The 57,671-nt window shown below is 44.3% G+C and carries 47 protein-coding genes (1 of these 47 only partly in view); 25 read left to right on the top strand and 22 right to left on the bottom strand.

The annotated features are described in order from the left end of the window. Positions 1–268: 268 nt before the first annotated feature. The 3 genes from FHS60_RS05250 to aroC all read left to right on the top strand — a co-directional run bounded on the left by FHS60_RS05250 (position 269) and on the right by aroC (position 3,762). Positions 269–2,020: a DNA polymerase III subunit gamma/tau gene (locus tag FHS60_RS05250; protein WP_183696152.1), complete on the top strand. Its 1,752-nt coding sequence runs from the start codon at positions 269–271 to the stop codon at positions 2,018–2,020. A gap of 23 nt (positions 2,021–2,043) precedes the next feature. Then, positions 2,044–2,601, top strand: coding sequence for an FKBP-type peptidyl-prolyl cis-trans isomerase (locus tag FHS60_RS05245; protein ID WP_009346834.1), 558 nt, complete (start codon positions 2,044–2,046; stop codon positions 2,599–2,601). 84 nt (positions 2,602–2,685) lie between these two features. Then, the gene (aroC, locus tag FHS60_RS05240) at positions 2,686–3,762 is read left to right on the top strand and encodes a chorismate synthase (RefSeq protein ID WP_183695993.1); all 1,077 of its coding nucleotides are present in this window, start codon (positions 2,686–2,688) and stop codon (positions 3,760–3,762) included. Between the two features lie 309 nt (positions 3,763–4,071). Here the strand turns inward: aroC and FHS60_RS05235 are convergent, their stop codons facing one another. The 8 genes from FHS60_RS05235 to ffh all read right to left on the bottom strand — a co-directional run bounded on the left by FHS60_RS05235 (position 4,072) and on the right by ffh (position 14,231). Beyond that, entirely contained in the window at positions 4,072–4,689 is a 618-nt protein-coding gene (locus tag FHS60_RS05235) for a hypothetical protein (RefSeq protein WP_183695990.1), read from the bottom strand. 57 nt (positions 4,690–4,746) lie between these two features. Then, entirely contained in the window at positions 4,747–5,631 is an 885-nt protein-coding gene (locus FHS60_RS05230; RefSeq protein ID WP_183695986.1) for a carbon-nitrogen hydrolase, read from the bottom strand. A gap of 80 nt (positions 5,632–5,711) precedes the next feature. Further along, entirely contained in the window at positions 5,712–6,842 is a 1,131-nt protein-coding gene (locus FHS60_RS05225; RefSeq protein WP_183695983.1) for an agmatine deiminase family protein, read from the bottom strand. A gap of 15 nt (positions 6,843–6,857) precedes the next feature. Continuing rightward, the gene (locus tag FHS60_RS05220; protein WP_183695979.1) at positions 6,858–8,462 is read right to left on the bottom strand and encodes a bifunctional metallophosphatase/5'-nucleotidase; all 1,605 of its coding nucleotides are present in this window, start codon (positions 8,460–8,462) and stop codon (positions 6,858–6,860) included. A gap of 17 nt (positions 8,463–8,479) precedes the next feature. Next, positions 8,480–11,320, bottom strand: coding sequence for a bifunctional fucokinase/fucose-1-phosphate guanylyltransferase (locus tag FHS60_RS05215; RefSeq protein WP_183695976.1), 2,841 nt, complete (start codon positions 11,318–11,320; stop codon positions 8,480–8,482). Beyond that, positions 11,317–11,709: a GtrA family protein gene (locus tag FHS60_RS05210; RefSeq protein WP_183695973.1), complete on the bottom strand. Its 393-nt coding sequence runs from the start codon at positions 11,707–11,709 to the stop codon at positions 11,317–11,319. Before FHS60_RS05210 ends, FHS60_RS05215 begins: the two co-directional genes overlap by 4 nt. 184 nt (positions 11,710–11,893) lie before the next feature. Next, the gene (gene folD, locus FHS60_RS05205) at positions 11,894–12,772 is read right to left on the bottom strand and encodes a bifunctional methylenetetrahydrofolate dehydrogenase/methenyltetrahydrofolate cyclohydrolase FolD (protein WP_183695970.1); all 879 of its coding nucleotides are present in this window, start codon (positions 12,770–12,772) and stop codon (positions 11,894–11,896) included. A gap of 85 nt (positions 12,773–12,857) precedes the next feature. After that, positions 12,858–14,231, bottom strand: coding sequence for a signal recognition particle protein (gene ffh / locus FHS60_RS05200; RefSeq protein WP_183695967.1), 1,374 nt, complete (start codon positions 14,229–14,231; stop codon positions 12,858–12,860). Positions 14,232–14,560: 329 nt separating this feature from the next. On the opposite strand from ffh, the gene FHS60_RS05195 reads away from it, so the two are divergent. Further along, entirely contained in the window at positions 14,561–16,108 is a 1,548-nt protein-coding gene (locus FHS60_RS05195) for a hypothetical protein (protein WP_183695964.1), read from the top strand. Between the two features lie 691 nt (positions 16,109–16,799). Here FHS60_RS05195 and FHS60_RS05190 read toward each other — a convergent pair. Continuing rightward, positions 16,800–17,363 carry a histidine phosphatase family protein gene (locus tag FHS60_RS05190; protein ID WP_183695961.1) on the bottom strand — a complete coding sequence of 188 codons (564 nt, stop codon included), beginning with the start codon at positions 17,361–17,363 and terminating at the stop codon, positions 16,800–16,802. A 182-nt stretch (positions 17,364–17,545) separates the two neighbouring features. Between FHS60_RS05190 and FHS60_RS05185 the strand changes: the two genes are divergently transcribed. The 3 genes from FHS60_RS05185 (at position 17,546) to FHS60_RS05175 (ending at position 22,894) form a co-directional block, all read left to right on the top strand. After that, positions 17,546–18,136 (top strand): HdeD family acid-resistance protein, encoded by a 591-nt coding sequence (locus FHS60_RS05185; protein ID WP_183695958.1) that lies wholly within the window; start codon positions 17,546–17,548, stop codon positions 18,134–18,136. A gap of 46 nt (positions 18,137–18,182) precedes the next feature. Then, positions 18,183–19,895, top strand: a complete 1,713-nt coding sequence (locus FHS60_RS05180; RefSeq protein WP_183695955.1) for an ArnT family glycosyltransferase — start codon at positions 18,183–18,185, stop codon at positions 19,893–19,895. Between the two features lie 230 nt (positions 19,896–20,125). After that, positions 20,126–22,894, top strand: a complete 2,769-nt coding sequence (locus tag FHS60_RS05175) for a DUF3472 domain-containing protein (protein WP_183695952.1) — start codon at positions 20,126–20,128, stop codon at positions 22,892–22,894. A gap of 151 nt (positions 22,895–23,045) precedes the next feature. Here the strand turns inward: FHS60_RS05175 and FHS60_RS05170 are convergent, their stop codons facing one another. Further along, on the bottom strand, positions 23,046–23,975 hold the full coding sequence (locus tag FHS60_RS05170) for a glycosyltransferase family 2 protein (protein WP_183695949.1): 930 nt from the start codon (positions 23,973–23,975) through the stop codon (positions 23,046–23,048). A gap of 481 nt (positions 23,976–24,456) precedes the next feature. Between FHS60_RS05170 and FHS60_RS05165 the strand changes: the two genes are divergently transcribed. Further along, positions 24,457–26,643 (top strand): glutamine synthetase III family protein, encoded by a 2,187-nt coding sequence (locus FHS60_RS05165; RefSeq protein ID WP_183695945.1) that lies wholly within the window; start codon positions 24,457–24,459, stop codon positions 26,641–26,643. 95 nt (positions 26,644–26,738) lie between these two features. Here FHS60_RS05165 and FHS60_RS05160 read toward each other — a convergent pair whose 3' ends face one another. The 5 genes from FHS60_RS05160 to mtaB all read right to left on the bottom strand — a co-directional run bounded on the left by FHS60_RS05160 (position 26,739) and on the right by mtaB (position 31,757). Beyond that, positions 26,739–27,863, bottom strand: coding sequence for an energy transducer TonB (locus FHS60_RS05160; protein ID WP_183695942.1), 1,125 nt, complete (start codon positions 27,861–27,863; stop codon positions 26,739–26,741). Positions 27,864–27,989: 126 nt separating this feature from the next. Beyond that, positions 27,990–28,514, bottom strand: coding sequence for a hypothetical protein (locus FHS60_RS05155; protein ID WP_183695939.1), 525 nt, complete (start codon positions 28,512–28,514; stop codon positions 27,990–27,992). Positions 28,515–28,558: 44 nt separating this feature from the next. Beyond that, the gene (locus tag FHS60_RS05150) at positions 28,559–29,278 is read right to left on the bottom strand and encodes an SAM-dependent methyltransferase (protein WP_183695936.1); all 720 of its coding nucleotides are present in this window, start codon (positions 29,276–29,278) and stop codon (positions 28,559–28,561) included. A 32-nt stretch (positions 29,279–29,310) separates the two neighbouring features. Continuing rightward, a complete protein-coding gene (locus tag FHS60_RS05145; RefSeq protein ID WP_183695933.1) occupies positions 29,311–30,354 on the bottom strand; it encodes a glycosyltransferase family 2 protein in 1,044 nt (347 codons plus the stop codon). Between the two features lie 65 nt (positions 30,355–30,419). Beyond that, positions 30,420–31,757, bottom strand: coding sequence for a tRNA (N(6)-L-threonylcarbamoyladenosine(37)-C(2))-methylthiotransferase MtaB (gene mtaB, locus FHS60_RS05140; RefSeq protein WP_183695930.1), 1,338 nt, complete (start codon positions 31,755–31,757; stop codon positions 30,420–30,422). Positions 31,758–32,008: 251 nt separating this feature from the next. Between mtaB and FHS60_RS05135 the strand changes: the two genes are divergently transcribed. Next, on the top strand, positions 32,009–32,209 hold the full coding sequence (locus FHS60_RS05135; protein WP_183695927.1) for a hypothetical protein: 201 nt from the start codon (positions 32,009–32,011) through the stop codon (positions 32,207–32,209). 240 nt (positions 32,210–32,449) lie between these two features. Here FHS60_RS05135 and FHS60_RS05130 read toward each other — a convergent pair whose 3' ends face one another. Beyond that, positions 32,450–32,917, bottom strand: coding sequence for an Lrp/AsnC family transcriptional regulator (locus tag FHS60_RS05130; RefSeq protein WP_183695924.1), 468 nt, complete (start codon positions 32,915–32,917; stop codon positions 32,450–32,452). Positions 32,918–33,159: 242 nt separating this feature from the next. On the opposite strand from FHS60_RS05130, the gene FHS60_RS05125 reads away from it, so the two are divergent. Next, positions 33,160–34,443, top strand: coding sequence for an O-acetylhomoserine aminocarboxypropyltransferase/cysteine synthase family protein (locus FHS60_RS05125; RefSeq protein ID WP_009346862.1), 1,284 nt, complete (start codon positions 33,160–33,162; stop codon positions 34,441–34,443). Positions 34,444–34,551: 108 nt separating this feature from the next. Here FHS60_RS05125 and FHS60_RS05120 read toward each other — a convergent pair whose 3' ends face one another. Next, entirely contained in the window at positions 34,552–35,115 is a 564-nt protein-coding gene (locus tag FHS60_RS05120; RefSeq protein ID WP_183695920.1) for a DUF4738 domain-containing protein, read from the bottom strand. Between the two features lie 127 nt (positions 35,116–35,242). Between FHS60_RS05120 and FHS60_RS05115 the strand changes: the two genes are divergently transcribed. Next, positions 35,243–35,698: a DUF4488 domain-containing protein gene (locus FHS60_RS05115; RefSeq protein WP_183695917.1), complete on the top strand. Its 456-nt coding sequence runs from the start codon at positions 35,243–35,245 to the stop codon at positions 35,696–35,698. Positions 35,699–35,840: 142 nt separating this feature from the next. Here the strand turns inward: FHS60_RS05115 and FHS60_RS05110 are convergent, their stop codons facing one another. Further along, on the bottom strand, positions 35,841–36,587 hold the full coding sequence (locus FHS60_RS05110) for an acyl-[acyl-carrier-protein] thioesterase (protein ID WP_183695914.1): 747 nt from the start codon (positions 36,585–36,587) through the stop codon (positions 35,841–35,843). Positions 36,588–36,811: 224 nt separating this feature from the next. On the opposite strand from FHS60_RS05110, the gene FHS60_RS05105 reads away from it, so the two are divergent. Beyond that, positions 36,812–39,010, top strand: a complete 2,199-nt coding sequence (locus FHS60_RS05105) for a S9 family peptidase (protein WP_183695911.1) — start codon at positions 36,812–36,814, stop codon at positions 39,008–39,010. A gap of 608 nt (positions 39,011–39,618) precedes the next feature. On the opposite strand, the gene FHS60_RS05100 is transcribed toward FHS60_RS05105, so the two are convergent. Beyond that, positions 39,619–40,326, bottom strand: coding sequence for a DUF4230 domain-containing protein (locus FHS60_RS05100; protein WP_183695908.1), 708 nt, complete (start codon positions 40,324–40,326; stop codon positions 39,619–39,621). A 6-nt stretch (positions 40,327–40,332) separates the two neighbouring features. Further along, positions 40,333–41,061, bottom strand: a complete 729-nt coding sequence (locus FHS60_RS05095) for a DUF4230 domain-containing protein (protein ID WP_244957439.1) — start codon at positions 41,059–41,061, stop codon at positions 40,333–40,335. Positions 41,062–41,263: 202 nt separating this feature from the next. On the opposite strand from FHS60_RS05095, the gene FHS60_RS05090 reads away from it, so the two are divergent. The 8 genes from FHS60_RS05090 (at position 41,264) to FHS60_RS05055 (ending at position 49,036) form a co-directional block, all read left to right on the top strand. Continuing rightward, positions 41,264–42,487, top strand: coding sequence for a sigma-54 interaction domain-containing protein (locus FHS60_RS05090; RefSeq protein ID WP_183695905.1), 1,224 nt, complete (start codon positions 41,264–41,266; stop codon positions 42,485–42,487). After that, positions 42,471–42,992, top strand: coding sequence for an LPS assembly lipoprotein LptE (lptE, locus tag FHS60_RS05085; protein WP_183695902.1), 522 nt, complete (start codon positions 42,471–42,473; stop codon positions 42,990–42,992). Before FHS60_RS05090 ends, lptE begins: the two co-directional genes overlap by 17 nt. 24 nt (positions 42,993–43,016) lie before the next feature. Then, positions 43,017–43,784, top strand: coding sequence for a tetratricopeptide repeat protein (locus FHS60_RS05080; protein WP_183695899.1), 768 nt, complete (start codon positions 43,017–43,019; stop codon positions 43,782–43,784). 7 nt (positions 43,785–43,791) lie between these two features. Further along, positions 43,792–44,130, top strand: coding sequence for a preprotein translocase subunit SecG (secG, locus tag FHS60_RS05075; RefSeq protein WP_183695896.1), 339 nt, complete (start codon positions 43,792–43,794; stop codon positions 44,128–44,130). Between the two features lie 113 nt (positions 44,131–44,243). After that, positions 44,244–45,557: a UDP-glucose dehydrogenase family protein gene (locus FHS60_RS05070; protein ID WP_183695893.1), complete on the top strand. Its 1,314-nt coding sequence runs from the start codon at positions 44,244–44,246 to the stop codon at positions 45,555–45,557. 286 nt (positions 45,558–45,843) lie between these two features. Further along, a complete protein-coding gene (gene trxA / locus FHS60_RS05065; RefSeq protein ID WP_183695890.1) occupies positions 45,844–46,203 on the top strand; it encodes a thioredoxin in 360 nt (119 codons plus the stop codon). A 25-nt stretch (positions 46,204–46,228) separates the two neighbouring features. Next, positions 46,229–48,655: a DsrE/DsrF/DrsH-like family protein gene (locus tag FHS60_RS05060; RefSeq protein WP_183695887.1), complete on the top strand. Its 2,427-nt coding sequence runs from the start codon at positions 46,229–46,231 to the stop codon at positions 48,653–48,655. Between the two features lie 9 nt (positions 48,656–48,664). After that, positions 48,665–49,036 (top strand): MarR family winged helix-turn-helix transcriptional regulator, encoded by a 372-nt coding sequence (locus FHS60_RS05055; RefSeq protein WP_183695884.1) that lies wholly within the window; start codon positions 48,665–48,667, stop codon positions 49,034–49,036. A 497-nt stretch (positions 49,037–49,533) separates the two neighbouring features. On the opposite strand, the gene dinB is transcribed toward FHS60_RS05055, so the two are convergent. Continuing rightward, on the bottom strand, positions 49,534–50,649 hold the full coding sequence (gene dinB / locus FHS60_RS05050; protein ID WP_183695881.1) for a DNA polymerase IV: 1,116 nt from the start codon (positions 50,647–50,649) through the stop codon (positions 49,534–49,536). Positions 50,650–50,751: 102 nt separating this feature from the next. On the opposite strand from dinB, the gene FHS60_RS05045 reads away from it, so the two are divergent. Beyond that, the gene (locus FHS60_RS05045; protein WP_009346878.1) at positions 50,752–51,174 is read left to right on the top strand and encodes a Fur family transcriptional regulator; all 423 of its coding nucleotides are present in this window, start codon (positions 50,752–50,754) and stop codon (positions 51,172–51,174) included. A 75-nt stretch (positions 51,175–51,249) separates the two neighbouring features. Here FHS60_RS05045 and FHS60_RS05040 read toward each other — a convergent pair whose 3' ends face one another. Continuing rightward, positions 51,250–51,681, bottom strand: coding sequence for a hypothetical protein (locus FHS60_RS05040; protein ID WP_009346879.1), 432 nt, complete (start codon positions 51,679–51,681; stop codon positions 51,250–51,252). A gap of 101 nt (positions 51,682–51,782) precedes the next feature. Here FHS60_RS05040 and FHS60_RS05035 point away from each other — a divergent pair, with 101 nt between their 5' ends. The 4 genes from FHS60_RS05035 to FHS60_RS05020 all read left to right on the top strand — a co-directional run. Then, entirely contained in the window at positions 51,783–53,555 is a 1,773-nt protein-coding gene (locus FHS60_RS05035; protein WP_183695878.1) for a glycoside hydrolase family 20 protein, read from the top strand. Positions 53,556–53,687: 132 nt separating this feature from the next. Further along, entirely contained in the window at positions 53,688–55,058 is a 1,371-nt protein-coding gene (locus tag FHS60_RS05030) for a TrpB-like pyridoxal phosphate-dependent enzyme (protein ID WP_183695875.1), read from the top strand. 547 nt (positions 55,059–55,605) lie between these two features. After that, positions 55,606–56,091 carry a T9SS type A sorting domain-containing protein gene (locus FHS60_RS05025; protein WP_183695872.1) on the top strand — a complete coding sequence of 162 codons (486 nt, stop codon included), beginning with the start codon at positions 55,606–55,608 and terminating at the stop codon, positions 56,089–56,091. Continuing rightward, positions 56,088–57,671: the 5' portion of a T9SS C-terminal target domain-containing protein gene (locus FHS60_RS05020; RefSeq protein WP_183695869.1), read on the top strand. Its footprint extends 243 nt past the window's final position; 1,584 of the gene's 1,827 nt are visible here — the first part of the coding sequence; its start codon is at positions 56,088–56,090; its stop codon lies off the right edge, out of view. The genes FHS60_RS05025 and FHS60_RS05020 overlap by 4 nt, the downstream gene beginning before the upstream one ends.

The raw sequence follows: 57,671 nt of genomic DNA, 5'->3' as shown, positions 1-57,671 counted from the left end.
GACCTATTTCAGTGATGCGTCAAAACTGCGTTATTTTCGATCGAAGGCAAAGAAATTGAAATCCGAGCCATCCTCGAGCCCATAGACTGCGAATTTATTTGACAAATATAAATCAAAAGAAGAACTTATGATGGAAAGCAAAAACTATAAAAGAGTTTTCCGCATATTTCCAGCTCGCCGCATGGGCTATTTCTTGCCAAAAGAAGCACATCTCTATTTTGCCTTTTTCTCAAAAAAAAGTAACTTCGCAGACAAACCAAAATTCAGCATGGACAATTATATTGTTTCGGCACGTAAGTATCGCCCACAAACGTTCGACAGTGTTGTCGGACAAAAGGCACTTACCACGACCCTAAAGAATGCTATCAGCAATGGAAAGCTGGCTCACGCCTACCTTTTCTGCGGGCCTCGCGGTGTGGGAAAGACCACTTGTGCGCGTATCTTCGCCAAGACCATCAACTGCCTCAGCCCGCAAGCCAGCGGAGAGGCCTGCAACGAATGTGAAAGTTGCCAAGCGTTCAACGAGGGACGCTCGATGAATATCTTTGAACTGGACGCGGCCTCCAATAACTCTGTTGACGACATTCGTCAAATTATAGAACAGGTCAACACTCCGCCACAGGTGGGTACATACAAAGTCTTCATCATCGATGAGGTCCATATGCTCTCTGCTGCAGCTTTCAACGCATTCTTGAAAACTCTGGAAGAGCCGCCCGCACATGTCATCTTCATCCTAGCAACAACGGAGAAGCACAAGGTTCTCCCTACGATTCTGAGTCGTTGCCAAATCTACGACTTCAACCGCATGGAGATTGCCGACATCGTTGCACATCTCAAAAATGTGGCTGCGAAAGAAGGCGTACAAGCCGAGGAGGAAGCCCTAAATGTCATCGCACAAAAAGCCGATGGAGGTATGCGCGACGCCTTGAGCATCTTCGATCAAGTGGCGAGTTTCTCGGAAGGCGACATCACCTATCGCAAGGTGATCGAAGACCTCAATGTGCTGGACTATGACTATTACTTCAAAATCACGGACGAACTATTGGCTAACAATGTCACGCAGGTGATGCTCACCTTCAACGACATTCTCAGAAAAGGTTTCGATGCCAATATCTTCATGGGCGGTTTGGCCAGTCATTTCCGCGAGCTGCTTGTTAGCCAGGATGCAGCCACGCTGCCACTTTTGGAGGTGGCCGACAGCGTGCGCCAGCGATATGCTGAACAAGCTCAAAAATGTAAAACCAAGTTTCTTTATAAGGCGCTCAAACTCTGCAACGATTGCGACATCAACTACCGCACCAGCCGCAACAAACGACTAACGGTGGAAATCACCCTCATTGAGGTGGCGCAACTCAACTCGGACGATGCGCCTGGATCTGGGCTTGGCCCTACGAAGATCTTAAAACCCATTTTTAAGGCTGTGCCTGTTCAGCAACAAGCACAAGCCTCTCCTGCTGCTCCTGCAGCAGCTCCTCAAGCAACAACTCCGCAGCAGCCAAAGCCGCAACAACCGGCCACAACCGCAACACCAAAAGCAACACCAGTGCCCAAGACTCTGTTGCGCCATACTGTTTCTTTACGCAAAACACAGGCGGCCTCACAGTCTTTGACCACTCAAAAGGGTTCAGAGCCTTCTGCTCCGCGCTCCTACGGCAACGAAGCTTTCACGGAATCCAATATGCTCTCGGCGTGGGTGGCTTTTGCCCAACGCTTGCCCATCGAAGAAATTGCACAACAAGGGCGTATGAAGATGCTCGTTCCAAAACTCTTGGAAGGTGGTATCATAGACGTTCCCGTTGAGAATGATATGGTCATGGCTGACTACAAACGTCTGCAACCGAAGATAGAAGACTATATCCGTAGTTTCTTACGAAATGATAACGTACGTCTCCAGCTGCGACTTCTCCCGCCCAACAAACAAAACCGGCCCATTAGTCGCCGCGAGCAGTTTGAGGCAATGTGCGAGAAAAACCTTGCACTCAAGAGTTTATGCGAAGAGTTGAAACTTGATTTAGCATAACAATAAAACAAAAAATATCCCACATGGAAAAGATTGAAAACAAGTACGTAACAGTTTCTTACGAACTTTTCACAAAAGACGAAGAAGGAAAAATCGAACTCGTTGAGAAAGCTCCCGTAGAGCATCCCTTCCAGTTTATCACAGGTATGGGCGTAACACTCGAAGCTTTTGAAAATAATGTAGCTAATCTCAGCGAAGGCGAAAACTTCGATTTCACCATTGGTATGGAAGATGCTTATGGCCCTTATGTGGAAGAACATGTCATCGAGTTGGGCAAAGATATTTTCACCATCGACGGACATTTCGACAGCAATACCATTTACCCTGGCAACGTTGTCCCCCTTGTTAATGAGGACGGCAACCGCTTCCAAGGACTTGTGCTCGAGGTGAGCGACACGAAAGTAAAACTCGACCTCAACGACCCGCTCGCAGGCAAAGAGCTTCGCTTCAAAGGCCAGGTGGTTACTTCACGTCCTGCCACAGAAGCAGAAATGAAAGAAATGCTTGCAATGATGAGCGGCGAAGAAGGTTGCGGAGGTAGCTGCGAAGGTTGCGGTGGCGGCTGTAACTGCGAGCATTAAGAATCTTTCTATTCTCGAATGATGTGGAAAAGCCTAAACAGTTAGGCCTACCCAACTCATCCGAGAACTTTTATATTTCAGCCCATGAACACTTTCGGTAACATTTTTCGCTTGACAACCTTTGGTGAGAGCCACGGGCCAGCAGTAGGCGGCGTTGTCGATGGAATGCCAGCCGGCATAGTGATCGACATGGATTTCCTACAAGCAGAACTCAACCGCCGAAGGCCTGGACAGAGCTTGCTGACCACACCGCGCAAAGAAAGCGATACTGTAGAACTCCTCTCTGGTGTCTTCGAAGGAAAATCCACAGGTTGTCCTATCGGTTTTATCGTTCGCAATGAGAATCAGCATTCTTCTGACTACGACAACCTAAAAGATATTTTCCGCCCGTCGCATGCCGACTACACCTATTTCTATAAGTATGGTATCCGTGACCATCGTGGCGGCGGACGCTCTTCGGCACGCGAAACCATCTCACGAGTAGTTGGAGGAGCGCTGGCAAAAATGGCGCTGAGACAACTCAATATAGACATTATTGCCTATACATCGCAAGTGGGCGAAATCGCATTAGAGAAAAACTATCAGCAATACGATTTCAGCGAGATAGAAAAGAATGCAGTGCGCTGCCCTGACCCACAGAAAGCAGAGGAGATGGCTCAGAAAATTGAAGCCGTCAAAGCTGAGGGTGATACCATTGGCGGGGTGATTACCTGCATCATCAAGGGCTGTCCCATAGGACTGGGAGAACCTGCCTTCGGCAAACTTCACGCTGCGCTCGGCGCTGCGATGCTGAGCATCAATGCTGTTAAAGGCTTTGAATACGGCAGCGGTTTCGACTGCGTGAAATATCGAGGCTCAGAACTTAATGATATTTTCTACACAAACAAAGAAGGGAACATTCGCACCCAAACAAACAATAGCGGAGGCATACAAGGCGGTATCTCCAACGGCGAGGACATCTACTTCCGCGTAGCTTTCAAGCCTGTTGCGACCCTCTTGCGCGAACAAGAAACAGTGGACACACAGGGCCGACCAACTATAGTGAAAGCGCGCGGGCGCCATGATGCCTGCGTCTTACCAAGAGCCGTTCCCATTGTTGAAGCGATGGCAGCTATGACCTTCTTAGATGCCTATCTCAAGAACAAAACGACACGGATATAGAAGAGAAATCAAAATTTCAAACTTTTTTTCACATTTTTTCTTGCAAAATTGAAAACCTTACCTTACATTTGCGAGGTAAACATAATTAAATTACCGTGAGGTAACATGTTTAGTTAAGTCTAGTTTAGTTTTTGTGTTGGTTAATGGAGGCTCCGAAGAGACGGATGGCCTCCATTAATTTGTCAAAAGACAAAAGTGTATCTCCAGATAAATGGCTTAACACTCAGCCCCAATAAAAAGTATAGCACTACTTGAGAATCAAGCAATGCTATACTCTTTTATAGATAAACATCTTTTATCTCACAAGATTCAACGAATCAATACTTTTCGACCATTGATGATATAGAAACCAGGAATAAGATGGGCAGAAAAAACGGGAAGACCTCGAAGCGAAAAGACTTTGCTAGACTGCGTCCTCTGGGGATAAGAAATGCCAGACGTTATGGTATGATAAGAAATGCTGGAGATTCCCAACTGATAGTTCTTTTTCTCAGAAATTTCTGAGTTCGCCAAAGAGAAAACAAGCTGCAACGTTCCCGTTATCTGTGTTGGAAACTGGAATACTATAGCCGCAGAGCCGTATCCCACTGATTGCGACTCACCGAGTTGCTGCCCATTAAGAAAAACTTGCAGCGAAACTTCAGCTGCAGCAGAACGATCGCAAACTACGTGAATTTCCTGTATTGCAGACTTCAACGTGTCTGTCAGTGTGACACATTGAAATCTCTCTTGTCCTTTTCCTCCTATCGATAGATAGCCTCGAGCATCTACTTTCGCCTTTGCAGTATGCGGCAATACCTCAATAAGGACATTGCTGGCAGGATTTGTGGAAAGCCGCCCTTCTTCGTCCACAAAAGTATACGTTTGGGACGAAGCTCTGTTGGCTATAAAGAAAGCCAATAAACAGACAAAGCAGATTTTTTTCATAAACTACTCGATTAAGGATGAAGAACGCTCTCTGTTCTATAGGAAATATTCAGAGAGTTAGTCGATGAAACGCTTTGAAAGAGGAGCAAATTCTTCAATACGCCGATCGCGCAAGAAAGGCCACCAGCGGCGCACTTGTTCACTGTGCGCAAGATCGACAGTCACAACTAGGTTTTCTTCTTCTGAGTTAGAGGCACGAGCTAACAACTCACCTTGCGGACCAGCCACAAAGCTAGAGCCCCAAAACTGAATACCATTGGTTTGACCGCTGGGGTCTTCTTCCAATCCTACGCGGTTGACAGCAACAACTGGAAGCCCATTGGCAACAGCGTGCCCACGTTGTACGGTTGTCCATGCTTCGCGTTGCCGCTCCTGCTCTTCTGGCACATCAGAACTCTCATACCCAATCGCTGTTGGATATATAAGAAGATCAGCTCCTTGAAGTGCCATCAAGCGTGCACCTTCTGGATACCATTGATCCCAACAGACTTGGACGCCCAAAGTTCCCACACTTGTATGAATAGGATGGAAACCTAGATCGCCAGGAGTAAAATAAAACTTTTCATAATAGGCTGGATCATCGGGAATGTGCATCTTCCTATACTTTCCTGCAATGCTTCCATCTTTTTCAAAGACTACAGCAGTGTTATGATACAAGCCTGCGGCACGGCGTTCAAAGAGAGAGGTGACCAAAACCACACCAAACTTGCGAGCCAATGCACCATAAAAAACAGTAGAAGGTCCAGGAATAGGCTCTGCCAAGTCGAAATTATTCACACTCTCTACTTGGCAGAAGTAAAGCGAATTATGGAGTTCTTGCAGTACCACCAATTCTGCACCACGCGTAACTACATCTTCTATATTAGCTGCCAATTTTTGACGATTCGTATCAACATCGGCAACACATCGTTGCTGGATAAGCCCAACCTTTAATGATTTCATTTTTATTACTTTTTAGGAGGTAAAATACAAGATACGATAGAGCAAGACTTTGATGCTCCTCGTATCTTGTTAGTATGATCTTAGATTTTGAGAACTCCTTTCGGGAATTGCATAGTAGAACAATGGAGCGAGCCATGCTGACGAATCAGCGCGCAACAGTCAATTCCCACCAAGTCATGATGAGGAAATGCCTGATGTAAGGCTTTTCTTGCTTTCTCATCATTCTCTGGTTGATTATAAGTAGGATAAAGCACAGCACGGTTTACTACCAAATAATTAGCATACGTTGCCGGAAGACGCTCTCCATCCTCATAGATAGCAGAGGCCATCGGCAACGGAATAAGCTCAAAAGGTTTATTCTCAGCATTGGTAAACGTACGCAACTGAACCTCCATCTGCTTCAAAGCATCATAATGTTCATCGCTAGAATCATCACAACGCACATAAACAATACGATTGTTAGGACAGAGACGGGCAAGTGTATCAATATGGCTATCGGTATCATCACCTGCCAAATAACCATAATCGAGCCACAAGATGTTGGTTGCACCAAAGTATTCTTCCAGCTTCATCGTCAGCTGTGTTTTGTCGTGAGTATGATTCCTGTTAGGATTTAGGAGACATTCAGATGTAGTGAGCAGCGTTCCGCAGCCATCGCTCTCTATACTTCCGCCTTCAAGTTCAAAATCCAAATGCGAAACATAAGTACCTGTCAGCAAACCTGCATCAAAAAGCTGCTTATTGATTGCATTATCCTTCTCGGCATCAAACTTTCCTCCCCATCCATTAAACTGAAAATCCAAAAGTTCAAGACTCCCAGATCCAACAACAGTAAGGAATCCATGGTCACGCGCCCATGTGTCATTAGTAGGACAATCTTTATAGACGATATTATTCAATACTCGTTGCGGCAACTGCTCTTCCAGTAAAGCCTTAACACTTGCTGTATCAGGAGCTACGATGAGCAAAGGTTCACGAATAGCAATCTCATAGGCCATACGCTTGTAGCAAGCAATGACATCTGGCAACATATCGGCCCAATCGGTTCCTTCATGCGGCCAAGTGAGTTGCACCGCACTTTGCGGAAACCATTCGGGAGCAAGCATACGTTTGAAGCGTTTATTGTCCTGCGCAACAAGACCATTCTTCAGAAAGAATTCCAAATCCAAATCGGCCTGCGGCTGCTTGGGTGGAAGCGTGAATAAACCCATAATCTAGTTAAAAACTCAATGAATTGATTTCTGTTTTTTCAGATAGGTAATGAAAGCATCTGTTGTTTCGGGCAAAGAGACTTTTACTTCCTGGCTTCGTGGGAAAAATTTAGGATCATAACCATCACCACCAGTCGTCATAAATTCATCAGCACAAACATAATACGTACCCTTATCTTTTATGGTGACACGCTTTCCTTTCGGACTTACATACGTCATCTTCAAAACATTATTGTCAGCATCGCGTTGCGTTTCAAGATTGGCTGTCTGAATCCAACCATAACGCTTATTGTGGTAGCCAAAATCAACAAGGTCGTGAAGTTGACGCCCTGTGAGTTTGAAGACTTTCAAAGGATTAGAGAAAGGAAGAGCCTCACCTACTTCGAGTACACTTACATCGCCCTTAGAGAAACCTCCACGGATACTTCCAAAATGGCTCATACCAATGATAACTTCTTTGTCCGATTTCTTTGCTATCTTGCGGAAGGCTTCAGCAAAAGAAGAGCAAACGAGTTTTCCCATGCGACTTTCAACATATTTTACAGCACGATCATGGGGCATATCCTCTGTAGCTACTGTTAATTTAGTACCAATAGAAACTCCCCCTTTAGTCTTTGTAGAAACAAGCAGAGAATCTATTTGGGCTTGCAGACGAAGAGGAACAGGTCCTAGCTGAGATTTATCTTTCAAAGCAACGCGTACAATCTCGGGCTCTACACTGAGAACTTTCATTGAAGTCGTATCAACTTGATACTTCATAACAGAGATATAATTACCATGCCACCAACCTTGCACTACGGGATATTCAGCGTCATTAATGCGGCCACAAACAGGCTCATGGCTATGACCTGAAAGAATACTCTGATAAAGCGGCGACTTAATAGCATAAAGTTCGGCTTCATTTTTATCTGTCCATGCAGGTTTGCCATTCTTCATATAAGTACCAATATGAACCAACAAACTGCGAATCTGTGCATCACGAACAGTCTTGAAATCTGGCAAAGCCTCTATGCTATCAAGAACGTGCGTATAGTTGCCTGAAAATATCATACCCACAATATTCTTTGCACGAATCTGTTCTTTTGCAGAAGATGCTAACAAACCAACAAAACCTGCTCGAAGAGTCTTGGTGGGAGACAACGGAATATCTGCTGTAGCAAAAGGTTTTAGATAAGAAGGAACTTTACCATCTTGATCATAGACATTTCCACAAAGATATTCAATATCCCAACCTGCGGGGCGCAAAGGATCATTCTTCCATTTTTCAGCCAAAACTTTCTGCCCATCATCAAACTCATGGTTTCCCAAAGCTGAAATGCGGATACCCATATCATTAAAAAAAACTGGGAGAAGTACTCCGTGTGTAGCGTTGTAGAAATAACTACCACCAAAGTTGTCGCCAGCTGCCACTGTTAAATTATAGGGGTAAACTGACTTCAAAGAGTCTAGGCATTGCAACACCGAAGGAGCACCTGGAATTCCCTGAGATTTATTCTGAACAAAAGCGCCATGAAAATCATTCAGAGAAAAAATAGCAACTGTTATAGGCTTATTAGTCTGTGCTGTCAAGAATTGACTGAAGGCCAACGCACCAGCTAAAAAGATATTTCTGATATTCATAATTATATTTTGTTTGTTTAAGAACGGCTTATTTGCAATCCACGCTCTGAGATGCTCATCTCTATAAAGCGAGCATTTGGAGCAAGTGGGTGTTGAGATAATTCTTCACGAATCCGAAGTGCTGCTGTAGGATCTTTGGCTACAATATACATGAATCCTCCTCCTCCTGCACCAGGGAGTTTATATCCAAGACTATAATCGTCGATTCGCTTACAAAGTTCTTCGATGATTGTAGGATTAGTACCAGCATCTAGTGCTTTATTTTGCTCCCAAGTTTTACGAACCAACAGACCATAACGCTCAATATCGCCCATCTGCAAAGATTCACTCAAACTAAGAGCGTGTTGTTTCATCTCGCTCAATAGTGATAAAGAATGAGTGTCATTGAGAAACATACCTCGAACTATCTCCGTAAGTATATTCTTGGCCGTACGCGTAACACCGGTATAATAAAGCAAATGACAAGCTTTATTCTCTGGAGCAGTAAATATCGTAGCAGGTAAATAACGAGCCACTGCATTTTGGAGGAAACCGGCTTGAGTCTGCAAAAGTTTAACTCCACCAAGTATACCACCATATTGATCTTGCCAGCCACCACCTGTCGTCAGCAACTGTTCGAGAATGAGAGTTCTATTTCCTATCTCATTTTTATCCCAGTTCAAACCACAGAAATCAGACAATGTCCCCAAAACAGTAGCAGCCAAGATACTACTAGTCCCTAACCCACTTCCAGCAGGAATAGCAGAAAGCAAGGTCAGTTCGATACCGCACCCGAAAGCCTCTAATTGTTGGCGAAGCGTAGGATATTCTTCTGTTCCAAAACCTGGAAGAAAGCCGCATAGCGTCAATGCCGCCTTGGGAATGGAAAAAGGCGAACCCACTTTATTATATTGTCGGAGCTCATCGTAAGTTTCTATACGCTCCATTGCACCTAGGTCGATAGAGCGACAGATAATGACAGGCTCCTTGCAAGGTTTCACATACACTTGCAAAGGCTGCTGACCATTCATTTCAATGGCGATATTCACCACATTTCCTCCTTCCATTAAGCTATATGGAGGGGTATCAGTCCAACCACCAGCTAAATCTATACGCGCGCTACTTCTTCCCCAAACGATTTGGTCATCACAAGTGGTGCGACAAGGCATTACCTTGCAACGCAAAGCTTCGCCAGTTAACCCCTCGCGCAATAGACCAAAGGCTTGATTTGAGAAAAGTTCTGCCCCCTCCTTCTGTCCTAGATGACGCAGTGTTTCTGAGCGAAACATAGCATCATGCATACGAACCATCAACGGATCTTCTGTTGACAAGAGAGACGGCAGCGGAAGTTGAGCATCAGCATACTTTTGTGCCATGTCTTTTAGGTTTACCTGATAAAAGACACTTCGACGCCAATTACAAGCCATTGTCTGACAGTTTTGTAACTGGATTTCTCTGCGTTGCTCAAAAAGTCTGTACAAGTTAGCACGCACAGAGAGTTCATCCGCAGAAAGTCTCGGAGAACGTAGAAAAAGCTTAGAATCTCCTTCGCCTGTTAGTATGAAATGTAACAATTGCTCTAACTCCTCTAAAGACTCACTCACGGGGAAAAGACGAGCTGCTTGAATATCATCTTGAGCTCCAAAGTCGCGTCGCGGCAAATGTCGAGCTGCGGCCCATTCCTTAAAAGACTGCCCTAAATAAATAGTATCATCTTTGTCCAATGCTCCGCGCGAAGGATCATTATAACCATACACACGCAACGCATATGCTTTTTCTCCTACAGGCACGACATCTATACATTCACCTTCTTTTAGACTCACCTGCCAATTATTCTGAGGAACCCCTGTTACAATATTATGCCGAGACAATTCCCAGCTAGCTGAAAGTCTTGAATTCTCAATCCAGATGTATTCATTTTCCTTGGTCGGACGGTTCTCCAAAAGACAATTTTGTGTGAACACACTCGTTTGACGCTTCACTCCTTTCTGGATAATGAAGCGCTGATCTTTCACGAGATTTTGTAGAGAAATTGTAGAAGTCAGCAGTTCTGGAGCTGTTCCGAAATGGTAAAATTCTCCTCCAGGAAGCGGCAGAATTGCCACACTCAAATTTTCCAAGTCTGCATCAGGTTGTGAGGGATGTGCTCCCAATGCACAGCCAAACTCAGAATAAAGATCATAAGCATTGATATTTAAATCATTACCAACACATTTTTTGCGTAAAGCATCAACTGCTTTATCAGACAAAAGCCAAACGCCAATATCCATCAAAGCAAAGTGGGTTTGCATAAGTTCCGCTTGCTTCTCCGTTGACGGCTTCTGAAGCATAAAGTCTAAAGCTGTAGGATTTTCGCGATTCATCATGAAAACGCCATGATGACTAATCTGTTCAGGAGTAGCCCAAAGACCATAGCAAACAACATCAGCTTCTGGAATTGTTTGCAAAGGTTGGGTCGCACGCAAAAAAACATCTCCGCTAGCTATGAGAGTATTAAGGCTCTTGGGAGCTTTCTTCATAATCGTTTCATAAAGCGGCAATTGCATATCTAATAACGTTTGATCAACGCGCTGCCCACGTGCCCAACGAAATACGGGAACAGGTGTCAACACTTTCCCGCTAGGTGCATAAGCTGCCAAACGGCGACTCTGTCCTCCTGCATGAAGAAGAATTCTTTGCTCTTGTGAAAGCCATTTTGAAAAGTCGTTTGTAGAACCGTCTGCTGTAAAGGCATCTTGCAATAGCCAAATTGTACCTCCCCCCGATCCTAACTTTTGGTTGACGGGATCGGAAGTACAGAAAAATTCTGCCCTACTCAAACCTGTTATATCATGAAAACTTTCAACCACGTTAGGCGGCAGAGACAGCAGTTTCTTCATGCGTTTTTATTTTTTTGAAATGTAACAAAGCGATTAAAGAGATAATTCAAGACAGGATATACGCACATTCCCAATCCATAGGCCCAGGCTTCGGGTAAAAACAGGAGAAAAAGTCTGAACGCGAGCCATTGTAAAGCCCAACAGATATGCGCCCCTATCCAAAAGACAACACCTTCTTTCTGCCAGTCGTGCTGGTGCGATTGAAACACCCACAGCCTATTCCAAACATAGCTATTAAGAAAACCCGCTTCGTAAGATATGAGATTGGCTCCATCTACGGAAAAATCTATTTTCCGTAGAAGATAGTAAACGACAGCTGTTATCACAGTGTTTAACACACCGACAGCTCCATACCTAACTGCTTGTTTTGCTTCCTGCCTTATTTGCATTTATTCGCAAAGATACATATCTTTATTTAATGTAGTAATGAGAAAATGTGCTAATATGCCAATATCGGTTGTTAACCTCCTCAAAAAGTACAAAAGAAAAACCAATAGGCCTCTTTAAAACACTATTGTAGAAGTTACACAAAACATATTAGCACATCAGCACATTTGCCAAATAGCAATTTCTCTAATCGTAAAATTCTTTCTTTGCTGCCGACATTGTATTGAGCATCAGCATAGCAATAGTCATCGGACCTACACCACCAGGAACAGGAGTAATATAAGAGCATTTAGGAGCAACCTCGTCAAACTTCACATCGCCACACAAACGATATCCGCGAGAACGTGTCTCATCAGCTACGCGTGTAGTACCAACGTCAATAACAACCGCGCCCTCATGCACCATGTCAGCAGTAACAAATTCAGGTTGACCAATAGCAGCAACAACAATATCTGCACGTTGACACTCTTCTTTTAATGTTGCACTATGGCTGTGGCAAACCGTCACTGTGGAGTCACCATATTGCTTCTGCATCATCAAGCTAGCCAAAGGTTTACCAACAATATTACTACGACCCAGAATCACACATTTCTTCCCGCTTGTCTTGATATTGTAGCGACGCAGCAATTCGAGGATTCCACGCGGAGTAGCTGATACGAAACAAGGCAATCCGGCACCTAAACGCCCCACATTGATAGGATGGAAACCATCTACATCTTTACGATAGTCGATGGCTTCAATAACCTTTTGCTCAGAAATATGTTTAGGCAAAGGCAACTGAACAATAAAACCATCTACATCAGTATCAGCATTCAAGCGAGCCACACAGGCAAGAAGTTCCTCTTCTGTTACATCATCTTCATAGCGAATCAACGAAGACTTGAAGCCGCAAACCTCACAAGCTTTCACTTTGTTGTTCACATAGGTTTCACTTCCACCATCATGCCCTACAAGAACTGCGGCCAAATGAGGACGTTTCTGTCCTGCTGCCACCATTTTTTCAACTTCTGCGGACAACTCTGCTTTGATGGCCGCGGCTGTAGCTTTCCCGTCTATTAACTGCATAAGTTTATTTTTAAGGATATATTATTTCAAACTGAAAAGAGCCTGCATACGAGGAGATACGTACGCAGACTCTTTTTTATTCGTCTTATTTATTAAAATCAGGCATTTCCATACCGTCGGGCATCTTCGGCATCTTTCCCTTAGGCATTCGCGCCATTAGATTTGCCATCTTGTTTCCCGTCATCATCTTCATCATCTTACGCGTTTGATCAAATTGCTTGATGAGGCGACCCACTTCTTGCGTGCTCGTACCGCTACCTTTTGCAATTCGATTGCGACGACTTGTGTTTAAGATTTCTGGACGGCGACGCTCCTCAGGTGTCATACTCTGAATGATTGCTTCAATTCCTTTAAATGCATTATCGTCAATCTCCACATCTTTCAAAGCCTTTCCAACGCCAGGAATCATTGAGGCCAACTCCTTCAAATTACCCATCTTCTTGATTTGCTGAATCTGGGCTAAGAAGTCGTTAAAGTCAAATTGGTTCTTTTGGATTTTTCGTTGAAGTCGCTTAGCTTCTTCTTCATCATACTGCTGCTGAGCGCGCTCCACAAGGGTTACAACATCACCCATACCCAAAATACGGTCTGCCATACGCGCAGGATGGAAGAAGTCAAGAGCTTCCAATTTCTCACCCGTACCAACAAACTTGATAGGCTTATTCACAACCGTACGAATACTCAATGCTGCACCACCGCGGGTATCGCCATCGAGCTTGGTCAGTACCACACCGTCAAAATCGAGACGCTCATTAAATTCCTTCGCAGTATTAACAGCATCCTGACCTGTCATTGAGTCAACAACGAAAAGCGTTTCGTCCGGATTGATACCTTCTTTAATGGCTGCGATCTCGTTCATCATCTGCTCATCAACAGCCAAACGACCAGCAGTATCGACAATCACCAGATCATAATTCTTTGCTTTTGCCTCATGGATAGCTCGCTGAGCAATAGCAACCGGATCTTTGCAATCTGGCTCACTATAAACGGGCACTTCTATTTGCTCACCAAGAACCTTCAATTGCTCAATAGCGGCAGGACGATAAACATCGCAAGCCACGAGCAACGGTTTCTTGTTTTTCTTCGTTTTCATGAGCAAGGCCAGCTTACCGCTCATCGTGGTTTTACCAGAACCTTGCAGACCAGACATAAGCACTACTGCGGGATGACCGTCAATCTTAAAGTCGGCGGTTTCACCGCCCATCAAATGTGCCAATTCGTCGTGGACAACCTTAACGAGTAATTGGCCAGGCTTCACGGCTGTCAGTACATTTTGTCCCAAAGCCTTCTGCTTCACATCATCGGTAAAGGACTTAGCCACTTTATAGTTCACGTCGGCATCAATCAGCGCACGGCGTATGTCCTTCATTGTCTCAGCCACATTTATTTCGGTGATGCGGCCCTCACCTTTCAATATTTTGAAAGACCGTTCTAGTCTTTCACTAAGATTTTCAAACATACATTGTTAAATTTGCGCGCAAAGATACGAAGATTCAATGATGTAAGCAAGAAATGCCTTATTCCTACTAATTATGAGACGACCGCTTCCACTAAAGCACTATTTCTATCATCAATAAAACAATACTGATTTTATGCTCCTGTAATTCAAGAGCAGTCTCAACAAAAATTGCAATACAGAGTTTTCATTCTAGCCATGTTTTGCACATATTATCATATTAGGTGCAAAATTTATGCACAAAAACTTTTGAGTTGTGCGCAAATAATCTACCTTTGCCGCCGTTTTGAACAAGAAACAGGAAAATTAAACAAATTGCTCAATACTATAATATGAGAAAATTAACACTTGCTGCAGCACTTCTGCTGTGTGCTTCTGCTCATGCAGGCGGTTATCTTACCAACACAAATCAAAGCGTAGCTTTCTTACGCAATCCTGCTCGCGATGCAGCCATTGGTATTGATGGTGCCTACTTCAATCCCGCGGGTATCGGCTTTCTCTCTCGTGGCTGGCACCTCTCTCTAAATATTGAAAGTGCTTATCAAACTCGCGAAATCACCAGTAGCTTTGGCTCTGTAAACAACCGTAGCCTCTTTGCTTTAGGACAAGGCAATCCCTCCGACGGAGTGAAAACCTTCAAGGGAAAAGCTCAAGCACCTGTGTTCCCTACGCTCGATTTAGCAGCGGTTTATAATAAATGGTTCTTCTCCGCCCACTTTGGTATTACTGGCGGTGGCGGAAAATGTGCTTACAATAATGGTCTTGGCTCGTTTGAAAGTCAGGTGGCTATGCTTCCTGTCATTGTAAACACGGCTTCTAATGCTATTACTGGACAAAATGCAGCCGCAGGTTATTCTTACAATAGCTATGTTCGCGGTCGTCAATACTACATTGGCGGTCAGCTGAATGCAGGCTACAAAATTAACAGTAAGCTGAATCTCTCTCTGGGCGTACGTGCAGTTTATGCCACTACAAATTATTATGGCTATGTGCGCGACATGAAAGTGATTACGACAACAGGACAGGCTGTCGACCTCCCCACTCTACTCACACAATTCAATATGCCCACACTTGCTAAAGGCGTTAGCAATTTAACAGGCGACCGCAATCTAAACTGCGATCAATCTGGCTGGGGTATAACGCCTATTCTGGGTATTGACTGGAAGAGTGGCCGTTGGAACTTAGCTGCAAAGTGGGAGTTTAAGACTCGCTTGCGCCTAAAAAATAAGAGCGGAGAAAACACTAGTGGTTTGGAAGAATTTGACGATGGCAAGACAATTCCTGCCGATCTTCCTACCTATCTCTCAGGTGGTATTCAGTACACAGCGCTCAACGACAGCAGTTTGCGCTTCAATGTTGGTGCTCACTGGTTCCGCGATAAAGCAGCAACACAGTATAAGCACCGCGAGAACAAGCTCGGTGGTGATGGTTTTGAGTTCCTCGGAGGTGTTGAATGGGATGTAAAAAAATGGGCTACAGTCAGTCTCGGTGCTCAATACACCAACTATGGTTTGGGCAAAGGCGACTTCTTGAACAATATCTCTTTCGTTACAGATTCTTGGAGTCTTGGCTTCGGTGCTAAATTCCAGATTCGTAAGAATATGGCCATCAATGTGGCTTACTTCAAGACCTTCTACCTCGGCTTCGATAAGCACATGAAGGACTATAACGATTTGAAAGCAAACCTTGGAGGACAGCTTTCAGAAAAGCTCACAGCACTCGGCAAAGCAGCCGCTGCAGGACAAATTCACTTGACTCCTACCGAACAAACTGTGATGAGCAAGCTCCCAACAGCTTTGGGGACCTTCAATACAGCAGGTACGGATCACTTCGACCGCACTAACGATGTATTCGGTGTAAGTTTGGATATCAACTTCTAATTAAATATTATCTTGATTTTTTGGAATCCCGTAGGCCGTGAGATTTGCGGGATTTTTATTGTGAATTCACTCAAATTAAACAAGAAATAATACTCCCCTCTATGTCTCTTTAAGCCCTTAAAAAGCATTCCCTGAAGCTTCGGTGAAACATTTTAATGTTACATATAACTCATAAAATAATAGCTTACGTACTCGGTGAAGCTTCAGAAGCTTTTTCGCAACTTCCTAATAGAGGGAATGTACCTATCATAATAGAAAATCGCAAATATCCTTATTACATTTGAAAATACAATAAGGAGGTGAGCTGACAGCCTTATTGCGTTGGCTGACGCGCTTATTGTAATTAAGAGAATTATACAGGAATATAGAAATCAGAAAGGGGCTCTCTTCTCCTTGTTTTATTTTTTTTCGTTGTCACGTCGTCACGTTGTCACAATAGAAGTATAACTAACTGAAAGAGTTAGCGTTAGAAGTGTGACAACAAAATCAAGAATAAAAGTTGTTGTCACGCTTATAAGTCTTTAATTACCAACAACTTTGAGGCAGTCGTGACAACGTGACAACAAAATGTAAGTTTTTTTATGGTAGGAGAACAGAGGCGAAATCCATTTTATGCTTGCCTTTCCTCCCTCATCCTTATTCGGTATTTCTGGGTTCAGAAAGTATGGTCTATACCGCAAAGAGAAGTTTACTAATTAGCCGTTGCGCCGGTTTCTTCTGTTTCGCGATGCTGCAATACGATAGGCTGTATTAGTTCAAGAAGTCGCACTTCGGCATTTTTCATACAAGACACTTCGCGAATCGTTTTTCCAGTGTTACAAGCTTGGAGAGCTCTACTAAATAAGCCATGACTAACGGCCAATACTCGTTTTCCGTCATAGTCATGAAGCAACATATTTATAAAGGTTGCAGCGCGTTCAAACACATGTTCTACAGTCTCTACTGATGGAGGAAAATCATAAGTATCTATATCGGCAATTTTCTTTCCCGTCACCTCTCCCCAATCTCTTTCGCGAAGGATCGGCGTTTTTATCATAGGTAGCTGCAAAACCTCATTCAGCAGTTCAGCAGTTTGTACCGTACGATGTAAATCGCTTACAAACATTACATCGAAATGCTGCCCTCTCAACTCTTCTCCCAAAACACGAGCTTGTTCCTTTCCCTGCTCTGAAAGGTTTCCTGGCATCAATCCTTGCAACACTCCTTCAGCATTTTCTATTGTTTCGCCATGACGCACTAAATATAATTGTACCATTTCTTCTATTTCTTAATGCGCGACAAAGGTACGTAATTATTCAGCGTAAGAAAACATTTCAACGCACAACACTCCGTTTCTTCACATGTTAAATCCAAGGAGAATCAGACAAAAGCGAACAAAGAGGGCAAAATATCTCATAGAATGCGTAAATTTGCGAAAAATCAAAAAACGCAACGTTCATGACAAACTCAGTGAGAAATTTAGTTCTACGAGCCTTTTGCCTTTTGGTATTAGGAATTATCCTTCTTGTATATTCCAATAATATAGCAGACGCTATTGTTCAAGCTATCGGTGCCTTACTCATCATACCTGGACTTTTCTCTATCGGCTGTCTTTTTCGCGAAAAAAAATCACAAGGCGAGGTAGCTCTATCCCTCATTCTAGGTAGTGCCACCATCGTTTTAGGGTCCATACTTCTTATTTGGCCCTCTATGTTTATCAGTGCTCTTATGTACACTTTAGCAGGTTTTTTGATTCTCGCGGGCACGGCGCAGTTCACTTCACGCTGGCACATGCAAAAACAAGGTATTGAGTTTGACAAACTTTCCTACTTTGTCCCCGTACTAACTCTGCTAGCGGGCATTGTTGTCATAGCTTTCCCGTTGGAAACTGCGAGTATTCCGTTCTGTATTATTGGTGCAGCTTTCTGTCTTTATGCTATCTTGGAGTTTGTCTCTGCTTGGCAAATCAGAAAGTATAAAAAAACACATCCAAAGTCAACTATAGTTGTTGACGAAGCTGAAGAAACTAAAACTGACACACAAGAATGATCAGAAGAATCTAAACATCCCTTTACGCTCATTTATATTATAAAAGATGAACGACTCTCAAAAATATCGCTCCAACCTCATTACTATTATTCTTATAGCCACTCTGACGCTGATTCCCTTTATCGGTTTGACGGACTTTAACACTAAGGGCGAACCGCGCGAAGCCATTGTAGCCTTTACAATGCTCGACACTAATAATTGGATTCTGCCGCAAAATAATGGCGATGAATTTGCCTACAAACCTCCCATGTACCATTGGCTCGTAGCTGCCACCTCTGTTGTTATTGGTAGCGTCAATGAGTTTAGCGCCCGTTTTCCTTCCGCCGTGGCTGGAGTTGTTTTAGCCGTAATGACTTTCTGCTTCTTCGCTCGGCGCAAGAACCAACAAACAGCTCTTCTCACATCGGTCATCATGCTCACGACATTTGAGGTTCATCGAGCAGCCACAAACTGTCGAGTAGATATGGTGCTCACTCTCTTCATTGTGTTAGCACTTTATCAGCTCTTCCGATGGATGGAGCGCGATTTGCGCGGTATTCCTATTTGGGCCATTCTTTGGATGGGCTGCGGAATGCTGACAAAAGGCCCAGTAGCAATTATCCTACCATGCTTAGTAAGCTGCGTATTCCTCTGGATACAAGGCCGCAGTTTTTGGTCTGTCACTTGGCGTTTTGCTCTCACTGCCATGGGCGCAATGATTCTCCCGTGCCTTTGGTACTACGCTGCATGGCTACAAGGAGGCGACAAATTCTTGTATCTGATTTATGAAGAAAACGTGTTGCGCTTCCTCGGTAAGATGCCTTACAGTTCTCATGAGAATGGAGCGTGGTATTATCCCGTCATACTATTGAGCAGTGCAGTACCTTATACGCTCTTCTGCCTCATGGCTCTCTTCACCATCCAACGCGAACAATGGCGAAAGCTCAAAATTCTGAAAAGTGCGTGGTGGAAAAGATTATGGGAGCACATCCGCAAAATGGACCAAGTGGAACTCTTCTCCCTGTTAGCCATTGTTCTCATCATCGTATTCTATACCATCCCCAAAAGCAAACGAGGTGTTTACATTCTCCCCGTATATCCTTTCGTGGCATACTTTGTGACGCGCCTTTTCGAGTACCTCTCTGCCGTGCGACCTCGCATTGTAAAGGTTTTTGGATGGATATTGGCAACGATTGTAGGAGTTGTTTTTGTTGGAATGATTATTATTAAATCGGGCATTATTCCCGATAGCATTTTCCACGGCCGACATGCGACTGAATATATCACTATGCTCCACGCATTGGCCAATAATTCACTCACAAGCAGCAACAATAGCGTATTTCTTATTGTGTGCGTCATTGCCATCTATCTCTACTACTCCTTATCTCAATTGGGACGCCCCGTTCAAGATGTGGTCTATAATGCCTTACTCGCTTTCCTCTTGCTCGATGCTCTTTTGCTACCGCCACTGATGAGCTCTCGCTCCGATAAACCTTTGGCCGCAGAAGTGGAAAACTATGCGAAGCAAAAACCGCTCTATTCTTTTGTGGATGATAAGGATAAGATGCTTCATTTCTTCACGCTCAACTTCTACTGTCATAACCGCATCCAAATTTTTAATCCTGAAGTTCATTCTGGATTACTCCTCATTGGCGATCGCGACGTTGCAACCTTTAGTCGTCTCAATCCAAACATACAACTAGAGCCTATTCGCGACTTCCATCATCGCAGTTGTGACACTCGCCAAAACATTCTTCTCTACGAGTTTCAAACGAAATAAGTTGAACAAAACAAGAGAGTCTAAGTATTGCCTCACTTTTTCCCTAAATAAAGGCAGACAGAAGATTTCATTCTGTCTGCCTTTCTCCTAAATAAGAGTCTTTACTGCAAATTTGCATAAAGAAACTTCATTTTTCACAGTTTTTTACATCGAACCTCCAAATATCTTTATATTTTTGTCACATAAAAATAACAAAATTACTATTACCAATACTAAACTATCATTCAAAAATGAGAAAATTACTACTTCTCAGCATTATCTTGCTATTCAGCACCTTATCGCTATCGGCACAGACAAGCTGGACAATTAGTGTAGAACCCAAAGGAACTACAGGCGGTTACATTGTAGACACACAAGGCAACAGCACCGACAAGGTCGGTTATAGCTCTTTGTATCCACCTGCTGGATTCTGCCCTGCCTGGTATATCCGTTTCCCCAAAGGCACATACACCGTAAAATCGAGAAATAATGGAACGATAGACGTGCGCAACATGAATACCGAAGTTGATGTCAGCACACAAAACAATGCTCACAACTTCACTTTTACCACGCCTTCAGCAGGTTGGTATCGCTTTATCTTACGCGGAGTTTCAGCAAACACGTCGATGGGCGACTTTACAATCTCATCCACAAATGTCAGTGGAGCAAATGCTGTTTATTTAGCCGATTGGCGAAGTGTTCCCTCTCTCCATCTCAATGGATTTGGCTCCACAGCTCCAGAACTACCCAATGGCAATGCATTTGACTGGATTTATGACGAAGTACAAATTCCAGAAACGTCCGACTATCTGGGAACATACGTTGAAGCCTTTGGTTTCAAGAATGGTTACATCGGCATCCAAAACAACGGCAAGATGAAAAATGGAGCTATGAACCATACTATTATCTTCTCCTCTTGGGATAACGGTGATACAGATTCAAACCCATCTTTGGCTGCCTACAAGCGTAGCGGCATCATCGGTATTGACAGCACTCTACAAAATACAGTTGTTGAACGTTTTGGAGGAGAAGGCACGGGTTGCCATGTAATTCTCAACGGCGATTATTGGAAACCGGGCAAATGGGTACGTTTTCTGCTGAACGTTCGTCCAGAACAGATTCAGTTGAAAGATGGCTCAAACTACGAGAACACTATTATCTCTGCATGGTATAACGTACGTGGTGAAGACAACGAATGGCACTATATCTCCTCACAGCGCATGGCAGGTCAGTCGCTCTTTTTCGGTTCAGGATTCAATGCTTTCTTGGAAGAATATACACGAGGCAACACCAGTCAAGGAAATGCTAAGCATCAAGCTTACTACCGTCGAATTTTCACACGTTCTATGCAGGGTGGCAATTGGTACAACCGCAATATCTTCTCGTTTGGTCACACTGATGGTGGAGATAATAAAGGCGCACGCAATGACCGCCATCAGACCTATGTAGATTATGACGGAGAACAAGCCATTTTGATGCAATCTGGCGGATACATAGAACCTAATCAACCACAAGGTGATGGTAGATCTTTCACTATCAATTATCTCGAACCAGGCGATTTCCTTCCATCCGATGAAACGTTGACGGCACTCATTGAACGTAACGTAAAACCAGCTTTGCGCACACAGGATGTACAGCGTATGCAAACAGCACTTGAAGACGCATTCACAGAGTTACCTCAAAACAAATGGACAGTAAAGAATTTCAGTTCAGAAGAGACTGAAGGTGAAGGGAGCAATAACGGACGTGCGAACCTCGTACTTGACGGAAATGCCACAACTTATTGGCATTCCAATTGGAGTACGGGCTCAAGCTACACCTACCCACACTTCATTACCTTCACACATGATGGTGACATCCAATTAGACCGTATTACGCTAACCACACATAGCGGCCATTCAGCTTCTAAGTACATTGCAAAAACTGTAAAGGTTCAAATTTCCCAAAACAATGGTAGGTCGTGGACAACAGAAGGCACATACACTCTAGGAAACGGTACTTCTCAGAGCATCCAGCTCTCCTCTCCACTCTCTTTGCCCAACGGTAGTTGGCTACGCCTCTATTTTACTGAAGGTTATGACTCGGGCGTTGCACATTATATGGCGATATCCGAAGTAAACTTCTTCTCAAAAAGCATTGAAGCACTGCGCCAATTAGTAAAGAAATACTACGAGAATGCAGGAAAGCTCAATAATTACTCACAAGAAGATGTTAACACATATCTCAGTGATGTTTATTCTCATCTTGACACAGCCACATCCGAAGAAATACAAAAAGCTCTCACCGCCCTCTCGCACCATGGGAAACTGGCTAAATACGGTTCAATCATGGCCGAAAGTAATCTCAGCGCTGAGCGTGCATATATAATAGAGAACACATACGGCTATGGTTCGCTACTAAATATTGAAGGACAAAACTACCCAACCCTGCGTGGAGCAAATCCCAAAGATGGTGTAACAGCTCTCAATCTTTACCAGCAGAAGTATGAACTAACAGACTCTGCAGCAAACTGGATGATTGTGGGTGCTGAGAAAAACTCCAAGCGAGTGTACTTCATATATAATATGAAAACAAAGAAGTTCCTCAATCCTGCCAATGCAGGTGAAGGTTCGGAAAGTTCTATGAGCGACACCCCTATTTACATTCGCCTACGCAAAGGAACAAGTGGTTTCATTATGACTGCCGTCAATCAAACCACGAAATTCTCTACTGGTAAAGATGCTTATGCAGATCCCACTACAGCAAATGGGGGAGCACTCACTCAGAGCAGCCGGACATACCAAAACGGTAATTACTGGAACATTTACGATAACTATAGTATCACGCCTAATAAGGAACTTATTGCAGCTTTGCGCCAAGCAGCCAAAACAGGAGTCTTCGATATCACTGGTATCAATGATATAGAAAGCACCGACACGATGACCTCTCCTAATGTTTATGACTTGCAAGGCCGCCGGGTCCAGCAGCCTCTTACTACTGGGCTCTATATCATCAATGGTAAAAAGATCCTTGTAAAATAAAGGAAGAAGAAACGCTAAATCCAGAAACGGGTAGAACTTTCGTCCTACCCGTTTCTTTTTCTATTCAAAAGCATTAAAACTTCCGTCCTCTTTTCCCAACAGTTTCCTCCTCAGCTCTGCATAAAATAGTTTGGGTCAAAGAAGCAAAAATCTAAATTGTTTTCTCCACAATATAACGTGGGCGGCGCTTTACTTCAGAGTAAATTTTTCCGACATACTCGCCTATCACGCCAAGAGCAACTAGAATAGCTCCGCCAATAAACCAAAGAGAGACGAGTAAACTTGTCCAACCTTGTATGGTTCTCCCTTCGGCATAAACCACGATGGCATAGATAATTGCCGCTAAGGAGATAAACATAAAAATCAGTCCAAGGTAAGTAATATAGCGCAAAGGTCGCACGGAGAAGGATGTTATCCCATCAACAGCAAAGCTTATCATCTTGCCAAGTGGATATTTCGACTCTCCTGCTTGACGCTCCTTTCTATCATAGAGTACAACCGCAGTTTGAAAGCCTAAGGTTCTTACCATGCCTCGAAGAAAAAGGTTGCGCTCTGAATATTCTGACAAAGCTTCGAGAGCACGACGACTCAGAAGTCGGAAATCGGCGTGATTATAAAGCACATCACCTCCCAAGCCTCGCATCAATTTATAAAAAGTTTGTGCTGTTGTACGCTTAAACCAAGTGTCGGTTTTGCGAGCACGCCGAACGCCATAAACAATGTCTTTCCCCTCAAGAAAACGTCGAACCATTTCGTGAATGGCCTCAACATCATCTTGCAAATCGGCATCAATAGAAATAGCTGCATCCGCATGATGTGTAGCCCAGTCCAATCCAGCCCATAACGCGCGCTGATGCCCCACATTATGCGCCAACTTCAAGCCGCCCACACATCCATTCTTTTGCGAATAGGCTTCGATAAGATTCCAAGTGGAATCACTCGAGCCATCATCAACATAGAGAATGCGAGCATCCACCGCTTGCTCTGTCTTTAATTTCTCACACACAGAAAGCAGCACCTCATTGGTGGCGAACAAAACGGGTTCTTCGTTATAACACGGAACAACTATGGCTATTTGCATTTTCCAGTTCTTTTTGGGGTTTCTAATGCAAAGGTAATAATTTCGCAAGAAGTTGATCGTAAGGTCCAACTTCAAGTGTAAATTTTCCCCTCTCTCTGCCCTCTATGAAGGCTTTTTATCGGAAGACTTTTTTCTTACCTAAAATTCATCTTATATTTGCAGCTGAAAATTTAGATTGGCTCATGGCTCATAAAATTGAACTAGCAAAAATGTACAGCACAACCACATGGTATTGCTCGCTGAACTCGCCAAAACATCTATCGGAAGTGTCTAACGAGGGGTGTAGTTACAAGGTTTGCGCTGCTATTAATGCGTTCAATAGTGCCGTCAAAGCCTGTGTACAATAGCTACAACGATAGTCCCCCATCTCTCCTTGAAGTTTTGGGGGACACTTGTTTACAGATCGTAGAGCCCCAAAACAAGCAAGAGGGGTTACAAAGTCCCCCCTAATTAAAAAGTATCTCGTAACCAACAATAGAATATGAGTTTAAGATTCAGAGTCGTTGAAGACGCGTTTAAGAAAAGTCCTATAGAAGTTGTAGCTCCCAAGGAGCGACCGTCAGAATACTACGCCAAGTACGTCTTCAATCGAGAAAAGATGTTCCACTATCTCCCCCAAGAAACGTTCAAACGATACTGCGAAGCCATTGAGCAAGGCACTCCACTCAACCTCAACGTGGCCGACTCTATTGCGCAGGGCATGAAACGCTGGGCAATGGAAATGGGCGCAACCCACTGCACTCACTGGTTTCAGCCACTCACGGAAGGAACAGCAGAGAAGCACGATGCCTTTGTTGAGCACGATGGCAAGGGGGGGATGATTGAAGAATTTAGCGGCAAAGCCCTTGTCCAGCAAGAGCCCGACGCCTCTTCTTTCCCTAGCGGTGGCATCCGCTCCACTTTCGAAGCCCGCGGCTATTCGGCGTGGGACCCTGCATCTCCCGTTTTCATCATCGGCGACACGCTGATGATTCCCACAGTATTTATCGCCTACACAGGAGAGGCTCTCGACTATAAAGTGCCTTTAAAAAAATCTCTTGCCGCACTCGACCATGCTGCAACAGGTGTTGCACAATACTTCTATCCAGAAGTGAAAAAGGTGGCAACAAATCTGGGCTGGGAGCAAGAATACTTCCTAGTGGATGAAGATCTTTATGGTGCTCGACCAGATCTCCTACTAACTGGACGCACACTGATGGGACACGACTCTGCGAAGAATCAACAGATGGACGACCACTACTTTGGCTCTATTCCCGAGCGTGTGGCGGCTTTCATGAAAGATTTAGAAATCCAAGCACTCGAACTCGGTATTCCCTGCAAAACACGTCACAATGAGGTAGCCCCCAATCAGTTTGAATTAGCCCCAATCTATGAGGAATGCAACTTGGCAGTGGATCACAATATGTTACTCATGTCGCTGATGAAACGTGTTGCACGCAAGCACGGCTTCCACTGTTTGCTCCACGAAAAGCCTTTCAATGGCGTCAATGGTTCGGGCAAACACGAAAACTGGTCGCTCATTACTGACACGGGCATACTGCTCCACGCACCAGGCAAAACATCTGAAGAAAATTTGCGCTTTGCCGTTTTTGTTGTTGAATCGCTCATGGGGGTTTATCGCCACAACGGATTGCTCAAAGCTTCCATCATGAGTGCCACCAACGCCCATCGCCTAGGTGCTAACGAAGCTCCCCCTGCCATCATTTCTTCTTTCCTCGGACAGCAGATCGACGACTTACTCGATCATATTGAAGTTTCCTCCAAGGAAGAATTCTTCACACTCGAAGGCAAACACGGACTCCGCCTCGATGTTCCGCAGATTCCAGAACTCATGATCGATTCTGCCGATCGCAACCGCACCTCTCCTTTTGCCTTCACGGGTAATCGCTTTGAGTTCCGTGCAGTAGGCTCGAGTGCCAACTGTGCCAGTGCGCTCATTGTGCTGAACACTGCAATGGCTGAAGCTCTCACCCATTTCAAAACACGTGTAGATGCTTTGATTGAGAAAGGTGATAGCACAGTCAGCGCAATCCTCGACGTACTTCGCGAAGACATCAAAAAGTGCAAGGCCATTCGCTTTAGTGGCAATGGCTATAGCGATGAGTGGAAGAAAGAAGCTGAAAAGCGCGGACTCGACTGCGAAACAAGTAGCCCTCTTATTTTCGATCGCTACTTGGACGACGCTACGGTTAAGATGTTCGAATCAATGAACGTCATGAACTTCCACGAACTCAAGGCGCGTAACGAAATCAAATGGGAGACTTACTATAAGAAACTTCAGATTGAAGCGCGTGTTCTTGGCGATCTTTGCCTCAATCATATCATCCCTGTGGCTACGAAATACCAAAGTGCTCTCGTTGATAATGTCTACAAAATACAACAGACCTTCCCTACCGACCGCGCAAAGGAACTCTGCGCCTATAATGTCGACTTGATTGAGAAAATCAACAAACACCTCAACTTCATTGCTGAGAATGTCGACTTGATGGTGGAAGAGCGCAAAAAGGCAAACAAAATTGAGAGTGAACGCGAAAAGGCCATTACCTATCATGACAAAATAGAACCCTTCTTCGATAATATCCGCTACCACATAGACAAACTCGAACTTATTGTTGAGGACGAAACGTGGCCCCTTCCCAAATACCGCGAACTACTCTTTATTCGCTAAAAAAATAACTGCGCACAATACAAATGAACAAGAGAGATTACCTTGCAAGGAAATCTCTCTTATTTTTTAGATATAACAGCAAAAGTTCAATTCTGCTATTTCAATTTAAAAGTAATAGGAAGAGTAAAATCTGATTTAACAGGAGTCTTATTCACCATCTTTGGAGTCCATCGAGGCATTTTAGAAATCACTCTCATCACTTCTTGATCCGCTTCAGGACTAAGACTACGAACTATTTTTACATCAGAAATTGTTCCATCTTCATTCACTGTAAACCTTACAACAACCTTTCCCTCAACGTCTTCTTTTACAGTTTGAGGATACCTCATTTCGTTTATCATAAAATTCATCATTTCTCTGTATCCACCAGGAAATGAAGCCTCTGTCTCTTCTATCTTCTTATCTAACGCATCCCATGATGTATATCCCGACTTAGAACGTATATGTATAAAAGGAACATTATATGGCAAATTTTCTATCTCCGATTTTAATTTATTAGGCAAATATCTAAACGTACAACCATAGTTATAAAACGCCAACTCCAAAAGTCCTTTATGTTCTTTTCTTACGTCCGAGACAAACTCTTTTCCATTGACAACTGACGCTTGTTTAATAGAATCGTATGCCTGCAAAAAATCCATAGCACTAATTTCTGAATCTTGATTCCCTCCCGCGCGTTTTTCGCCAGTTCGATTATCTATATACAAACTTTTCAAAAAAAGTCCATGGCTATAATCTTCCGTATATGTATAATAAGTATCTTGACGACGCCATTGCCCATCAGGGAATCCGTTCCCATCAAAGATAATTGAGATAGTATCACCTTTTAAGATTCTTGTGGCAGCGCCTACAAAACGATTATTACGCACCATTGCCTGAACTCTCTCTAATCGTTTTGGTGTCTGAAAGATTAACTTATAAGCTCCATCAACAACTCCCCTCTTAAAGTATATTGTTTCTTTATATTCTTTTCCGCTTTTCTTATTCAGATAATGTCCACGCCAACAACCATCCATTCGGTTATGCTTAAAGCCCCCCGTTATTGTATAGTTCAACTTTTTAAAAGTAAAAGTTCCGTGTAAAACAAAAGAACCATCCTTTCCTTCATAAAAAGTATAAAGAGCCCTTCCGTCCTCATACGGGCCATCAAAAGTCTGCAACTTTTGCGCAAACACTAACTGAGAGAACAATAGAGTAAAAACAAAAAGAATGTATCTCATGACGCTATCTTTTGATGTTTTTTTTATAGATTTCTGTTACAAATATATGCTTTATACCAAGCAAGCCCCATATTCTGCAAAAGTTTTCAAACTGTTAGTTGCCACTTCTCCCCTAAAAAAGAGTGGTTACTGTTTTTGGTACTTACTCATATTCCAATTTGCATAGCGCAGCAAATTATCGCAAAGTACTTCGGAATTAGAAAAATCCCCCCAATAGTAATAATAATTAGAGATGCCCAGAGCGGCACACTCAATCCAGAAAGTTTTTTGATACTTCCCGTAGTGAACATACACTTGCTCGTGGCGCACTCGGTGCTCTTTCCCGTCTAACAGCACAAAGCCCATACTATTTTCGTAGATACGTATTTCAGAGAACGATTGCTTTCGCCGCCACAAAATGAAAGTGCCGATGGCCAGAGGTATAAGCGCAACCCAAAACTCATTGATAAGAAAATTTGCATTTTTAGTACCTCCTTGGACACCACAAACAGAAATCGCAAAATCGGTAATTTCTGTTTGAATAAAAGAGAAACGCGTTGCAAGAAGTATGAAGAGAACAACTGTCCACACAATGACGACTCCTTTCCATTTGCCTTTTCCTGCGTATTGGCTCATATCCAATACGTGCTTAGAAACCAATGTATCTTCCATTTCTAAAGTTATATATAGTAATAAATTAAAAAAGTCGCACGGACTTACCGCGCATAGATTGCAAAGATAGCCGGAATTTTAGCCAGCTCGGGAAGGCCACTCTGTTTCCACTGCTTGAGTGTCTGCGTCCTTATCCACTCCTGCTCTGTTGTTATACCTGCTGCCAAACAGAGCCGCGTTGTTGGCGAACAAGCACGGAGAATATCATCGAACATCTTCTTGTTACGATAAGGCGTTTCGATGAACAGCTGCGTTTGATGCTCGCGCCGTGAAACCTCCTCTAAATGCTTCAACTTCTTTTGGCGATCGGAAGGATCTATAGGCAGATAGCCATGAAATGCAAAACTCTGCCCATTGAAACCACTGGCCATAACGGCCAAAATGATACTCGAAGGCCCAACAAGCGGAACAACGCGGAGCCCCTCACGCTGCGCAATGGCAACAATATCTGCACCAGGATCAGCCACAGCAGGGCACCCCGCTTCACTGATAACACCTATGCTTTCTCCCTTGCGCAAAGGGGCTAAATAAGAAGCAAACCTATCGACCTCGGCGTGCTTTCCCATGGGATAGAAATGTAGTTCGTCGATATTTATATCGCGATCTACCTGCTTGAGAAAGCGACGAGCTGTGCGGATTTCTTCTACAATGAAATGGCGGATACTGAGAATAACTTCCTTGTTATAGGCAGGAAGCACTTGCTCTATGGGGGTTGCACCTAAGGTGCAGGGAATAAGATATAAGGCTGGAGATGATTTTTCCATACTTTATTTACTAAGAATGAATTACAAGAAATTCAGGAACGAGCTTTCGGAAAAATATCACTAAACTTCTTTTTTCCCTTCGCATAATAGAGCCACAAAAGGCTTTGAGAAATGCGCTCAGGAATGGGGTTAGTATTTCTCTCTGCCTGAATGGCTTTTGCCAAATTTTCTTGGCGCGAGAGTTGGAAATCTGGTTTCAGTCGGTGAAACTCACAGCGCGCATCATAAACAGCTTTAGCGTGTTTCCAACCATCGGTAAGTAGCATTTTTGCAGCTGCCACATAATCAAGAATAGCCCTTATTCGCATGACAGGCTTCAGTTCTGCCTCTGGCAAATTCTTATAAAGCATCAGCAAGTTATTGCGGAAATTGAGAAAAGTTTTACGCGGATGACCAGCATTGAGCGTGCCGCCGCCCACATGATAAACAACGCTCGCGGGCACACACACAAGACTTCGGCCGCGACTACGCAATCGCCAACAGAAATCTATCTCCTCCATGTGGGCAAAGAAACGCGCATCCAGTCCGCCTACTTCGTGCCAATCAACACTACGCACCATCAAGGCAGCTCCAGTAGCCCAAAAGATAGGAGCTATATCATCGTATTGTCCACAGTCTTTCTCTACATCAGCAAAAACTCGACCGCGGCAGAAAGGATAACCATATTTGTCGACAAAGCCACCCGAAGCACCAGCATATTCAAAACTGTCGCGCTCACGTTCCGCCAACAATTTAGGCTGACAAGCGGCCACTTCAGGATGCTTATCCATATAGTTCAACAACGGTTGCAACCAATGCGGCGTTACCTCCACGTCAGAATTTAGCAGCAGATAGTATTCAGCTTCTACCTGCTCTAACGATTTATCATAACCTTCTGCAAAACCATAGTTCTTGTCCAAGAGAATAAGTCGGACGGAAGGAAATTTCTGCTTCAACATTTCAACAGAATCATCTGTTGAACCATTATCAGCAACAATCACTTCGGCTTCTTCACTATTCTTTATCACTGAAGGAAGAAACTTCTGCATCATGGCCGCCCCATTCCAATTCAGAATAACAACTGCAATGCGTGTCATTACGTTCGTATTTGTATAAAACTAAAAGGGACTATTCGGGCAAACTCGAATAGTCCTATACATTCTTATCTCACTGTCAAAGCCTGCCCGTCAGCTGTAAAGCCGCCCAAAGTGACAACCGAAACGGTATTATCGGGCATCTCAACACCTAAAGGCAATTCAACGCGGATATAATTATCTGTAAAACCATGAATGGGATGTCCGGGCTTAGCGTGCTCCCAAAGTACAGGGCGTTCTTTACCTATAAAATTGGAATAGAACGCTTTTCGCTTCTCTTCCGAGAGATTAAGCAAACGCTGGCTGCGTTCACGGCGAGTTTGCGGCGACACCACATAAGGTATCTCCAAAGCCTTTGTACCTGGACGTTCGGAATAGCTGAAAACGTGAAGTTGGGCAATATCCAAACTCTTGATAAACTCATAAGCCTCGTCAAAGAAGTCATCCCTCTCACCGCGCGTACCAACTATAACATCCACACCGATAAAGGCATCAGGAATGGCCGCTTTCACTCGCTCCATCTTCTGACGAAAGAAAGCTGTATCGTAGCGGCGGCGCATCAGCTTGAGAACATCGTCCGAACCACTCTGAAGAGGAATATGGAAATGCGGCATAAAAGCACGCGAGTGAGCACAGAAATCAATAATCTCATCCGTAATCAAATTCGGCTCGATAGAAGAAATACGATAACGCTCAATTCCTTCCACCTGATCTAAAGCCTTAACAAGACTGAAGAAATCTTCGCCCGTAGAACGACCGAAATCTCCGATATTCACACCAGTAATCACTATCTCTTTTCCGCCTTCTGCTGCCACGGCTTCTGCTTGCCCCACTAACGACGCGATAGAACCATTTCGGCTTCGCCCGCGAGCAAAGGGAATGGTACAATAAGTACAATAGTAGTTGCAACCATCTTGCACCTTGATAAAATAGCGAGTGCGATCGCCACGCGAACAACTGGGAACAAATGTTTGTATGTCCTTAGTGGGAACAGCATAGGCCTCGTGAATATTTTCGCCCTGCTCTAAAGCCATGCGTTGGGCTAGTCCTTCTTGCAGATAGTGGATTACATTTCCTTTCTGCTCCATACCCACAACCAAATCCACTCCAGGGAATTTTGCAATCTTTTCGGGCTGCAACTGGGCATAACAGCCTAAAACAACAACAAAAGCTCCGGGATTTTCACGAGTTAGGCGATTGATGGCTTGCCGACACTTATGGTCGGCAACATCTGTAACACTGCAAGTATTTATAATGCAGATATCTGCATGCTCTCCGTCTGCCGCTGGCTCTACCCCCTGTTTACACAGCGCATCACTTAGCGAAGACGTCTCGGCAAAGTTCAGTTTGCAGCCCAATGTTTGATAGGCCGCTTTCTTTCCCTTTAATATATTATATGTATCCAAGGAAATTATCTCTTTTAAATTTCACATGCAAAGATACAATAAAGTTAGCGATTAGGCTGAAAAGGAAAAAACAGCCTCTAATACCCCCATTTTTGCTAGTTGCTAATAGCAAAAATAACTTTTTATTGTTAAAACTGCATTTTTATACAAAAAAAAATACCGAAACTCTTGCATGGATATAAAAAGTCCGTACCTTTGCATCGTTTTAATAAAGGCAATTGATTGTTTTACATTTAAAAAATTCAAAACCAATGAAAAAGTTAGTTTTCATGTTCGTAGCTTTCGCTGCTATCTCTTTCGCTTCTTGCGGTAACAAAACAGACAACAACGCTGCTACTACTGATTCTGATAGCGTATCTGCTGTTGATTCTCTGAACGATTCTACTGCAAATGACAGCACTGTAGCTACTGATTCAGTTAAGGGTGACTCTGTTCAGACTGTTGCTGCTTAAGTAAAGCTACCTACATGGTAAAAAGATCAGCCTTTCAAGCTCAGCTTGAAAGGCTTTTTCGTTGTAAGACCTCCCCTATTTCTTACGAAAAAGAAACGGAGAAATGTTTTTCCACTTCCCCATCTATGCCTAGTCGTGATTATTAGAACACGAAAATATCCTTATTGTGTCAGCTGACGCAATAAGGATGTCAGCCGACAGCCTTATTGTATTTGAGAATACAATAAAGATGCTGAGGGCTTAGAAGTACAAGCCATAACTTTGTTTGATTTCTTCCATCACGAAAGTACTTTCGATGGAACCTAAGCTTTCTATTCCGCCCAGCGTATTGATGACAAACGACTGGTAAGCACGCATATCTGTGGCATGAACCTTGAGTAGATAGTCATAATTACCAGAGATATTATAACATTCTGACACTTCTGGAATACCTTTAATGACATCTACAAAATTTCGCGCAATGTCGCGATTCATCTGTTTGAGCTTCACTTGACAGAATACCGTAAATCCCTGATTAAGCTTTTCCGCATCAAGAATCGCAATATATTTCTTAATAATGCCATCACGTTCCAAGCGTTTTAAGCGCTCAAACACGGGAGTTGTCGAAAGATTTACTTCTTGAGCAAGCTCTTTTGTCGTCATCCGTGCATTCTGCTGCAAAACGCGCAAAAGCTGCAAGTCGGTCTTGTCTAATTTGTCCGTTCCCATTCTGTTTTCTTTTTAATGTCCATTAGAGCAAGCAATCCTTCACCTTATTTCTCTATACTGCAAAAAGAATAAAATTCTATTCAGATAGGAAGAAAAATAAGGAGACTTACTCGTTTTCCTTTTCAAGAGCACAAATATAGTATGATATTTCAAATTAACAAAACCGCTTGGTATATATTTCTATTATTATATATCTTTGCAGTCAGAACAAAAAAGCAGAACAAAAAAGAAACACAATAATTATGAGTAACAAAAAATGGCATTTTGAGACGCTTCAGCTTCATGTAGGACAGGAGCAAGCCGACCCCACGAGCGATAGTCGTGCTGTACCTATTTATCAAACATCTGCATACGTTTTTCACGACTTCCAACACGCTGTAGATCTCTTCACACTCAGCAAAGCAGGTAATATTTACGGCCGTTTGAATAATACGACACAAGGCATTTTTGAAGAACGCATGTCTGCCCTTGAGGGCGGTGTTGGTGCTTTGGCCTTGGCGTCTGGAGCAGCAGCTGTAAGCTACTCCATCATCAATATAGCCAACCAAGGCGACCACATCGTGGCATCTAATACAATCTACGGTGGAACTTACAACCTCCTAGAGCATACGCTGCGCCGTTTCGGAATTTCTACAACTTTTGTAGATTCAGACGACTTAGAGGCTTTTGAGAAAGCAATTCAGCCCAACACAAAACTCATATTCATCGAGACGCTGGGCAATCCCAATTCAAACATTGCAAATATCGAAGCTACGGCCGATATTGCACATCGCAACGGAATACCCCTCGTGATTGACAACACGTTTGGCACTCCCTATCTGATACGTCCTATCGAGCATGGAGCAGATATTGTTATCCACAGTGCCACAAAGTTTATCGGTGGGCATGGTACTTCTATGGGCGGTGTGATCGTTGATGGCGGTACTTTCAACTGGGCAAAGAGCGATAAATTTCCTCAATTCACTGATCCAGATCCTTCATATCATGGCCTGAAGTTTGGAGAAATTCCCGCCCCCTTCGTGACACGCGTCCGCGCACTCATATTGCGCGACACAGGAGCTGCCATTAGTCCGTTCAACGCTTGGGCACTTCTTCAAGGGCTTGAAACTCTTTCCTTGCGCGTAGAGCGTCATGTCGAAAACACGCTAAAGGTTGTGGATTTTCTCCAGCAACATCCGTTGGTGGAGAAGGTGAATCACCCAAGTTTGGCGGAACACCCCAACCACGATCTCTATCAGCGCTACTTCCCGAAAGGAGCTGGCAGCATCTTTACCTTTGAAATCAAAGGCGGAAAAAAGGCTGCACAGCAATTCATCGATAGTTTGCAGATTTTCTCATTAGTGGCCAACGTAGCAGATCTAAAATCGCTTGTCATTCATCCCGCTACAACCACTCATTCGCAGGAAACGCCAGAGGAACAAGCCAGTCAAGGCATTTTCCCAGGTACTATCCGCCTCAGCATCGGTACGGAACACATCGACGACCTTATCACTGACCTCCAACAGGCCTTTGATAACGTAAAATAAAAGCAGAAAACTTACGATTCCATAGCAGAGAGGATTCTGTCCAACCACAAGGGCGGAGACAGAATCCTCTTTCTTGTTCAAAATAATAAAGATATGGTGCAATAACTTTTAGTCCATGCCCTCCATGTCGGTTTTCGTTGTCACTTGATTGGACACACTACGGATTGCGACAGAGCCATCAAGAGAAACACTTACAGAAAAAGCTGGGCCTTCACCATCCAATCCTGGCTGGCCTATTTGTGCTCCCAACACAATAGTCTGCGCTGAAGAATGTTCCCTATCAAGCGCCATTCCCTGCATGACATCGCAAGCGGCATCAGTAGCCGAAATTTTATCAGCAAAGTCTTTCTTCGTAAACGTTCTTGCAAACATTTCTTCGCCGTCGCGCACAATGCGCACATCCACCTTATTGTCGTAGAAAACTACATCCGTCTCGTCTTTGATAGTAGGCAAACTTTTATCCGTTTGTCGGTTCGTTGTAATTTCAAACACGTGGCCTCCGATGCGCAACGTATCGGTGCGATTAAGCGGAGTAGTTGATTCGTTAACACCTCCCGTTGTAGCTGCCGCTAAAGACTTTGGAGTTGCATCTGCTTCTGTCTTATTCTTTTTGCCGCAACTGGCAATCGTTAACAATGCAAGACAAGAAGCAATAAGAAGTATTTTTTTCATTTCAACACTGAAATTTATTTGTGCAGACAAAGTTATAAGATTTTACTGAAAAAAGATAAGCGAAAATTGTAATACCACCGAAATACTTGTACATTTGCACAAAATATCAACCTAAACACAGTTAATCATGAACAAATTTAGACACATTATCCTCTCGTTAGCCTTCATCGTAGGACTCACGGCCTATGCGCAACATTCTCACCCATTGCTCGGCATTTGGCAACAAGAAATGATCACGCAAGAAGGCAACCGCATACTGATTCCTGTATGGAAAATCATCAGCGGTGATGGGACGTTCAGCGTCATTCTTATGACCAACAAAGATGGGCGTACTGTACAGACTATTGAGGGAAGCTACGTTATCAACTCGGATAATACTTACACCGAGCAAGTCAAGACCAATGTTTTCGACCCTCAGCAGAAGAATACTACAAATACCTTGAACTACTCCTTTGATACGCCTGACCGACTACGCGTTGCATACCACTTACAAGGTAGAAACGGACCTGCTACAGAATCTTGGGTACGTGTCAAACTGGAGAATCCATTTGGCCAAAGCGATAAAGAACCAAGTAAAAAGTAATTAAGCAACTAAGAAGAAAGAAGTCCCACTAATCTCAAATTACTTATGAGATAAAGAGGAACTATCTTTTGCTTTTCAAAGACATATTTATGAAACAAAAGGAGGAAGCTGGCAGAGATGCTAACTTCCTCCTTCTATTTTTCTAAAGAGCAGCTGTTTCGATTTCCGCTCTTACTATAACGGCATCCCCCTTGCGAATTTCCACATCGCAAACGTTCTCATTTCTATCCTCTCTAAAGAGTAGCAACGTGTCGCCGCAATAACTCTCATTGCAGAACTGAAGTTCTATGCGACGTATTTGATGTGTGCGATGAAAGTCGGCTGAAAAGAGATTGAGAATCATTTCCAAATAGCGCATTGAATTGACATGTCCGTTAATATCCAAGTCGCTAAAACCAGCTCGATACTGATAAACGGGCTCTTCACTCTTCACTCTGACGCGCCCTGCCCCAGAGATGGGGAAATCATCCTTGGGTAGAAGAACAGAACTAAAGCCACCATCGGGAAGTTTCTCCAAATCGATGGGCTGCCGCGTTTTGTAGTCGATAGCTGCCCAAATGCTGAAACCATATCCCATCGGTTCACCGCTTTCTGCCTCCAAGCGGAAGAGACGTTCCGTAAATTGGCGATACACCTTTGTCACCCACGTTGAGATAGTATAATGTTCAAGCGTTTTCGGGCGATCTTCAAATGTTAGCACTAAGCGCGAGAGCACCCAAACGAGATTTTGCTCAATGAGTTGCTCATAGCCAAAGCCATGTGCCGTAGCGTGCATACCAGCACAACGCAAAATCTGATTTCCTAAGAAACTCAGGCTTACATGTCCCGTGGCATCTTCTGTATAAGGCTCCACACAGAAGCCGTAACGGCCTATATTTTCATTTTCCATAACTGCTTTTTTGAAGATGTAGAACGAAAAGACGGACAAAACCGCATGTGGTCAAAAGTTCGTTTATCACTCCTCGTCGCAGGCACTTGCGAACCTCCAACTTGTCCTATACCACTGATTTACTACTTTGCAAAGTTAAGAAAAAGTATTAACTTCGCAAACGTAATTCTTTACGAGCAGAAAGGCTCTCACCATTCTGTTTGAACCCTGAAACATAAACACTTATGAACAAATTACTCGTACTGGCCACTTGTGCTATTCTTTCCGTAGGCAACCTTGCAGCACAGAGCGAACCGCTCAATCTGAAGGACATCACGTCTGGTCGCTACTACGCGCACCGCATTTATGGTGTGCGCCCTGCCAATGATGGCAACAGCTACACTCAACTTTCGGAAGACTCTCGCCGCATCATTCGCCGCTCTTTTAAGAATGGCGAGGAAATCGGTACGCTCTTCAATGCCAGCACAGCCCGTGGGCCCATCAAAGTGGAGCACATCGACGGCTATATCATGTCACCTGACGAAAGTCGCATCCTGCTTCAGACAAAAACGAAAAGCATCTATCGCCGCTCGTTCACAGCCGAATACTACATCTTCGACGTTAAAAACAATCGTTTCACCCATCTGAGCGAAGGCGGCCCGCAGCAAGTGCCCGTTTTCTCCCCCGACGGAACGATGATTGCCTTTGCGCGCGAGAACAACCTTTTCCTCGTCAAACTACTCTTCGACAACGCCGAGAGCCAAATTACGAAAGATGGAAAATTCAACGAGGTACTCAATGGCATCCCTGATTGGGTCAACGAGGAAGAGTTCTCCACAAATTGTAGTTTCACTTTCTCGGCCGACAGCAAAATGCTGGCGTGGATTCGCTATGATGAAAGCAAAGTGCCCATCTATTCTATCCAAGAATTCAAGGGCTCTCACCCCACTCTCAAGCAATACGACGAATACCCAGGTACATACGACTACAAATATCCTGTTGCAGGCGCGAAAAACTCGGAAGTTTCCGTCAAAACCTTTGATATAAAGAATCGCGTAACACGAACGATGGCCGTCCCCGTAGATTCTGACGGTTATATTCCACGCATACAATTCACGAGCGACCCAGACCGTCTGGCTGTGGTCACACTCAACCGCCATCAGGACAGAATGGACATCTATATGGTCAATCCGCGTTCAACAGAAGCCAAACTGGCTCTGCGCGAGAATGGCACTAAATATATTCAAGAGAGTGCCTATGACGCTTTGACATTCTATCCTGGACAATTCACGTTTATCTCCGACCGCACCGGCTACCAGCACGTTTATCTCTACAATCTCAACGGACAACTCGTGCGGCCTCTCACGCAAGGCAACTATGACGTAACGACTTTCTACGGCTATGACCCGAAGACGGGCAACTGCTATTATCAGTCGGCACAGGAAAGCCCACTGCGCCGCTCGGTTTACATGAACGACAAAAACGGACGTACGCGTAAACTCTCCACTGAAACGGGCACGAACAGCGCTACCTTCTCCAAAAACTTCAACTACTTTATGAACGTGTGGTCAAACAGCACTACGCCCTATGTCACCACCCTGCGCGATGGCAACGGAAAGACACTGTCCACACTTTTGGACAACAAAGAGTTGAAAGAAAAGGTGGCATCCTTCACGGGCCAGCAGGAGTTCTTCACCTTCACTACGAGCGAAGGCGTTCAGCTCAATGGCTGGATGCAGAAACCTAAGAATTTCGATGCCACAAAGAAGTATCCCGTCATCATGTACCAATATAGCGGCCCTGGCTCTCAAGAAGTGGCCGACAACTGGAAGATAGGCTTCAGCGGAGGCGGTATTTGGGAAAGCTACATGAACGAGCAGGGCTACATCTTCGTCATCGTCGACGGACGCGGCACAGGTGCTCGCGGCTCTGAGTTTGAAAAATGCACCTATCTGAAACTTGGCGAACTGGAGTCCAAAGATCAGGTTGAGGCAGCGCAGTATTTGGGCACACTCCCCTATGTTGACAAAAACCGCATCGGCATCTGGGGCTGGAGTTTCGGCGGATTTAACACACTCATGGCCATGAGCGAAGGCCGCCCCGTATTCAAAGCTGGCGTAGCTGTGGCTGCTCCCACCAATTGGAAGTACTACGACACGGTTTACACAGAGCGATATATGCGCACTCCAAAAGAAAACGAAGGCTACAATATCAACCCGATCAACCGCGTAGAGAAACTCCACGGCAATCTCTTGTTGATTCACGGAACGGCCGATGATAATGTCCACTACCGCAATTGTGCTGAATGGGCAGAGGCAGCTGTTCAAGCCAACAAGCAATTCCAAATGCAAATCTATACGAACCGAAATCATTTCATTTCAGGCGGAAACACACGCCTCCACTTGATGACACGCATTTCCGAGTTCTTCAAGACCAATCTCTAAAATGTGCAGACCGGCAGAACTAAGCTACAATTCAGTAGCAGCCTGCCCAACTTCCACACATCCATTCTATCCACAATGCCTCTTGAGCATTGTGGATTTTTCTTTTTCATAAACAACAGTTTCCTACACACAGCAAACCGCACATTTATCATAGCGTGAAGAAGAAACGCTTTTATCAATAATATTCGCATTCTACGCCTCCGAGAATGCCGCGAAATCCAACATTTCTGCCAGCAACTCGAAAAAACGCAAATTTGAAACACCACTAAAAAGGAGCTTTTTCTAATTTCTATACTACAAATTTTATTTTCTCCTTGAGAAATTAAAAATACAATAAGGGAAATTTCAAATACAATAAGGCTATCGGCTGACATCCTTATTGTATCAGCCGACAGAATAAGGAGAAAAACGCCCAACTAAAAGAAAAACCACACTATTTTTATGTTATAAAGCATAAAAAACAAAGAAAAATCTAATAAGGACTATCCCGTCAAAGCCTTTCTTGCAGCAATTCATCTATCCGAGAGCGCCACTCGCCCTCTATATTGAGAAACCTGTATGTAAATTTATCGGACAGTAAAAAAACAGCACGCGTCCAATTCTATTAGTTAGTTGAAGCGCACACCATATTGAATAATGACAAACTTAAAGCCGAAGTTGAAAAACATTTGACTGAAATGTGCCGTAGAGTTTCGGCGAGCAGTCAGCAAATTAGCCTTTGTGAGGCAGCGTTTCAGCATTTGAGTTCTAGCTTTCTGGTAGAGACTTTCGCGCTCTGCAGCAGTCCATGTACCCGACTCATAGAATGTGCGCGTGCGCGCCTCATCAATAAAATGATTATCGAGGAGTCCCACGGCGGGTAAGTTGAGAACGGCGGTATCTCCTTTGGCCGTAAACCAATGGTCGGGAGCTTTCGCCATATCCACGCCTAAACGAAGCGTGCCACTATAGATGGCGGACAATTGGGATACTGACAGTGCGTTCTTTTTATAGAGCTCGGCCATCTCTTCGGTTTCAATAGAAAGAAATTCCCATTGCTCAATATTGCGAATGGCTCGAATTTCTTCGGGCGTCACATCTATCGTTGTCGATTTCTCCAGGCGTAGACTGGCAAGCTTATTACCGCTGTTTCTTTCATCGCGGCATTGACGGAAAAATATGGCAGCCACTACGAGGCAAACCATAATGAGCCATATTTGCCAGCCTTTTATCATTGTGTAGACTACAAACTGCAAAAAATAGACAAGTTTGTCCCAAACTTTTTTGCATATCTTGCCGAAGCTAGATGCTTGCGGACGATTATCAAGTTCATTCATAGCGGATTATTGCAAACGTTGGACGGTGATGTTCTTTTGTAGCGATTCGGGCGTGAGGTCGTGACGGAAAGAAATAGTGGCTTTGTGCTCCGTATAGCCCATTCGGTGGAGCATGGGAAGCAAGATGCGCGCCGCCCCAGTCTGCGCCGAAGCAAGAATGGCGGCTTTGTCCATGTGGCTAACAATGCTATCCTCACCTTGGCGGGCAAAGCTCATCATCTCTTGGTCTGAAAATCGCGAGCGGAGGGGATCAATATATTGTCGAACAGCTGCATGATCGATTTTGGAGGCTGTGACAACAATTTGAGGGTCGGGAAGCACAATGACAATCCCCGAATCGGAACGCTCAATATTGGCTTGGCTGAATGAAGCAAAGTCAATATAAGCCTTCACAGAGACATCGATCGGTATCGCTATCTTGCGCTCTCCCAAACGCGTAGGTATTGAGAAATTTGCCGAACCCAAATTTCCAGCGATTCGGGGCTCATCGCTGTAAGTTACAATCTTATGATATTGGTACTCCGTGGTGTAGAGCCGCACACAATTACTAATCTGACGCACAAGAAGAGCAGTCGTATCCACTTTTACTGTGTCGGACGCTTTCTCTGCTGCACTGTTTTTCTCTCCTTTTCCGCAGGCGGAAAGAAAAGAGAGGAGCAACAAAAGACAAAAGACAGCAGAAAGGATGCCTGTTGGACCCTTACAGCCGTCTTCTCTATTTCCATATACCATCATTGTTTTATCCTTTATATACGGTGCAAAATTAGATATCTTTTGACGAACAAGAGCCCGCTTCCTTATTTTATTTTCCAAAACAAAGGGACACAAGTAAGAAAGAGATACGTTCACTGAAATTTACCATCTGCCCAAAAATCAGCAAAAGGAAACGATAGGTTTATTGATTATTGCTTAACTTTGTACTCCAATTTCGACTAATATGAACGAAGGCCAACTTCAAAAAATCAAACAGCGCTATAATATCGTGGGCAACGACGAAGGCTTGAATAGAGCCATCGATGTGGCGCTCAAGATTGCCCCCGTCGATCTTTCGGTCCTCATCCAAGGCGAGAATGGCGTGGGTAAAGAGGTTTTCCCCCGCATCATTCACGACCATAGTACACGCAAGACGAAGAAATATTTTGCCGTGAACTGTGGAGCTATCCCTGAAGGCACTATTGATTCCGAACTCTTCGGACATGAAAAAGGAGCTTTTACGGGAGCAATCGAGAAGCGTGAGGGATATTTCAGTGTGGCCAATGGTGGTACGCTCTTCCTTGATGAAGTGGGCGAACTGCCTTTGCAGACCCAAGCGCGCCTACTGCGTGTATTGGAAACCGGCGAATATATCCCCGTGGGGGCTAGCGAAGTGAAAAAGACAGACGTGCGCATTGTTGCCGCTACGAATGTTAATATGGAGCGAGCCATCAGAGAAGGTAAATTCCGCGAAGATTTATACTATCGCCTCAATAGTGTATCCATCGCTGTCCCCCCTCTGCGCGAGCGTGGGGAAGATGTAGTACTACTTTTCCGCAAATTTGCGCTGGAGATGAGCGAGAAGTACAAAATGCCGCCCATCCGCCTAATAGAAGAAGCTCGAAACATGATAAAGGCCTACTCGTGGCCTGGAAACGTGCGGCAGCTAAAGAACATTGCCGAAAATATGTCTGTAACGGCAGAAGCAAGAGAGATAACGCCAGAAATCTTACGCACATATCTCCCGGAAGAGCAAAAACACAATCAGCTGGCTGTTGTGGAAAAGAAAAAGGCGGAACGTAGCTTTGAAAACGAACGAGAAATTCTGTATCAGATACTTTTCGATCTTCGACGCGATGTGACAGAACTGAAAAAGGTGGTCAATGAGAATCTCCTGCAAGGAACTGTTCATGGCCGCCAAGAAACAGTGCCGTCAGAGAGTAGTGACATTATGTTGTACCACAAAGATGATCAGCCGATGAAGGTTACTCCCTCCTATTTTGATGATGTGGAAGAAGTGGACGATAATGAAACGCAACAACTCCTCTCGCTGGAAGATCAAGAAAAGCTTTCTATCCAAAAAGCACTGGAACGCTGCGGTGGACATCGTAAACCGGCAGCCGATCAACTGGGAATTTCTGAACGTACGCTCTATCGCAAAATAAAAGATTATGGTTTGGAAAGCTAAACGACATCTGTCAGACCTACTGCTCTGTATGATGCTATTCTTGCTTTCAGCTTGCAGCATCAAATATCAGCTTACTGGAACGTCCATCAACTACGACGTGATCAAGTCTATTCAAATAGATAAAGTTCCGAATCGTGCACCTTATGGTTGGGCACCGATGGAAAGCATGTTCAACAATAAGTTGCAGGACATCTATGCCAATCAGACTCGCCTGCGCCTCGTTAAGCGCGGGGGCGACCTCCATATCTCGGGAGAAATAACAGCATACGACCAGTACAACAAAGCCGTATCTGCTAATGGCTTTGCGTCACAAGTTCAACTGCGCATAACTGTCAATATCCGCTTCCAAAACAACAAGACAAACCAAAGTTGGGAGAAACAATTCTCCGCCACTACTCAATACGATTCCTCACAGCAGTTGGCCACCGTTCAAGAACGTCTGGTAACGGAAATGATTGCCGACCTGACGGATCAGATATTTAACGCCACTGTTGCCGACTGGTAATTCGTCCGTACCTATATAATACGAATGGAAATTTCTGCCTACATAGATCATCCAGAACGTCTCGACAAAGATTCTCTCTACAAGCTTCGTGAACTTGTGGGACGCTACCCCTACTATGCTGCAGCGCGCCTTTTGTTCTTGCAGAATCTCTTTCTGCTTCACGAACCTAGCTTCGGGGAGGAACTGCGCCGTGCAGCACTTTTCCTGCCCGATCGCCGTGTTCTCTTTCATCTTTTCGAAGGCACTCCTTTTGATATCAAAAACACGCCATCCACAGAACAGCCAACACAACCTGTTCAAACTCCACATAATCGAAGTGAACGTGCACACTCTCTCATTGACAACTATCTGCAAGAAGAACCCGTACATACTGAAACACCGCATCGACAGCCTACCGCCGCTGACGCCACAACAGATTATACGGCCTTCCTTCTGCAACTTGACGATGCTGAGCCCAAAGAAGAAGAAAAAGTTCTGCCTACTTCTACACGAAACCAACGAAGCAAGGCACTCGTGGAAAACTTCATCGCTAAACCAGGTCGCATCAAACTGAAAGAAGAGCCCGAATTTACGCCCGAACTTCCTGAAGAACAAGCCGAAGAAAATGAGGGAATCAGTGAAAACTTTTTCACGGAAACGCTCGCACGTATCTATATCAAACAAGGACGGTTCGAAAAGGCAATCGAAATTATCAGAAAACTAAACTTGGTTTATCCGAAAAAAAATGCTTACTTTGCAGACCAAATTAGGTTCTTAGAGAAAGTTATCGCAAATAATAAACATAAAAAATAAGATAAAAATGTATCAAGTATTCGTCATTCTGGCTGTAATCGTAGCCGTTCTGCTGACGTTCATCGTACTGATTCAGGAATCTAAGGGTGGCGGTTTGGCCTCCAATTTTTCTGCATCTAACGCTATCATGGGTGTACGCAAGACAACTGACTTTGTAGAGAAGGCCACATGGACTTTGGCTGCTTTGCTCGTTGTTCTGAGCGTTGCAACAGTCTATGTAAAACCCGAAGCATCTCGTGCCAGCACCGTTGTGACCGACATGAAGGTTAATATGCCTGAACTTCCTACGCAACAAAAGGGTGCAGCTCCCGCTGCTCCTGCACAGCAGGCTCCGGCTCAAAAATAAACTCATTTGCTCATTGCAAGACAAATGTTTTATCATTATGCGAATTTTTTCTTTTCAAGAGAGAATTCGCATAATTTCATTACAATAGTTTCTTTTCACTAATCCTAAGAAAAATGAAAATAGCCATTGTCGGAACAGGATATGTTGGACTAGTCAGTGGAGCTTGCTTCGCTGAAATGGGCGTTGAGGTAACTTGCGTTGACATAAATCAGGAAAAGATTGAACAACTCAAAAAAGGAATCATCCCTATCTACGAGCCAGGTCTAGACGAGATGGTGCTTCGCAACTACAGAGAAGGCCGCTTACACTTCAGCACTCAGTTGCGTGACTGCATAAGCGATGTAGAAGCAGTATTTAGTGCTGTAGGAACACCTCCCGACGAAGACGGAAGTGCCGACCTTAGCTACGTACTCAATGTGGCGCACGAAGTGGGACAATATATAAACCATTATCTTGTCGTAATCACAAAATCAACCGTCCCCGTTGGAACGGCAGCTCGCGTAAAAGCGGCGATCCAAGAAGAGCTTGAAAAACGCGGCAAAAATATAGAGTTCGATGTGGCTAGCAATCCTGAATTCCTGAAAGAAGGAAGCGCTATTAAAGATTTCATGTCGCCCGATCGCGTAGTTGTAGGTGTGGAAAGCGAACGCGCCCGCGAACTGATGACTAAACTCTATCGGCCGTTCCTCCTCAATAACTTTCGCGTGATTTTCACAGACATTCCCAGTGCCGAAATGATAAAATATGCAGCCAACTCTATGCTGGCCACGCGTATCTCTTTCATGAACGACATTGCCAACCTCTGCGAACTCGTTGGAGCAGATGTAAATGCCGTTAGAAAAGGCATAGGTTCTGACACACGCATCGGCTCAAAGTTTCTCTACCCTGGATGCGGCTATGGAGGTTCTTGCTTTCCCAAGGACGTAAAGGCACTCATCAAAACAGCCGAGCAAAAAGGTTACCCCATGAAGGTGTTGCAAGCTGTAGAGGCAGTTAACGAAATTCAAAAGAACGTACTTTTCAATAAGTTAAACGCCTACTATAATGGCGACTTACAGGGAAAGACTATCACCCTTTGGGGCTTAGCCTTCAAGGCTGAAACTGACGATATGCGCGAGGCAACATCGCTTGTCACTATCAAAAAGCTCCTCGAAGCTGGATGCAAAGTTCTCGTTTACGATCCTGCTGCCATGAACGAATGTCGGCGCCGTATTGGCGATAGTGTCTACTACGCACAGGATATTTACGATGCCACCTTAGGTAGTGATGCGCTCCTACTCCTGACCGAATGGAAACAATTCCGATTACCCTCTTGGGAAGTTGTTCGCCGCTCAATGAATCGTCCTATTGTTTTCGATGGCCGTAACATTTACGACCCGTCGGATATGCAAGCAGCAGGCTTTGAGTATTTCTCCATCGGCCGCTAAACAACTCTCACACAGAAATCATAATCCTAAAACTATCAACTAAAGGCTCGACTCCTTTCAATTGATAGTTTTTTGTATTCCACCCCCTCCTGACTTCGCCCATGCTTTCTCCCTATATTTTCGTCAAGAGAGCACAGAAGAAGAGGGATTTCTCCTGCCTTTTCTTGCATAACTAAATTATTTTCCAAAGGAAATTTGTTTTATCAGAATATTATATATACTTTTGCACAAGTTTCCAGAGGAAAATAAAATTTAGAACTAAATAATCCACTAAAAGAAAAGAACTATGAGTGTACAAAACTTAACAACTCTCGACTTCAAGAAGCAAATTATGGACTTCGATACGAATCCGCAAGAATGGAAATATCTTGGTGACAAGCCAGCCATCATTGATTTCTACGCTACATGGTGCGGCCCTTGCAAAGCTACAGCTCCAGTGCTCGAAAAGATTGCGGAAGAGTACGACGGACGTATCAATGTTTTTAAAGTAGACGTTGATCAAGAACAAGAACTTGCTGCAATCTTTGGCATCCAGTCCATCCCCTCCATCTTATTCATTCCGATGAATGAGAAACCGCAAATGGCAACTGGCGCAATGCGACAGAGCGACTTTGAACGCGCTATTAATGACATTCTGCTTAAATAAGTTCGTCGCAAAACGTAGGAAATAAATGAAACACCTTATCATTGGCGGTGTGGCAGGCGGAGCAACAGCTGCGGCCCGCATCCGCCGCATTGACGAACAGGCAGAGATTGTCCTTTTAGAAAAGGGGCCACATATTTCATATGCAAATTGTGGTCTCCCTTATTATATAGGTGGCGTAATAGCCCAACGTGAAAAACTCTTTGTTCAAACTCCCGAAGCTTTCGGACGACAATTCAACGTGGATGTACGCATTTGCAGCGAAGCCATAACTATTCATCCCGACAGCAAGACTGTAACGGTGCGCAAAGCCAATGGTTCTTGCTATGAAGAAAGTTATGACCGCCTCTTGCTCTCACCTGGTGCTACACCTATATGTCCACCATTAAAGGGAATTGACCTTGAGGGAATTTTTACTCTCCGAAATGTGGAGGACACCGATCGTATCAAAAGCTATCTCCAGGAACACGAAGTAAAGAGTGCGGTTGTCGTGGGCGGAGGTTTCATAGGATTGGAAATGGCTGAAAACCTCCAAGAAGCCGGTGCAATGGTTTCCATTGTTGAAATGGCCAACCAAGTCATGGCACCAGTTGATTTCTCCATGGCTTCATACGTTCATCGCCATCTGACGGATAAGGGCGTTGCTCTCTATCTTGAAAAAGGCGTAGACCATTTTGAGCAAATCGACAATCGTATCCGTGTCTGCCTTGCAAATGGTGAAAACATAGATGCCGATCTCGTGCTGCTATCCATCGGTGTTCGCCCTTCTACGAATCTCGCTTCCGAAGCTGGCATCCAAGTGGGGCGTGGCATCCAAGTGGACGAGTATTTAGAAACATCCATCCCCGACATCTTTGCTGTGGGAGATGCAATCGAATTCCCCCATCCCATCACGGGAGAAAACTGGCTCAACTATCTAGCAGGTCCTGCCAATCGGCAAGCGCGCATTGTGGCAGACAATATGGTAAGGGGGAAAGTAGAAAAATACGAAGGCTCCATAGGAACTGCCATTGCAAAGGTTTTCGATCTCACGGTGGCTACAACAGGGCTGCCCGCAAAGCGGTTGAAACAAGCAGGAATTGCTTATGCTAGCTCCACAACTATTTCGGCGGCGCACGCTGGCTACTACCCTGGCTCTTTCCGTCTAACTACCAAACTGACGTTCGACCCCAAGACAGGACGCTTATTTGGTGCGCAATGTGTGGGACATGATGGAGTGGACAAACGCATTGATCAAATCGCACTTGTCATAAAGAATGGAGGTACTGTAGAAGACCTCATGCGCGTAGAGCAGGCTTATGCACCACCTTTCTCTTCTGCAAAAGATCCAATAGCCATTGCTGGCTATGTGGCTCATAATATCATAAGTGGTGCAATGCCTGTCATTTATTGGAGAGAGATAGACCGTCTCGATCTCAATAAGACCTTCCTTCTTGATGTCAGAACTCCTGGTGAATACAGATTAGGTACAATTCAAGGGGCTGTAAACATCCCCTTGGACGAGCTGCGCGAGCGCATCAACGAACTACCAAAAGACAAAGAAATCGTAGTGTTCTGTGCAGTTGGACTACGCGGCTATTTAGCACTGCAAATCCTTCAAGGGCATGGTTTTGAGAAGGTGCGAAATCTCTCAGGCGGGTATCAGATTTACTCTCTTGCTACTGCACCTATTTATATTGCTTCTACTCCGAAGAAGCAACTAGAAATAAATACTACAAAGCCCTGCATATCTACTCTAAAAATAGATGCGTGCGGACTGCAATGCCCTGGCCCTATCATGAAGTTGAAAAATGCTATGGACCAAGCGCAGGTTGGCGAACGCATTGAGATTGTAGCTACAGACGCTGGATTTTCGCGTGATGCCGAGGCGTGGTGTCAAACAACAGGAAACAACTTCATCACAAGTACAATCCAAAAAGGTTATCACACTGTGGTCATCGAAAAGAACGCTCCAGTAGAATGCACATCTCACACTGCCAGCAATAGCAAAAACAAAACGCTGATCATGTTCAGCGACGACCTCGACAAAGCCCTTGCCACCTTTGTTTTAGCAAACGGGGCAGCTGCCACAGGACATAAAGTTTCTATTTTCTTTACCTTCTGGGGGCTCAACGTTCTCAAACGCGAAAAGAAACCAAAGGTGAAAAAAGATTTCTTCGGTAAAATGTTTTCGTGGATGCTCCCCAAGAGCTCCAGAAGCCTACACCTCTCTCAGATGAGCATGCTGGGTATTGGCGATCGGCTCATTCGTCACATTATGCGCAAGAAAAATATCAACTCGCTTGAGGAGCTACGTGATCAAGCGCTCGCCAACGGTGTTGAGTTTATTGCGTGTCAGATGTCGATGGATATGATGGGAATTGACAAAGAAGAATTCATCGATGGAGTAAGTATAGGCGGCGTTGCCACCTATATGCAACGCGCTGAAGATGCGAATGTAAACCTCTTTATTTAAAGAATAAACATGGACAAAAAATGTATCTGCCGCTTGCGCAGCATCTATCGTGCCATCACGGCTTTGGAACAAGAAATGCAAAAGCTTCATGGCATAAATATCAACGAAGGAATGCTCCTTTGCCTGTTGTCCGAGAATAAAAGTTTGACATCGGGCGAAATTGCTGAAGCCTTAGGATTGACATGTTCCAACACTTCAAAAATTATCTGCGCCGTCGAAAAAAAAGCACTCATCTCGCGTGTTATGGGAAAGACTGACAAACGCGAAATGTACTTCTCACTATCAGCAGCAGGCAAAAAACGACTTGAAGAAATGAAAGACTGTGATTGGGAACTACCCGAAATCCTCACACAAGTTCTTGAGAAGACAAACAATGAATAGGAGGCAAAAGCTATCGCAGAGAAAGCGTGGATAAGGGCAGAAACTATCATTAGTCCCTCTCTGATCCCCTTCTCCTGTTTTTGATCTTTTATAAAATTCTCAATAGATCTCAACTCTCTATCCGCAACGCCTAACAACAGGCGTTGCGGATTTTTAGAAACACTTATATGCGTGACAACAAAATTTTGAGCTGTCGGTTGTTGTCACACTGTTATCACGTTTGTAATACAAACTTTTTCAACACTTTAACTATCAAGTGTGACAACGTAACGATGTGACAACGAAAAAACAAGATGCGGGAAAGAGCATATCTCGTCATAATTTCTTCGCTCCTTATCATCACAAAAAATACAATAAGCGCGTCAGCTGATAGCCTTATTCTGTCAGCTGACATCCTTATTGTATTTTCAAACGCAATAAGGATATTTTTGATTCGATAAATAACACGCGCCACTGTACTGAAAAAGGTGAAAAATCTCCTAAGAAAGTTGCAAAAATTATGGTTCAGAAGTACCACCCAACCAAGTGCTTTCATCACCAAAATCAAACTCCAACTGAATCCATTCGAGCTTTTTTACGTCTTCTTCCTTCGGTGACGACACGGAAAGGCCAAGCAAGCGTATAGGACGGGAAGTGTCAGTTTTGGCCAATAGTTGCTTTGCCAAAGGAAGAATTTGCTTCTTTGTACGCAAGAGTTCTTGTCGTGTCAAACTGCGAGTGATTTGCGTAAAGTCCGCATATTTCACTTTCAATGTCAAAGTTCTACCTTCAAACTTATGCTTCTTGATGCGCTCCACAAGTTTCAGCGTGACATGGTATAATTCAATAATCACAGACGCCTGCGTCTGTAAATCTTTTTCAAAGGTATGTTCACATCCCACTGACTTGGCTTCACGCGTTGTCACCACGGGCCGTTCATCAATACCGCGTGCAAAATTATAGAACACTTGCCCCATCTTCCCAAAGGCTTGTGTTAGACTATGTAAAGAATATTCTCGAAGTTGTTCCCCTGTATATATTCCCATCTGATGAAGGCGTTCTGCCGTTTTAGGCCCTACGCCCCATAGTTTTGTAACAGGCAAATGAGCAATAAAGCGGAGCGCCTTATCGGGATGAATGGTGCAAAGTCCGTCGGGCTTGCGATAATCCGAGGCTATCTTTGCCAGCAATTTACAATAGCTCACACCTGCAGAAGCCGTCAATTGGAGCTCTTCCTGAATACGGGTCTTTATTTCGCGCGCAATATCCACTGCCAATTCTATCCCTTTTTTGTTTTCCGTCACATCCAGGAAAGCCTCATCAACACTCAAAAACTCTACTTGATCCGTATAATCATGGAAAATCTCACTTATCTGACGACTCACAGCTCGATACTTCTCAAAATGGCACGGAACGATAATGAGCGATGGGCATAAGCGTTTGGCCACTTGAACGGATTGGGCAGAATGCACACCAAATTTACGCGCCTCGTAGCTAGCAGTAGTGACAACGCTGCGCTCTTCATCGTTGCCAACAGCCACAGGTTTGCCGTGCAACTCTGGATTGTCGCGCTGCTCAACGGCTGCAAAAAAGCAGTCCATATCAACATGGATGATTTTCCGCTCAGTAGTCATTCTTTCAGTTTGCTAGGATGCAATAAATGGTCTGATAGTTTTTTTTCTTACTTTTGCTTTGCAAGTAAAAAAGTTTGCCTTTGTAGTCAAAGCCGTAGAATCATGTACACAGACATAGAAGAACTCTTCGCTCAGCACGAAATACGCCCAACGGCCAATCGCCTTATCATAGCCAGAGCACTATCGGAGGCGTCCCACCCTCTCTCGCTCTCAGATTTGGTTCAGAAGATTCCCTCCATCGACAAATCTGGCATCTTTCGAACTCTGACGGTATTCCGCCAACAGCATTTGGTCCATGTGCTCGAAGATGGTAGCGACGGCGTGAAATATGAACTTTGTCATGGCCATTCCGATAAATCAGGACGAGATGATGATATGCACGTTCATTTCTACTGTGAAGAATGTCATCAAACCTATTGTTTGGAAGAAACGCCCATTCCGCTTGTAACAACGCCGGAAGGGTTTCTCACCAAAAGTGTCAACTATATGATGAAGGGGATTTGTCCCAAATGTAAGAAAAGATAGATTGCTGAAACAGAGAGAAGCTACCAATCCTCCAGGAACTAAAGCGCAACGCCTGTCTGCTACTCGATTCCTAAACTATTCCTTACTCAACGCCTCCCAGAAGCCTTCGAGATCTTCGTCAAGTCCTGGCAGCAATTCGCCATCTAACTGAATAAGATCATCATCTACCAGATAGAGATTGGCCACAGCAGAATTGTCGTCGTCGAAGAGTACAAAAGAATAAGGTTTGAGCACGTTCAGAGAATCCATTTCTTCTTTAATATCTAAAATGGCTTCTTTTAGTACAGGCTGGATGCGCTCGTAGAAGTCTTCCGAAGTATCACCAATCCATTCTTCCACAACGCAACGAGTCAGCTCTTCTTCATTGTCATCAAAAATCAAAAGCTCCCCACCCTCTTGCTTCACTTGCAGGATGATATCTGTCATCGGGAAATTCTCCGTTTCAAGGGGAAATTTCGATGCGGCCTTACGCAACGCACGCTGTAGTTGTTGAATCGTTCCGGACATAATAAACTTACTTTTATAGGGCGAAGATACGGATAAATCTTATACATTCATAAAAATCCAAGTAAAAACAGTAACTTCGTGGCATACTAAAGCTTATAATTATGACTATTTTTTCATTTCTACGCAACATAGCAAGAGCTTTGTGCGTTGGAGCTCTTCTTTCTTGCACCTCTCTTGTGCAAGCTCAAGAGAAAGAAAACGTAATTTCTCCTGCCTATTCGTGGCGAGGCTGTATGCTGGACCTTTCGCGTCATTTCTTCACCACTGATTTCTTACGGAAGCAGATTGATTTCTTAGCCGAGCACAAAATCAATCGCCTGCACCTGCACCTCACTGATGCGGGAGGATGGCGTATTCAGATAAAGAAATATCCACGTCTCACAGAGATCGGGGCATGGCGCACGGAATCGGATTGGCACAAATGGTGGATAGGCGGAGATCGCCGCTATCTGCACGAAGGCGACTCTGCAGCTTATGGTGGCTACTATACGCAGGACGAACTGCGCGCTTTAGTGGCCTACGCACAAGAGAGGGGAATCACCATCGTACCCGAAATAGAGATGCCGGGCCATAGTGAAGAAGTAACGGCCACTTATCCCGAACTAAAATGCGTGGGCAATGAAGGAGCACAGGCTGATATGTGTCCATCCAATGAAGCTACTTACACATTTCTTGAAAATGTTTTGCAAGAAGTGATACAGATATTCCCCTCGCGCTGGATACACATCGGCGGCGACGAAGCCAGTAGAGATACTTGGCTGAAATGTACGCGCTGTCAGCAAACAGCGAAAGAACTGGGCTTTAATCATGTGAACGACCTGCAAGGCTATCTCATTCGGCGCATACAACGATTCCTAACTCAGAAAGGGAAAGAGATGATTGCGTGGGACGAAGCATTGGAGGACACCACGCTTACTGGAGCGACCATCATGGTATGGCGAAATGCTGCGGCAGCTCGCCAAGCTATCCGCCAAGGCAACAAGGTAATCATGAGCCCTACAAGTCACTGCTATTTTGACTATCATCAAGATGCGCCCTACCTGCAACCCACGGGGATTGGTGGCTACAATACGTTCAACAACGTAGCTAGTTTTGACCCTGCAGCAGGATTGAGCGCAGAAGAACGCAGCTATATTCTAGGCCTGCAAGGAAATCTGTGGACAGAATTTGTTGAGACGCCAGAACACGCAGAGTATATGCTCTATCCGCGAGAGTTAGCCATCGCTGAAATAGGACTAAAGGGGCGCATTAGCGACATCAGCCATTTCCGTAAAAGCATCATCACCCAATACCCCCATCTGGATAGTCTAGACATCCACTATTTTGATTTACGCAAAGAAGTAGGCGAACGTCCTGAAAGTCGAAATCCAAAAAACTCTCAAGCGGCCGACATAAAGGTAGTCTATCACCGACCTTTTAGTACATATTACCCTGCTGGCGGAAATGAGGCCCTCATAGATGGCACTTATGGAGGTTGGAGTCACACAGACGGCCGCTGGCAAGGCTTTTGCCAATCCACCGACACGATAAAGAAGCCTTATTGCATGGATTTAACGCTCGATCTTGGCAAGGTGAAAGCAGTTCACAATATTGACATGGAATTTTTGCAGAATAGTGAAGCGTGGATTTATCTTCCAGAAGATTTTCGCATCTCTATTTCTAAGAATGGGCGCAACTTCCGCGAGATTTTCCAAAAAGGAACACCGCGTGAACCGAATAATAAACCGCTCTACGTTCATTGGAGATGGATTGGTACAAAAAAAGCACGCTACATCCGCCTCCAAGCACGCGCTCCACGCCCTGGAGAATGGGTTTTCAGCGATGAAGTTCGCATCAATGAACAAAGGGGAAAATGCGGAACCAAACCATATTAGACAGTCGCCAAAATAACATAAAAAGCATGATGTGCAGAATTAGCCATCAATAGTAACTGCTTTGTCTTAAAGATACTGCATACATGTGCTTACACAAACTAAAAGAAACAACACTTAAACGCTTATCTTTTCATGAAACAAAAGAAGTTTTATTTGGCAGAACAAGACTTACCCAAGCAATGGTATAATATATTGGCAGATATGCCCAATAAGCCTCTGCCTCCTCTCAATCCAACCACTCGCGAGCCGTTATCTGTCGAGGATTTGACACGTATTTTCAATCACGAATGTGCCAAACAAGAACTCGACACAGAGCACAAATGGATTGACATCCCTGAAGAAGTGCAAGAGAAGTACACTTTCTATCGCTCTACCCCACTTGTGCGTGCCTATGCCCTTGAGAAAGCTCTCGGCACAAAGGCACACATCTATTTCAAAAACGAGTCAGTCAATCCGCTCGGCTCGCACAAAGTCAATTCGGCCATACCTCAGTGCTACTATTGCAAGCAGGAGGGCGACACTAATGTAACAACGGAAACAGGTGCTGGGCAGTGGGGCGCAGCTCTCTCCTATGCTGCGCGTCTTTATGGCTTAGAAGCTGCCGTTTATCAGGTGAAACTCACCATGCAACAAAAGCCTTATCGCTCCATGATTATGCGCACTTTTGGGGCTACCGTAGAGGGTTCTCCCTCCATGAGTACTCGCGCCGGCAAAAACATTATTACGCGCGACCCTCGCCATACGGGTTCACTCGGCACAGCCATTAGTGAAGCCATCGAACTGGCCACAACAACGCCAGGTTGCAAATACACGTTGGGAAGTGTGCTTAATCATGTCACGCTTCATCAAACCATCATCGGATTGGAAGCAGAAAAACAAATGGAAATGGCGGGAGAATATCCCGACAAAGTTATCGCGTGTTTCGGTGGCGGTAGCAACTTCGGCGGTCTGGCCTTTCCCTTTATGCGCCACGTATTTGACGGCACGCACCCCAATACGGAATTTATCGCAGCAGAGCCCCAAAGTTGCCCTAAACTAACGCGAGGGAAATTTGAATACGACTTTGCCGACGAGGCTGGTTATACACCACTTCTGCCCATGTACACGCTGGGACACGACTTCAAACCGGCCAACATTCACGCAGGCGGACTTCGCTATCATGGTGCGGAAACGCTGGTTTCGCAACTTATCAAAGATGGTCACATGCACGGTGTAGACATTGCTCAATTAGAAGCTTTCAACGCTGGTCTACTCTTTGCACAAGCGGAAGGTATCATTCCCGCGCCTGAGAGCTGTCACGCCATTGCTGCTACTATCCGAGAAGCAAAGAAAGCCGACGAAGAAGGGAGCGCGCCTGTTCTTCTCTTCTGCCTGAGCGGACACGGCCTCATCGATATGCCTTCTTACGACAGCTTCATCTCTGGCGATCTGCAAAACTACTCGCTCAGCAATGAGGACATCAAAGAAAATCTCACGAAGGTGCCACACGTTGATATTCCGTAGAGACTTGCAGCACTATAAAAGAATAACAAACAACATTGTGTGCTTATCTACAGACCTCTGAAAAGCACACATCTAAACAGAAAAGAAAGATGCTTAAAGGAATTACCAGGGGCACAATCTTTCTTGATAGTGGCTACCGCAAACTCACCTTCGAAGAGGTCGTAAACATTCTGAAAGAGAGCATGTAATCTACTACAAATAGACTTCTGATAAGGGGATATTGATATTTTTAAGATATCTCTCCTTCAAAAAAAGAGGAGAATCTGAAGTAATAGCCAAAAAGAGAGCTAAAAAAGTTCACTTTTTGGCTATTACTTCATAAAAATCTTATATTTGTCCACGAAGATGATATATTAAATATTTTCTCGGAATCAAAAGAGGAAGCATTAAATATCCTCACGTTTTTGATTTCAAGAGTTGCATTATTAATATTTTATTACAAACCGATAGAAAATATTAGTCCAAGACTCTAAAGAAAATAAGCAATAAATCTAGTCAGAAACATTACAATCTAATTGCAACATCATGTTTAACCAACAAATATTTTATGAAAGAAAAACTTCTAAAACTATTATTTGCGTTTCTCGCATGTTGCTCGTCGGCAGCTAATGCAGCCGATGGCGAATCGGCCGAAATTTTGGTCTTGAAATTCGCGGATGCTCGTACGGTAAAATTTCTGCTTGCTGACAAGCCGGAAATAAGTTTTGCCGATGGCAAGCTTATTGTCACATCACAGAGTCTTACCACAAACTACGAGCAATCACAAGTGGTGGAGTTCCATTTCACTAGCGTAGCGTTAGGGGTAGACAAGAATATAGCTGATGACTTCAGCTTCTCCTACCTCGACAATACTAGCGTATCTGTGAGCGGTACACACGCACGTTCAGTTTCTCTCTACGATATCTCTGGACGATTGGTGAAACGCCAGCACGTAGAGCAGGGCTGTGTCAATGTCAGCCTCGAGGGCTGTACTCCTGGCACATACATTCTTAACCTCGAAGGAGAACATTCATTTAAAATCGTAAAGAAATGAAAAAGACTTTATTCTTAACAGCATTATTTCTAATGCTCTCAAGTCTTAGCTCTGTAGCTCAGACAATTTTCACCAAAGTCAAACATTCCCACGCTGCAGAACAATCAGTAGCTAAGGCCGGAAACAAACAAGTATCACTTATTAGTGTTGTAGCTGCCTACTACAAGGCTGCATCGGACAGCAAGAAGAAAGATAACTACTATCTTGTACTCGCCGATACCCACAATGCATCATATAATGATGCCGAGGGAAGAATAGAAGCTACAAACTCAAACGTAGCAATGCTCGACCTCTATGTGCCACAAGGCTCAGGAGGAACACTACCAACTGGAAATTTTGTAGCCAATGGCAGTTCTGCAACAACTCAACAGGTATATGCTCCCGACTATTCTGAAACAGTCTACTACGACGCTCAAGGTAAAGCTTCAAATCATATACCCAGCGTGAAAGGCGAAATAAGTATCATACGCAACGCTGAAGGCACATACATCATCACCTTCACCGATACCGATGGCACAGTCTATAACTTTAAAGGAAACATAACTTTTACCAACATGAGTGGCGGCACTTCCGTCTATCCACAGATTTCATCAGACATAAATGCTACGTTTACAGGTGGAATGGCCTTCTACCATGGTAACCTAATGAAGTCAAATACGGGTAATATCTATATCAACTTGTACAACTGTGACTTCGATTCAGAGACAGGCGCGATGAAAGCAAAAGGTTACAATCTCTCTATTTGTGCCTTTAACCGTCTCTTCGGAGATCCGAAGAAAGCCACCGTACTGCCTAGCGTCTACACTGTTGCACGCAACTTCAACAAGGAAACTTATTTCCCGGGAATGGAGATTGACTACAGTGGAATGACTGTGATTATGGGAACATATATAAAGCAGCGCAAGGCTATGAGCGGAGCTGACACTGACTATGCCTACGGATACATCACTGAGGGGACGATAACTATCACCGAAGGCGACAAGGAAAACACGTTTAACTTCAACATCGACTGCACTACCGACCGCGGGCACAAAGTGCGTGGTACGGCACACAATGTGGCTTTCACCTATGTAGACAAATCAGACGACAAAAAGAAAGCCATAGTATCTAATCTCAACGATGATGTTACTCTTAATCTAAATTACATAAAGACAGCACGCGTCTATCACCTCGGTCTCCAGAACGGCGTCAACGTATTCTCAGTAGATATTGGCTCACCCAGCGGTAAGGATGGTAATGAGGGTGATCTGTTCAAAATGGAATTCCAGACTGCGCCCAACGCCTCTGGTATTGTTCCAGGAACTTATGAGCTTATGGAACAGAATCATTTATGGACAAAACTCTATGCTCCCTACAAGATGACACAAGGCTATTTCGACGAGTGGGGAGAACTAATCGGAACGCGCTACTGGCACTTCGCAAAAGACCGCTACCAGGTGGTAGACACGTTTGCTGTTGTCACTTCTGGACGCGTCAGTGTAGAATTACTGGAGAACAATAACTACAAGTTCACCATTGATGTGACAGACGGCAATGGCTTCCTCATAAAAGGAATATGGAGTGGTCCGATGGAAATTAAT

It is taken from the genome of Alloprevotella rava, from assembly GCF_014195585.1.
GTDB lineage: Bacteria > Bacteroidota > Bacteroidia > Bacteroidales > Bacteroidaceae > Alloprevotella > Alloprevotella rava.
Note: the sequence above shows the minus strand (reverse complement) of the source record. Positions and strands in the feature narration are given on the sequence as shown.

What these genes read in the sequence shown, in the direction of transcription:
- FHS60_RS05250 (WP_183696152.1), top strand. Translation starts at nt 269, where the DNA reads ATGGACAATTATATTGTTTCGGCACGTAAGTATCGCCCACAAACGTTC.
- FHS60_RS05245 (WP_009346834.1), top strand. Translation starts at nt 2,044, where the DNA reads ATGGAAAAGATTGAAAACAAGTACGTAACAGTTTCTTACGAACTTTTC.
- aroC (WP_183695993.1), top strand. Translation starts at nt 2,686, where the DNA reads ATGAACACTTTCGGTAACATTTTTCGCTTGACAACCTTTGGTGAGAGC.
- FHS60_RS05235 (WP_183695990.1), bottom strand. Translation starts at nt 4,689, where the DNA reads ATGAAAAAAATCTGCTTTGTCTGTTTATTGGCTTTCTTTATAGCCAAC.
- FHS60_RS05230 (WP_183695986.1), bottom strand. Translation starts at nt 5,631, where the DNA reads ATGAAATCATTAAAGGTTGGGCTTATCCAGCAACGATGTGTTGCCGAT.
- FHS60_RS05225 (WP_183695983.1), bottom strand. Translation starts at nt 6,842, where the DNA reads ATGGGTTTATTCACGCTTCCACCCAAGCAGCCGCAGGCCGATTTGGAT.
- FHS60_RS05220 (WP_183695979.1), bottom strand. Translation starts at nt 8,462, where the DNA reads ATGAATATCAGAAATATCTTTTTAGCTGGTGCGTTGGCCTTCAGTCAA.
- FHS60_RS05215 (WP_183695976.1), bottom strand. Translation starts at nt 11,320, where the DNA reads ATGAAGAAACTGCTGTCTCTGCCGCCTAACGTGGTTGAAAGTTTTCAT.
- FHS60_RS05210 (WP_183695973.1), bottom strand. Translation starts at nt 11,709, where the DNA reads ATGCAAATAAGGCAGGAAGCAAAACAAGCAGTTAGGTATGGAGCTGTC.
- folD (WP_183695970.1), bottom strand. Translation starts at nt 12,772, where the DNA reads ATGCAGTTAATAGACGGGAAAGCTACAGCCGCGGCCATCAAAGCAGAG.
- ffh (WP_183695967.1), bottom strand. Translation starts at nt 14,231, where the DNA reads ATGTTTGAAAATCTTAGTGAAAGACTAGAACGGTCTTTCAAAATATTG.
- FHS60_RS05195 (WP_183695964.1), top strand. Translation starts at nt 14,561, where the DNA reads ATGAGAAAATTAACACTTGCTGCAGCACTTCTGCTGTGTGCTTCTGCT.
- FHS60_RS05190 (WP_183695961.1), bottom strand. Translation starts at nt 17,363, where the DNA reads ATGGTACAATTATATTTAGTGCGTCATGGCGAAACAATAGAAAATGCT.
- FHS60_RS05185 (WP_183695958.1), top strand. Translation starts at nt 17,546, where the DNA reads ATGACAAACTCAGTGAGAAATTTAGTTCTACGAGCCTTTTGCCTTTTG.
- FHS60_RS05180 (WP_183695955.1), top strand. Translation starts at nt 18,183, where the DNA reads ATGAACGACTCTCAAAAATATCGCTCCAACCTCATTACTATTATTCTT.
- FHS60_RS05175 (WP_183695952.1), top strand. Translation starts at nt 20,126, where the DNA reads ATGAGAAAATTACTACTTCTCAGCATTATCTTGCTATTCAGCACCTTA.
- FHS60_RS05170 (WP_183695949.1), bottom strand. Translation starts at nt 23,975, where the DNA reads ATGCAAATAGCCATAGTTGTTCCGTGTTATAACGAAGAACCCGTTTTG.
- FHS60_RS05165 (WP_183695945.1), top strand. Translation starts at nt 24,457, where the DNA reads ATGAGTTTAAGATTCAGAGTCGTTGAAGACGCGTTTAAGAAAAGTCCT.
- FHS60_RS05160 (WP_183695942.1), bottom strand. Translation starts at nt 27,863, where the DNA reads ATGAGATACATTCTTTTTGTTTTTACTCTATTGTTCTCTCAGTTAGTG.
- FHS60_RS05155 (WP_183695939.1), bottom strand. Translation starts at nt 28,514, where the DNA reads ATGGAAGATACATTGGTTTCTAAGCACGTATTGGATATGAGCCAATAC.
- FHS60_RS05150 (WP_183695936.1), bottom strand. Translation starts at nt 29,278, where the DNA reads ATGGAAAAATCATCTCCAGCCTTATATCTTATTCCCTGCACCTTAGGT.
- FHS60_RS05145 (WP_183695933.1), bottom strand. Translation starts at nt 30,354, where the DNA reads ATGACACGCATTGCAGTTGTTATTCTGAATTGGAATGGGGCGGCCATG.
- FHS60_RS05135 (WP_183695927.1), top strand. Translation starts at nt 32,009, where the DNA reads ATGAAAAAGTTAGTTTTCATGTTCGTAGCTTTCGCTGCTATCTCTTTC.
- FHS60_RS05130 (WP_183695924.1), bottom strand. Translation starts at nt 32,917, where the DNA reads ATGGGAACGGACAAATTAGACAAGACCGACTTGCAGCTTTTGCGCGTT.
- FHS60_RS05125 (WP_009346862.1), top strand. Translation starts at nt 33,160, where the DNA reads ATGAGTAACAAAAAATGGCATTTTGAGACGCTTCAGCTTCATGTAGGA.
- FHS60_RS05120 (WP_183695920.1), bottom strand. Translation starts at nt 35,115, where the DNA reads ATGAAAAAAATACTTCTTATTGCTTCTTGTCTTGCATTGTTAACGATT.
- FHS60_RS05115 (WP_183695917.1), top strand. Translation starts at nt 35,243, where the DNA reads ATGAACAAATTTAGACACATTATCCTCTCGTTAGCCTTCATCGTAGGA.
- FHS60_RS05110 (WP_183695914.1), bottom strand. Translation starts at nt 36,587, where the DNA reads ATGGAAAATGAAAATATAGGCCGTTACGGCTTCTGTGTGGAGCCTTAT.
- FHS60_RS05105 (WP_183695911.1), top strand. Translation starts at nt 36,812, where the DNA reads ATGAACAAATTACTCGTACTGGCCACTTGTGCTATTCTTTCCGTAGGC.
- FHS60_RS05100 (WP_183695908.1), bottom strand. Translation starts at nt 40,326, where the DNA reads ATGAATGAACTTGATAATCGTCCGCAAGCATCTAGCTTCGGCAAGATA.
- FHS60_RS05095 (WP_244957439.1), bottom strand. Translation starts at nt 41,061, where the DNA reads ATGATGGTATATGGAAATAGAGAAGACGGCTGTAAGGGTCCAACAGGC.
- FHS60_RS05090 (WP_183695905.1), top strand. Translation starts at nt 41,264, where the DNA reads ATGAACGAAGGCCAACTTCAAAAAATCAAACAGCGCTATAATATCGTG.
- lptE (WP_183695902.1), top strand. Translation starts at nt 42,471, where the DNA reads ATGGTTTGGAAAGCTAAACGACATCTGTCAGACCTACTGCTCTGTATG.
- FHS60_RS05080 (WP_183695899.1), top strand. Translation starts at nt 43,017, where the DNA reads ATGGAAATTTCTGCCTACATAGATCATCCAGAACGTCTCGACAAAGAT.
- secG (WP_183695896.1), top strand. Translation starts at nt 43,792, where the DNA reads ATGTATCAAGTATTCGTCATTCTGGCTGTAATCGTAGCCGTTCTGCTG.
- FHS60_RS05070 (WP_183695893.1), top strand. Translation starts at nt 44,244, where the DNA reads ATGAAAATAGCCATTGTCGGAACAGGATATGTTGGACTAGTCAGTGGA.
- trxA (WP_183695890.1), top strand. Translation starts at nt 45,844, where the DNA reads ATGAGTGTACAAAACTTAACAACTCTCGACTTCAAGAAGCAAATTATG.
- FHS60_RS05060 (WP_183695887.1), top strand. Translation starts at nt 46,229, where the DNA reads ATGAAACACCTTATCATTGGCGGTGTGGCAGGCGGAGCAACAGCTGCG.
- FHS60_RS05055 (WP_183695884.1), top strand. Translation starts at nt 48,665, where the DNA reads ATGGACAAAAAATGTATCTGCCGCTTGCGCAGCATCTATCGTGCCATC.
- dinB (WP_183695881.1), bottom strand. Translation starts at nt 50,649, where the DNA reads ATGACTACTGAGCGGAAAATCATCCATGTTGATATGGACTGCTTTTTT.
- FHS60_RS05045 (WP_009346878.1), top strand. Translation starts at nt 50,752, where the DNA reads ATGTACACAGACATAGAAGAACTCTTCGCTCAGCACGAAATACGCCCA.
- FHS60_RS05040 (WP_009346879.1), bottom strand. Translation starts at nt 51,681, where the DNA reads ATGTCCGGAACGATTCAACAACTACAGCGTGCGTTGCGTAAGGCCGCA.
- FHS60_RS05035 (WP_183695878.1), top strand. Translation starts at nt 51,783, where the DNA reads ATGACTATTTTTTCATTTCTACGCAACATAGCAAGAGCTTTGTGCGTT.
- FHS60_RS05030 (WP_183695875.1), top strand. Translation starts at nt 53,688, where the DNA reads ATGAAACAAAAGAAGTTTTATTTGGCAGAACAAGACTTACCCAAGCAA.
- FHS60_RS05025 (WP_183695872.1), top strand. Translation starts at nt 55,606, where the DNA reads ATGAAAGAAAAACTTCTAAAACTATTATTTGCGTTTCTCGCATGTTGC.